We start from the raw sequence: 55604 nt of genomic DNA on the forward strand, positions 1-55604 counted from the left end.
GGCACACAACTATCGCCCCCCGCCCGCACCCACCCCCCCCCCCCCCCCCCCCGGGGGGGGGGGCGGGCGGCCCCGCCCCCCCCCCCGCGGCGGGGGGGGGGGGCCCGGGGGGCCCCCCGGGGCCCCCCTTCTCGTTCCTCCGGCCGCGGCGCGGCTACCGCCCGGCGACGTCCGGGCTCACCGGGTCCGGCCCGATGTGCGGGTCGCCCTCCAGCGGCACCTCCTGGCCGCTGGTCCGGTCCACCACGGTCCGCCCCGCCAGCGGCGAGCGCAGGTCGGCCGACACCGACTGCCGCTTGGCCAGGGCGTTGCACACCTGACCCGGCTGGACGGTGGGCGGTCCCGGCACGACCAGCACGTCCACCCGGCCCGGCTGCGACTCGTCCGCCTTCAGCGCGTACGTGGTGCAGACCCCGCCGAAGAAGTAGACGGTCAGCTTGGTGGTGCCGTCCACCCGGTAGCCGACCGGTGGGCGCACCGGCGAGCCTGACCCGTTCGGGTTCGGCTCGCCCACCGCGATCCCGTTGCCCGGGGGAGTGGCCGGGGCCGGCTGCCCGGGCGCCGGCGAGGCCGCCGTGGCCGTCTGGCCGGCCGGCGGCTGGGCCGCACCGGAAGCGGTCCCGCTCGCGGCCGCCGAGGACGGGCTCGCGGAGTCCGCCGGGGCCTGCGCGGAGGCACTCGCCGAGGCGGAGGCGGCGCCCGCGCCGCTCGCCGCCGAGTCCGAGGCGGACTTGCCGCCCCCGTCACAGCCGGCCACCGTCATCACCGCCGCCAGTGCCAGAGCGGCCAGGGCCACCGCCCGCCGACCGCGCCGGGGCATCGTCTCCAGATCCATCTGCACATCCTCCCGAGGGCTCAGCGGTGCCGCCTCCTCGCCGCTCCGCGCGGATGTGACGTGCTCCGGTCGGATCCGGTTCCGCCCCGGTTACGACCCGTTCCGATCAACCCGGCCCGGCGGGCTCAGAGCCCGTACTCGGCCATCCCGGCGACCACCCGCCGCGCGCCGGAGGGCACCCGGAAGCCGGTCGGCGCGGGGACGGCGGGCTCCGGGCCGGCCGCGACCTCCGGCCAGAACCGGCGCAGCCGCCGGGAGGAGTCCACCAGGGCGTCGAGCGTCTCGCCGTCCTCGGTCCGCAGGACGGGCAGGGCGCAGGGGTCGGTCGTCATCGGTATCGCTCCGATCCAGGGCCGTGGCCACGCTGCCACGGTCTTCGACGGGGCCCGCACGACGGGCCCTCCACGGCCGACCCTAGGCAGCGGCCCGGCCGCCCACCAGTGCTACCGGGAGGTAGTACACGTTGGGGGGCAACGGGTGCCACCATGGCCGTACGGGCGGCAACTTGCGGCACTCCTGCCTGGGCGCTCCCCGGGGCCGGGTACCGTGGGTGGGTTCATCCCCGCCTGCCCGCTGGCCCAGCAGCCACCCTGAGGAGACCTTCCGTGCGTATCGCCGTCGCCGGCTCGATCGCCACCGACCACCTGATGACGTTCCCGGGTCGGTTCGCCGACCAGCTCGTCGCCGAGCAGCTGCACACCGTGTCGCTGTCCTTCCTGGTCGACGCCCTGGACATCCGCCGCGGCGGCGTCGCGCCGAACATCGCCTTCGGCATGGGGGTCCTCGGCCTGCGCCCCGTCCTGGTCGGCGCCGCCGGCGCGGACTTCGCCGAGTACCGCAGCTGGCTCGAGCGCAACGGTGTGGACTGCGACTCCGTCCACATCTCCGAGACCCGCCACACCGCGCGCTTCATGTGCACCACGGACGAGGACCACAACCAGATCGCCTCGTTCTACACCGGCGCCATGGCCGAGGCCCGCAACATCGAGCTGAAGCCGATCGCCGACCGCGTCGGCGGCCTGGACCTCGTCCTGATCGGCGCCGACGACCCGCAGGGCATGGTCCGCCACACCCAGGAGTGCCGCACCCGCGGCTACGCCTTCGCCGCCGACCCGTCCCAGCAGCTGGCCCGCCTGGAGGGCGACGACATCCGCGAGATCGTGGACGGCGCCGCGTACCTCTTCACCAACGAGTACGAGGCCGCGCTGATCGAGAGCAAGACCGGCTGGGGCGCGGAGGAGCTGCTCACCCGCGTCGGCACCCGGGTCACCACCCTGGGCAGCAAGGGCGTGCGGATCGAGCGCAAGGGCGAGGCGCCGATCCTGGTCGGCTGCGCCAAGGAGGAGGCCAAGGTCGACCCGACCGGCGTCGGCGACGCCTTCCGCGCCGGCTTCCTGGCGGGCCTGTCCTGGGACCTCGACCTGGAGCGTTCCGCCCAGCTCGGCTGCATGCTCGCCACCCTGGTGATCGAGACCGTCGGCACCCAGGAGTACGAGCTGCGCCCGGCCACCTTCCTGAAGCGCTTCGAGGAGGCCTACGGCGCCGAGGCGGCCGGCGAGATCGCCGCGCACCTGGTCAAGTAGTCCGCCCCGCTCAGGAGCGGCGCACCACGAGGTAGGCCGAGCCCCGGTCGCCGCCGTACTCGGCGGCCGGGGCCTCGCCCGCGTACTCCTGCCCGCGCATCCCGCACCAGGCCGGGATGTCCAGCCGGGCCGCGTCATCGTCCGCCAGCACGACGACCGTGCCGCCCGGCGGCACCTCGCCGATCCGCTTCGCCAGCTCGATCACCGGCAGCGGGCAGCGCTTGCCCAAGGCGTCGATGATGATGACGGGCCCGCCCGCCTCCGGGCGCTCGGACCCGGTGACCTCCACGGGCGCCACCGGCGCCGGCAGGTCCAGCCCGAGCGGCGCCCGGACGCCGGCCACCAGGTCCGGCAGCACCGCGAGGAAGCGCTCCACGTCGGCCTCGGCCGTCCCGTACGGCAGCGAGACCCGCACGTTCCCCTCGGTGAGCACCCCCATCGCCGCCAGCACGTGGCTGGGCGTCAACGTGGACGAGGTGCAGGAGGAGCCGGAGGAGACCGCGAAGCCCGCCCGGTCCAGCTCGGTCAGCAGCACCTCCCCGTCCACGTACATGCAGGAGAAGGTGACGATGTGCGGCAGCCGCCGCACCGGGTCGCCGACCACCTCGACCTCGGGCACCAGCCGCGGCACCCGGGTGCGGATCCGTTCGACCAGCGCGTGCAGCCGGGCGTTCTCCCGTTCGGCCTCGGCCCGTACGGCGCGCAGCGAGGCGGCCGCGGCCACGATCGCCGGGACGTTGACGTAGCCGGGCACCCGGCCGCCCTCGCGCTCGTCGGCCGGCAGCGGCGAGGCGTACCGGACGCCCTTGCGCACCGCCAGCACCCCGACCCCGGGCGGGCCGCCCCACTTGTGGGCGCTCGCCGTCAGCAGCGACCAGCCCGCCGGGACGTCCAGCCGTCCGGCGCTCTGCGCCGCGTCCACCAGCAGTGGGACGCCGGCCTCGGCGCACAGCGCGGCGACCTCGCCGACCGGCTGCACCGTCCCGACCTCGTGGTTGGCGCTCTGCACCGCGGCCAGCGCGGTGTCCGGGCGCAGCAGCGCGCCGAGCGCCGCCGGGTCGACCCGGCCGCCCCGGTCCACCGGCGCCACCGAGACCTCGCCCCCGCCCGCCAGCTGGCGCTCGGCGACGTGCAGCACGCTGGAGTGCTCCACCGCGGAGTGCACGAAGTGGCCGCCGCGCCGCCGGTTCCCGGCCAGGGCGCCCAGCAGGCCCAGTTGGACGGCCTGGGTGCCGCTCGCGGTGAAGGCGATCTCGTCGGCCCGCGCGCCCAGCACCGCGGCGACCGTCTCGCGGGCGGCGTCCAGCAGCATCCGGGCCTGTCGGCCGGAGCGGTACAGCCGGGCCGGATCGGCCCAGCCCTCGTCCAGGGCGGCGGTCAGGGCCTGCCGCGCGACGGGGTGCAGGGGGGCCGTCGAGGCCGCGTCGAAGTACACGGTCACATTTAACGACACACCCGGTCCGCGACCCGGTCCGATCGCGCGACTCACCCGCCGTCAGTCGATCATCCCGAATGTCCGCTTCGTCCGCGTCCGACGGGCCGTCACGGGTGTCGTCCGAGGTCATCCCCCGATCGGGCGTACGGACCTCGAATGCCTGCGATGACCTGCGACGCAGCCCCTGTCGGGCCTGATCGGGCTAGCAGGCGGCGCGTTACCGGGGGCTGCCCGTCAGGAGCGCATAAGGCTGGAGTAGGGTTTGGCCCGCATAAGCATTCAAACCGTGCCCGTGGACGGGTCGCCGGGGAGGCTCACACTCCTCCCCGGGGCGACGCGAAGGCGGGCGAGACTTCGGGAAGGCGCTACGTGAGTCCCAACGGCTCCGACCGCTCGCCGCGGCGCACGATGCGGCGGAAGCTGCCTCAGGCGCTGGCACTGGGCCTCGTCATCGCGACCGCCACCGGCTGCTCGGCCAACGACCTCCCCAGGCTTGGCCTCCCGAGCCCCGTCACCGAGGAAGGGCCCATGGTCCTCCGGATGTGGCAGGGCTCCTGGATCGCGGCGCTGGTGGTCGGCGTACTGATGTGGGGTCTGATCATCTGGAGCGTGATCTTCCACCGGCGCAAGCGCACCGGTGTGGAGATCCCCCCGCAGACCCGGTACAACGTGCCCATCGAGGCGCTCTACACCGCGGTCCCCATCATCATCGTCTCGGTCCTCTTCTACTTCGTCGCCCGCGACGAGTCGAAGCTGACGCAGGTCTCCGAGAAGCCGCAGCACTACGTCAACGTGGTCGGCTTCCAGTGGAGCTGGGCGTTCAACTACGAGAACACCGAGACCCCCGACCCGGCCAACAAGGACGCCGCGTACGAGGTCGGTACGCCCAAGGACGCTCCGACGCTCTGGCTGCCGGTCAACGAGAAGGTGCAGTTCCGCCTCACCTCGCGTGATGTCATCCATGACTTCTGGCCCGTCAACTTCATGATGAAGATGGACGTCGTGCCGGGCGTGGTGAACAAGTTCGAGGTCACGCCGACCGTCAAGGGCGAGTACATGGGCAAGTGTGCCGAGCTCTGCGGCGTCGACCACTCGCGCATGCTGTTCAACGTCAAGGTCGTCGACCGTGCCGACTACGACAAGCACCTGGCCGAGCTTCGCGCCAAGGGCCAGAACGGTGCGGTGCCCTCCGGCCTGATCACCATGGGAAGTGAAGAGAAGTGACAATCCTCAACGAGCCCGCCGCGGCCGGCGGGGGCGCCGAGGCCGTCACGGTCGGGGCGCAGCGGACCCGGAAGCCGGGTTCGACCATCATCAAGTGGATGACCACCACTGACCACAAGACGATCGGCACGCTGTACCTGGCCACGTCGTTCGCCTTCTTCCTGATCGGTGGCATCCTCGCCCTGGTCATGCGCGCCGAGCTGGCTCGTCCCGGGACCCAGATCCTGTCGAACGAGCAGTTCAACCAGGCGTTCACGATGCACGGCACGATCATGCTGCTGATGTTCGCGACGCCGCTCTTCGCCGGCTTCGCGAACTGGATCATGCCGCTCCAGATCGGCGCCCCGGACGTGGCGTTCCCGCGTCTGAACATGTTCGCGTACTGGCTGTACCTCTTCGGTTCGACCATCGCGGTGGCGGGCTTCGTCACCCCGAACGGCGCCGCCGACTTCGGTTGGTTCGCCTACTCCCCGCTTTCCGACGCCGTGCACTCGCCCGGCATCGGCGGCGACATGTGGATCATGGGTCTGGCCTTCTCCGGCTTCGGCACGATCCTCGGTGCGGTCAACTTCATCACCACGATCATCTGCATGCGCGCTCCCGGCATGACGATGTTCCGGATGTCGATCTTCGTCTGGAACGTCCTGCTGACCTCGGTGCTGGTCCTGCTGGCCTTCCCGGTGCTGGCCGCCGCGCTGTTCGCCCTGGAGGCGGACCGCAAGTTCGGTGCCCACGTCTTCGACCCGGCCAACGGCGGGGCGATGCTCTGGCAGCACCTGTTCTGGTTCTTCGGCCACCCCGAGGTGTACATCATCGCGCTGCCGTTCTTCGGCATCGTGTCCGAGATCATCCCGGTCTTCAGCCGCAAGCCGATGTTCGGCTACTCCGGCCTGATCGCGGCCACCATCGCGATCGCCGGTCTGTCCGTGACGGTGTGGGCGCACCACATGTACGTCACCGGGCAGGTACTGCTGCCGTTCTTCTCGTTCATGACCTTCCTGATCGCGGTCCCGACCGGTGTGAAGTTCTTCAACTGGGTCGGCACCATGTGGAAGGGCTCGCTGAGCTTCGAGACCCCGATGCTCTGGACGGTCGGCTTCCTGGTCACCTTCCTCTTCGGTGGTCTGACCGGTGTTCTGCTGGCCTCCCCGCCGATCGACTTCCACGTCTCGGACTCGTACTTCGTCGTCGCCCACTTCCACTACGTGGTCTTCGGTACCGTCGTCTTCGCGATGTTCGCCGGCTTCCACTTCTGGTGGCCGAAGATGACCGGCAAGATGCTGGACGAGCGCCTCGGCAAGATCACCTTCTGGACGCTGTTCATCGGCTTCCACACCACCTTCCTGGTGCAGCACTGGCTCGGCGCGGAGGGCATGCCCCGCCGCTACGCCGACTACCTGGCCGCGGACGGCTTCACCACCCTGAACACCGTCTCGACCATCGGCTCCTTCGTGCTCGGCCTGTCGATCCTGCCGTTCCTCTACAACGTCTGGAAGACCGCCAAGTACGGCGAGAAGGTCGCCGTGGACGACCCGTGGGGCTTCGGCCGCTCGCTGGAGTGGGCGACCTCCTGCCCGCCGCCGCGGCACAACTTCCTCACCCTCCCGCGGATCCGCTCCGAATCCCCGGCCTTCGACCTCCACCACCCGGAGATCGCCGCGCTGGACTACCTGGAGAACCACGGTGAGCCGGCCAAGCACCTCGCCGGCGTGACCCCGGCGAAGTACGACGCCCCGAAGCTGGACAAGGGTAAGAAGGAGGGCGACGCCTGATGAAGGAACAGGGAAAGATCTTCCTGGGCCTGTCGGTCTTCGTGCTGGCGATGGCCCTGACCTACGGTCTGTGGACCAACCACTCGGACCTCGGCATCGAGGCCGCCGGCACCACCGCGCTGTTCCTGGCCTTCGGCCTCTGCGCGTTCATCGGGTACTACCTCGCCTTCACCGCCCGCCGGGTGGACAGCGGCGCGGGTGACAACCCCGAGGCCGAGGTCGCGGACGACTCCGGCGAGCTGGGCTTCTTCGCCCCGCACAGCTGGCAGCCGCTCTCGCTGGCGCTCGGTGGCGCGCTCGCCTTCCTGGGCGTGATCTTCGGCTGGTGGCTGATGTTCTGGGCCGCCCCGATCATCATGATCGGCATCTTCGGATGGGTCTTCGAGTTCTACCGGGGCGAGAACCAGAACCAGTAGGGTTCCCGTTTCCGGCACCAGGGCCGGTCCTCCCGCATGGGAGGACCGGCCCTGCTGCATCCTCCGGGGTGACGGACTCACTCCGGTGGGTGAACCGGAAGTCCCTCGGATGTCGCTCCGCCAGGTGGCGTTCCTACGATCTGATCAATCGTGCGAACCTTCGGAGGCGGTCATGGCCGACAGGCGGGGAATCGCAACCCTCGGCGGCATCTCGCTGGCCCTCGCGGTGCTGGCCCCCCTGGCCGCCTGCACGGCCGGGGAGGAGGAGCCCGTCGGACCGCACCGGATCGACGCGGCCCCGCTGGTCCGCCTCTCCGCAAAGGACAAGGCCGACCCGTCCCAGCCGGTCACCGTGACCGCCGTCAAGGACAGCCGGCTCACCGACGTCACCGTGGTCGGCCCGGACGGCCGGGTGGTCGCCGGGAAGCTCGCCGAGGACCAGCGCAGTTGGCAGACCACCGGCCGGCTGAAGGCCGCCACCGCGTACACCGTGCGGATCTCCGCCGACGACGGCAAGGGCGGCCGCGGCGACACCACGGTGAACTTCGGCACCCTCCCCGGCCAGCGCCTGCTCACCGCCAAGCTCGGCCCGGACTCCTCCGGCAGCGGCGTCTACGGGGTGGGCCAGCCGCTCACCGTGCAGCTCTCCGAGGCCGTGAAGGACCCGCAGGCCCGCCTGGAGGTCGAGCACGTGCTGACCGTCGGCTCCCAGCCCGCCGTCACCGGCGCCTGGTACTGGGTGGACGACAAGAACCTGCACTTCCGCCCGGAGGCCTACTGGCCGGCCGGGACGACCGTCTCACTGGCCTTCGACGGCACCGGCAGCCGGATCGCCGACGGCCTCTACGGCGGTGACCGCAGCTCGCTGAAGCTGCGGATCGGCGAGCGGGTGGAGTCGGTGATCGACGCGGAGACCCACGAGCTCACCCTGAAGCGTGACGGCGAGGCGCTGCGGACCATCCCGGTCACCACCGGCAAGCCCGGCTTCGACACCCGCAACGGCGTCAAGGTGGTGCTCGGCCAGGAGCGCTCGGTCCGGATGAACGGCGAGACCATCGGCATAGCGGCGGGCAGCGCGGAGTCGTACGACCTCGACGTGAAGTGGGCCACCCGGGTGACCTGGAGCGGCGAGTACGTCCACGCCGCGCCCTGGTCGGTCGGCTCGCAGGGCGTCGAGAACGTCAGCCACGGCTGTACCGGCATGAGCACCGACAACGCCGAGTGGTACTACCAGCACACCAGGGTGGGGGACCTGGTGACGGTGGTGAACAGCCGCGGCGGCGCGATGGAGCCCTTCGGCAACGGTTTCGGGGACTGGAACGTGGCCTGGACGGAGTGGGTCAAGCACAGCGCCTCCGGACAGCCCGTCAGCACCACCTCACCGGTCTCCCAGGCCCCCGCCGTGGGGATGATCCGTCCGGAGCCCTGACGGGCCCGTCAGAGCTCCGGGTAGGCCAGCCGCAGCGCGGTGTCCACGGCGGCCAGGGCGTCCGCGTGGGAGACGCCCAGGCGGTGCGCGCGGGCGGCGTACTCGGCGGCGGCCTCGGCGGCCAGCCGGTGGGCGGAGTCCCCGGTGGCGGCGATCAGCGTGCCGCGCCGGCCGTGGGTCTCCACCACGCCGTCCGCCTCCAGCTCGCGGTAGGCCCGGGCGACCGTTCCGGCGGCCAGCCCCAGCTCCTCGGCCAGGGCCCGGACGGTGGGCAGCCGCAGCCCGGTCGGCAGCTCGCCGGAGCGGGCCCGCTCGGCGATCTGGGCGCGGATCTGCTCGTACGGGGGAGTGGCCGAGGCGGGGTCGACGGAGAGCTGCACGGGGGCTCCTGGTGACGTGGGCGGGTACGGGGCCGGCTGGTTCGGAAAAGGGCCGAGGGCCGCCGACCAGAAGAACTCTGGTCAGCGGCCCTCGGGGTGACTCGGTGGTGCCTACGGGATCAGTGGTGGCCGTGGCCGCTGGTGATCTCGTGGTGCTCCTCGGCGGTCGGCTTGGGGATCTGGCTGCCCTCGCCGTAGAAGCCGCGGGAGAGCTTGGCCCGGGTGCGGGTGAGGACGCCGGCCTTGCGGGCCACGCCGTTCTCGTCCGTCTGGGCCGGCAGCTCGACCGGCTGGTTCTGGTCGTGCGCGGTGAGCTTGTACAGGTCCTGCTGCGGCAGCTGGGCGTGCACCTCGATGAACTCGCCGTGCGGCAGGCGCTTGATGACGCCGGTCTCGCGGCCGTGCAGCACCTTCTCCTTGTCGCGGCGCTGGAGGCCGAGGCACCAGCGCTTGGTCACGATGAAGACCACGACCGGGACGACGAAGAAGCCGACGCGGACGAAGTAGGTGACCGAGTTGATCGACAGGTGCAGGTGGGTGGCGAACAGGTCGTTGCCACCGGCCATCAGCAGGATCAGGTAGAGGCTGATCCAGGCGGCACCCAGGGCGGTGCGGACCGGGGCGTTGCGCGGGCGGTCCAGGATGTGGTGCTCGCGCTTGTCACCGGTGATCCAGCCCTCGATGAACGGGTAGGCCGCGATCGAGACCAGGACCAGCGGGAAGATCGCCAGCGGGACCATGACACCCAGGTTGAGGGTGTGGCCGCCCCAGACGCTGATCTCCCAGCCCGGCATGATGCGGATCAGACCCTCGGAGAAGCCCATGTACCAGTCGGGCTGGGCGTCCGTGGAGACCTGGTCCGGACGGTACGGGCCGTACGCCCAGATCGGGTTGATCGTGGCGATCGCCGAGATGACGGCGATGAGGCCGAACACCAGGAAGAAGAAGCCACCGGCCTTGGCCATGTAGACCGGCATCAGCGGCATGCCGACGACGTTCTTCTCGGTCTTGCCCGGGCCCGCCCACTGGGTGTGCTTGTGGTAGAAGACCAGGATCAGGTGCGCCACCAGCAGGCCGAGCATGATGCCCGGGATCAGCAGCACGTGGATGGTGAAGAACCGCGGCACGATGTCGTGGCCGGGGAACTCGCCCCCGAACAGGAACATCTGGACGTAGGTGCCGATCAGCGGGACGGCGAGGATCGCGCCTTCCATGAAGCGGATACCGGTGCCCGACAGCAGGTCGTCCGGCAGGGAGTAGCCGAAGAAGCCGTCGAACATGCCCAGGATCAGCAGCAGGAAGCCGAAGACCCAGTTGATCTCACGCGGCTTGCGGAACGCGCCGGTGAAGAACACGCGCATCATGTGGACGAGCATCGCGGCCACGAAGACCAGGGCGGCCCAGTGGTGGATCTGACGGATCAGCAGACCGCCGCGGACCTCGAAGCTGATGTCCACCGTGGAGGCGTAGGCCTCCGACATCGGGATGCCCTTGAGCGGCACGTACGAGCCGTCGTAGACGACCTCGGCCATCGAGGGCTTGAAGAACAGCGTCAGGTAGACACCGGTCAGGATGATGATGACGAACGTGTAGAGGCAGATCTCGCCCAGCATGAAGGACCAGTGGTCCGGGAAGATCTTCCGCAGGTTGGCCTTGGCGAGGGAGTAGATCCCCAGCCGGCCGTCAGTCCAGTCAGCCGCGGCTTCCCACTTGTTGGCGGGCTTCTCACGCGTGCTGGAGGGCTTGGCGGCACCGGTCGTGGTGCTGCTCGCGCTACTCATCGAGCACGCTCCCAGTAGCTCGGGCCGACGGGCTCATCGAAGTCGCCGGTGGCGACCAGGTTGCCCTTCTCGTCAGTGATGATCTTCAGCTGCGGCAGCGGGTGGCCGGCCGGGCCGAAGATGACGCGGGCGCCGTCCGCCAGGTCGAAGGTCGACTGGTGGCAGGGGCAGAGCGCGTGGTGGGTCTGCTGCTCGTACAGGCTGATCGGGCAGCCGACGTGGGTGCAGATCTTGGAGTAGGCCAGGATGCCCTCGAAGCCGAGGTCCTTGGACTTCTCGTCCTTGATGTCCTCGGGCGCGATCCGGACCAGCATCAGGGCGTCCTTGGCGATCCGCTGCTGGAAGTCCTCGTCGTGCGTGGACAGGCCCTCGGGCATGGCGAAGGTGAGCGAGCCGACGACGATGTCCTCGGGCTTCATCGGCTGCATGGTGTTCATGTTGATGAGCGCCAGCGGCTTGGTGTCGGTCGCCTCCTTCCAACCGGTCTCCTTGAGCTTCTTCTCGGGAAGCGGGCCCAGGTCACGGAGCAGGACCACGCCGGAGAGCGGGACCAGCGCCATGGAGCCGATCAGGGTGTTGCGGATCATCTTGCGGCGGCCGAAGCCGGACTCGGCGGCACCGGTCTTGAACTGCTCGATGACGTCCGCGCGGACCTCGTCGGAGGCCTCGATCGGGTGACGCTCGGCCGGCATCTCGACGTCCGACATCAGGGTGCGGGCCCAGTGGACCGCGCCCGCGCCGATCATGAACAGCGCCACGCCCAGGGTCAGGCCGAGCGCGAAGTTCAGCGCGCTGACGTGACCGAGCGGGAAGATGTAGACGATCTTGTCCGGGTCGATGGCCACGTACGAGGCGATGAAGCCGACGGTGGCGAGCATCGAGATCACGAACATCAGCGAGACCTGGCGCTCGGCGCGCTTGGCGGCCCGCTCGTCGATGTCGGTGCGACGGGGCTCGTGGGCCGGCAGGCCCGGGTCGGCGAACGGGCTGCCGTGGTCGGCCACCTCGCCGGCGGAGCCGTGCGGCTCCGGGAGCTTCTCTTCTGACATGTCGTGGCTCATGACTTCTTGGCCTTGGTGGTGTGGGCGGCGACCCAGATCGCGACCGCGATGAGCGTGCCGAGGCCGAAGATCCAGCCGAACAGACCCTCGGTCACCGGACCGAGGCTGCCCAGGGTGAGACCGCCGGGGTTGGGCTCATCGTTGGTGGTGTGGCGGACGAAGGCCACGATCTGCTTCTTCTGCTCCTCGGGCATGGTGGTGTCCGGGAACGACGGCATGTTCTGCGGGCCGGTCTGCATGGCCTCGTAGATGTGCTTGGCGTCCACGCCCTCCAGCGACGGGGCGTACTTGCCCTTGGTCAGGGCACCACCCTGGCCGGCGAAGTTGTGGCACTGGGCGCAGTTGGTGCGGAACAGCTCGCCACCCTTGGAGATGTCCTCGGGGTTGGTCGAGGTGAACTGCTCCTCCGTCGGGGTCACCGGGCCGGGACCGAGGGAGGCGACGTAGGCGGCGAGCTGGTCGATCTCGGCCTGCGTGTAGATGTTCTTCTTGCGCGGGACCTGCGCGCCGGGCTGCTGGGCGGGCATGCGGCCGGTGCCGACCTGGAAGTCGACGGCGGCGGAGCCGACGCCGACCAGGCTCGGACCGTCACTGCTGCCCTGGCCGTTCAGGCCATGGCAGGAGGAGCAGCCCACGGCGAAGAGCTTCTTGCCCTCATCGATCGCGAGCGACTGCGCGGCGACGTCGGCCTGCGCCTTGTCGGCGGGCGCGAACGCGGCGTACAGCCCCCCGGTTGCCGCCAGGGCGAGAAGTAGGACGACCAGCGCCGCCAATGGGTGGCGCCGTCGTGCGGAGAGCTTTTTCACGGAATAACCCCGGTGTCAGGATCTGGTCGACTGGTGGGTGCACCCGGCGGCCGGTCTGGCCGGCACGAGGCTGCCTGTCTAGGGCTGCGCGCGCGGTCGGTCGGTGGGAGCGTCGGCACCGGCAGAAGCGGCCCGTCGCCGGTGAGGGCGGGGGCCGCAGCCGGTGGCCAGCGACCTGATCAGCTGGTTACTTGATCAGGTAGATGGTCGCGAACAGGCCGATCCACACGACGTCGACGAAGTGCCAGTAGTACGACACGACGATCGCGGCGGTGGCTTGCTCGTGCGTGAAGCGCTTGGCTGCGTACGTCCGTCCCAGGACCAGCAGGAAGGCGATCAGACCACCCGTCACGTGCAGCCCGTGGAAGCCGGTGGTCAGGTAGAACACCGTGCCGTACGGGTCGGAGGACAGCGAGAGGCCGTCCTTCTTGACCAGCTCGGTGTACTCGAAGACCTGGCCGCCGATGAAGACCGCGCCCATGGCGAACGTGAGGATGAACCACGCCCGGAGCTTCTTCACGTCACCACGCTCGGCGGCGAACACACCGAGCTGGCAGGTGAGCGAGGAGAGCACCAGGATCGTGGTGTTGACCGAGGAGAAGGGCACGTTGAGGGCGTGGGCCTTCTCGGTCCAGAACTCCGGCCCCTTGACGGAGCGGAGCGTGAAGTACATCGCGAAGAGGGCCGCGAAGAACATCAACTCGGAACTGAGCCAGACGATCGTTCCGACGCTGACCATGTTCGGCCGGTTGACCGATCCGTGCGCGTGCCCGGTTTCTACTGCTGTTGCTGTCGCCACGACGGACATTATGTCGGTCCCTTATTCCGTCTTCACGTCGGGGGGTGTCCCTCGGAGTGTCCGGTGCGTGCGGTATGCCCGCTTGGGGGGCGGCACGGGGGCCGGACGGGGGCTGAGCAGCGGCGTGTCCCTTTTCTGATGGTTCTTCGGAGGGGCCCGCGACCCCGTTGCCCAGCGCGTCGTTGCACGGCCGGAGCAGCCGCGGGAGGTAGGGGAAGGGACCCGGGGTCGGCCGTACGGGTGGACCGGGCGGGATCGGGTGACGGGCCGTCCTCCGGGTGGGTGAGCCGGGGTGCGGCCCGGTTGGCCGGGAAGGTGCGCGAGGAGGACTCGGCGGGGGGTGATCGGGAGTAGCATCCGGATCAGGCGAACGTGGTCCGGATCACACTTGAGGGAGCAGGGCCCATGGCGTACACGACCGATGAGACGCTCACCGTCCTCGTCTACAGCGACGACCGCAACACCCGCGAGCAGGTGCTGACGGCGCTCGGCCGCCGGCCCGCCGAGGACCTTCCGGAACTGACCTACCTGGAGTGCGCGACCACCCCCGCGGTGCTCAAGGCGCTGGAGAAGGGGGGAGTGGACCTCTGCGTGCTGGACGGTGAGGCCGTTCCGGCCGGGGGGCTGGGCCTCGCGCGCCAGCTCAAGGACGAGATCTACGGCTGCCCGCCGGTGCTGGTGCTGATCGGCCGGCCGCAGGACTCCTGGCTCGCCGCCTGGAGCCGGGCCGACGCGGCCATCTCCCACCCGGTGGAGCCGGTGGCGCTGGCCGAGGCGGCGGCCACCCTGCTGCGGGCGCGACTGGCGAAGCGGACTCCGGCCGTCCGCTGAAGACGGCCCCGGCAACTGGAAAGGACAGGGGTAGAAGCGGAGGCTTCGCTCGATAGGCTGGCTCCATCCGTACGGACGTCCCCCCGTAGTGGGGAACCGACAACAGCTGGAGTCAGCCATGGTGAACGTGAACCCTGCGAACGGCGGTAGCGACCCCGCGCAGGTGGTCCGCACCTGGCCGGACCTCCTGGCGGCACTGTTGCAGGGGGAGGACCTCGACCGCTCGTCCACCGCGTGGGCGATGGACCGGATCATGAGCGGCGAGGCGTCCCCCGTACAGGTGGCCGGGTTCATGATCGCGCTGCGGGCCAAGGGCGAGTCGGTCGAGGAGATCGGCGGCCTGGTCGACGCGATGTACGCGCACGCGGAGCCGCTGGACATCCCCGGCCCGGCGGTGGACATCGTCGGCACCGGCGGCGACCGGGCGAAGACCGTCAACATCTCCACCATGTCCGCGATCGTCGCGGCGGCCGCCGGCGCCAAGGTGGTCAAGCACGGCAACCGGTCGGCCTCCTCGAGCAGCGGCTCCTCGGACGTGCTGGAGAAGCTCGGGGTGGCGCTGGACCTCTCCGCCCGGCGGGTCGCCGAGGTGGCCGAGGAGGTCGGGCTCACCTTCTGCTTCGCGGCGAAGTTCCACCCCTCGATGCGGCACGCCGCCACCGCGCGGCGCGACCTCGGGGTGCCGACCTCCTTCAACATCCTCGGCCCGCTGACCAACCCGGCCAAGGTCACCGCGCACGCCATCGGCTGCTTCGACACCCGGCTGGCCGGACTGATCGCCGGGGTGCTGGCCGAGCGGGGTGCGACGGCGCTGGTCTTCCGCGGTGACGACGGACTGGACGAGCTGACCATCACCACCACCTCGCAGGTCTGGCTGGTGCGCGACGGGGCGGTCACCCGGACCGCCTTCGACCCGCGGGACGTCGGCATCGAGCTGGTCGGCATCGAGGCGCTGCGCGGGGCGGACGCCTCGTACAACGCGGAGGTCGCGCGGCGACTGCTGGCGGGGGAGCACGGGCCGGTCCGGGACGCCGTCCTGCTGAACACGGCGGCGGCGCTGGTCGCGCTCGACCTGCGCGACGCACCGCTCGCCGAGCAGCTGGCGGCCGGCATGGAGCGGGCCGCCAGGGCGATCGACTCCGGCGCGGCCCAGGACCTGCTGCGGCGTTGGTCGGAGGCCACCAGCCGGATCTGACACGGCAGTTGACGGGGCCCGCGGGAATTCCTCCCGCGGGCCCCTCGCGCTGTCCGGATGCCGGACGCCCGTTTGACCGCCCGACGGGCGCGGCCTAGAGTCTTCGCCAGGTCATGAGTGACAGCGCGAAGCCCCAGCTTGCTGTCCGGCAACCCTCCGTCCGTGGCGGGGTGCCCTGGGTGAGGACCGGGTCGTCACGGCAAGCCGTCCGTGCGACAAGCGCGGACGCCGGACGAATGACACTCCCGGGGTCCCTCACCCCTTGAAGGAGTGCATCCTCATGTCCGCCCACCCGTCTCCCGCCACCACCCTTCTCTCGGCGCTCCCCCAGACTTCGTCCGGGGGGACCCCCATCGTGCGGCAGCCCTGCGCCGAAATCTGCGGCCCGCTCGCCGTCCTCGGCACCGACGTCCAGGTCCCGCTGGCCAGCGGTGAGAAGGTCGGCTACGCGGCACTCGACTACGCGGCCAGCTCGCCGGCGCTCCAGCGGGTGTGGGACGACGTCGCCGCCTACGCGCCGTACTACGGCAGCGTCCACCGCGGGGCCGGCTACCTCTCCCAGCTGTCCACCGACCTGTTCGAGCAGAGCCGCCGCACCGTCGGCGAGTTCCTCGACCTGCGCGAGGGCGACCAGGTGGTCTTCACCCGGGCCACCACCGACTCGCTCAACCTGCTGGCCGCCGCCGTTCCGGCCGGCACCCGGGTGTTCGCCTTCGAGACCGAGCACCACGCCTCGCTGCTGCCCTGGGCGCACGCCGGACTGGACGTCACCTACCTGCGGGCGCCGCGCTCGCGGGCCGAGGCGGTGGCCGCGCTGGACGCCGCGCTCGCCGAGGCGCCCGAGGGCCCCAAGCTGCTCTGCGTCACCGGCGCCTCCAACGTGACCGGCGAGCTGTGGCCGGTCGCCGAGCTGACCGGGACCGCGCACCGGCACGGCGCCCGGGTGGTGCTGGACGCCGCCCAGCTGGCGCCGCACCACCGGGTCTCGGTGCGCGAACTGGACGTCGACTGGATCGCCTTCTCCGGCCACAAGATCTACGCGCCGTTCGGCGCCGGGGTGCTGGCCGGCCGGGCGGACTGGCTGGACGAGGCCGAGCCGTACCTGGCCGGCGGCGGGGCGACCCGGACGGTGGCGCGGGAGGCCGACGGCTCGGTGGCCGTGCAGTGGCACACCGGCCCGGCCCGGCACGAGGCCGGCTCGCCGAACGTCATCGGCGCCTACGCGATCGCCTCGGCCTGCCGGGCGCTGACCGAGGCCGGTTTCGACGCGCTGGAGGCCCGCGAGCGGCAGCTGGTCGCCCGGCTGACGGCCGGGCTGGCCGGGATCCCGCAGGTCAAGGTGCTGAACCTGTTCGGGGCCGACTCCGCCCGGGTGGGCGTGCTGTCCTTCGTCGTCCGGGGCTGGAACAGCTCGCACTTCTCGGCCGCGCTGTCCGCCGAGTACGGCATCGGGGTGCGCGACGGCCTGTTCTGCGCCCACCCGCTGGTGCGCACGCTGCTCGGGGACGAGGACGTCGCGCCGTCCGAGTGCGGGGCGCCCGAGCCCTCGCTGCCGGGCGAGCGCAGCCTGAACGCGATCCGGGTGAGCTTCGGCGCCGGGACGCCGGACGAGCACGTCGACCGCTTCCTGACCGCCGTCCGGGAGCTGGTCACGGACGGTGCGGCGTGGAACTACCGCAACGAGGGCGGGCGTTGTGTCGCTGACTCTCGGCGCGAGGGCTGACCGCTACTCGTCCAGGCCGAGGGCGAAGGCGGCCTCCAGGTCGTGCTGGGAGTAGGTGCGGAAGGCGATCTGGGTCTCGGTGTGGGCCACGCCCGGGACCTTGTTGAGCCGGCCCGGGATGACCTCGGCCAGGTCGTCGTGCCGGCGCACCCGCACCATCGCCACCAGGTTGTAGCCGCCGGTCACCGAGTAGACCTCGCTGACACCCTCGATGGCGGCGATGGACTCGGCGATCTCCGGGATGCGGTCGACACTGGTCTTGATCAGGACGATGGCGGTGATCACAGTTCGGGCTCCTTTGTGGGGTGCCGCCAGCGTATCGGGCGTCGGCCCGGTCGTCGCGGGGGGTGGCGGACCACGGTGCAGGCGTAGAGGAACCCGGCCGAGAAGCCGATCACGTGGACCAGGTAGGCCACCCCGGGGCCGGCCGAGTGCACCGACCACCACTGCAGGGCGAACCAGAGGCCGAGCACCAGCCAGGCGGGGAAGCGCAGCGGCAGGAAGAGGAGCAGCGGGACGAGGGTGGTCACCCGGGCCCGGGGGTGGAGGCGCAGATAGGCGCCGAGGACGGCCGCGATCGCCCCGGAGGCCCCGATGAGCACCCGGGTGGAGTTCGGCGAGTGCGCCTCGGCGAGCGCGAAGCCGTACGTGGTCAGGCTGCCGGCGGCCAGGTAGAAGAGGGCGTACCGGGCCCGGCCCAGCCGCCGTTCCACGGTGGGGCCGAAGACCTGGAGGAAGAGCAGGTTGCCCAGCAGGTGCAGCCAGCCGGCGTGCAGGAACAGCCCGGTGAGGACGGACAGGGCCGGGTGCTTGCCCGGGGTCGGGGCGGCCGGGCAGCCGGGGGCCGGGTCGGGGGCCTCGGCCAGCTGCTCGGCGGTCAGCGGCCGTCCGGCCAGCACCTCGGCCGGGACGGCGCCCCAGCGCTGCTCGTACCGCTGCTCCGAGCAGACCCGGGCCTGGCCGGTGCCGTACAGCGGGTTGAGCCCGGCGGCGGGGCCGAGCAGGAAGACCAGGGTGTTGAGGGCGATCAGGGCGTAGCTGACCACCGGGACGGGCACCACCGGGCGGCCGCCCAGGGCGGCGGTGTGGTCGGGGACCGCGAGCGCCATGCGGCCAAGCATCCCTCCGGGCACCGCAGGTGACACGGTGGTTTACGGCAGGTGGACTAGCCGGGGAGTTCAGACGACCGGTGGCCGCGGTGGTTGCCCCAGGCAATAGGCTTGGGGCGGGCATTCCCGCCTCCCGCCGCCGATGCCGGGGCTCCGGGGGGAGCGCCTAGCCCACGCAGGGACCACCCGAGAGGACCCCCGATGACCGTCCCCGCCCTGACCGCCGAGACGCGCTGGCGCTGCACCCTGTGCGGCAACCTCACCCGCTTCGACGTGACCCGCACCGCGCGGGTGACCGAGTTCCTGCACTTCGACCTGGCCGGCGAGTCCAAGGTCGAGGAGACCGAGGTGCTCAGCGAGACGATCGAGTCGGTGCGCTGCCGCTGGTGCAACGCGGTGGACCAGGTCGAGCTGGTGGCCCGCCCGGGTGCCGAAGGGGAGCAGGCCCCCGCCGAGCAGGGCTGACCCCCGCCGCCGCGGCGGGCGGGTGCGCGGAGCACCCGCCCGCGCCGCACGGGACAATACAGAACAAGACGCACGGAGCGTGACGACAGGGGCGGCCGCGGCCGTACCCCGCTGGACCAGGATCGGAGCCGAGGACGTGGTGGACGCAGCGAAGGAGCCCGGCGAAGCCCAGGGGCTTCAGCCCGCTGCGGCCGAGGCCCAGGCCGAGGCGGCCGGGACGGCGGACGACTCCTCCGAGCCCGCGGCGGAGCGCGTGGCCGAGAAGCTCGACCGGCCGCTGCCCGAGGGGGTGCGCCGGCGCGTGGTCGGGCTGGCCTCGGACGCGCTCGGCGGGCTGCCGCCGGCCGAGCTCCCGCAGAGCCTGCGCCAGTACGTCAAGTTCACCCCGGTGCGGCGGGCCAAGTACGCGGCCACGGCGCTGGCGGCGGCGCTGGAGGCGGAGCCGGCCTTCCGGGTACGGATAGCTGAGCGGCTGCGCCTCGGGCAGCCGGACCTGGTGAGGGCGCTGGAGTCCGGCACCGTCCCGAGCGCCGCCGATCCGATGGACGTCGCGGCCGCCGCCTACCTGGTGCGTTCGGCGGGCTGGAGCCGGCTGGTGGCCGAGGCCGGCGAGGAGGCCGAGCGGGCCGGTGCCGAGGACGCGGCCGCGGAGGCGGCCCGGCTGGTGGAGAAGCTGCAGGCCGAGCTGGCCGAGGTGCGGGCCGCCGCCCGGGCGGACCTGGACCGGCAGCGGGCCGAGTCCGACGGTGTCCGCAAGGAGGCCGAGTCGCTGCGCAAGAAGGTGCGGTCGCTGGAGAGCGACACCCGCCGGGCGCAGGCCGAGACCCGCCGGGTGAGCGGTGAGCTGGAGGCCCTGAAGGCGCAGGCCGCGGCCGAGCGCGGCGCTGTCGAGACCGAGGCACGCAGGCTCCGGCACCGGCTCTCCGAACTGGAGACCGCGGCCGAGCAGGGCCGCCGGTCGGCCCGCGAGGGGCGCAGCGTCGAGGACATGCGGCTGCGGCTGCTGCTGGACACCGTGCTGCAGTCGGCCCAGGGTCTGCAGCGGGAGCTGGCGCTGCCGGTCTCCCAGATCCGCCCGGCGGACCTGGTGGAGGCGGTGGTGCCGGGGGCGGCCTCGCCGCACGACGTGGCCCGGCGCGGGCTGGCCGAGGACGATCCGGCGCTGCTGGACCAGCTGCTGGCGATCCCCCAGGTGCACCTGGTGGTGGACGGCTACAACGTGACCAAGACCGGCTATCCGGCGCTGCCGCTGGAGCAGCAGCGGATCCGGCTGCTGGGCGGGCTGGCGATGCTGGCCCAGCGCACCCAGGCGGAGGTCACCTGCGTGTTCGACGGGCAGGACCTGGACGTCCCGGTGATCATGGCGCCACCGCGCGGGGTCCGGGTGCGGTTCAGTCGGACCGGGGAGACGGCCGACGAGCTGATCCGCCGTCTGGTGCGGGCCGAGCCGCAGGGCCGTCCGGTGGTGGTGGTGTCCACCGACCGGGAGGTCGCGGAGGGCGTGCGGAAGGCGGGCGCGCGCCCCGTGGCGTCGGTGCTGCTGTTGAACCGGCTGGCCCGGCCCTGACCTCGGCCGATTCCGGGTGATTCCTGGTCAGGGGTGGTCCCGGGGCTTTGTGAGGGGGCTGTGGAGTCAGTGTGGGGTGGCCGAGTTCATGCCATCGGGGGAGTGGCAAAACGGATAGATCTTCACTAGGGTCTGGCGTCAAACCTATTTTCGGGAATCTCATCCCATCAGGTGAGTCCGCTGGAAGAAGGAGCCGGTCCCTTGGCCTCCCACCGCCGTCCCAAGCAGCCGAGCCGCGCGCGGATCTCCGTGCTCACCGCTGCCGCTGCGACCGCGGTCGCCCTCTCCGCCCAGGTGGCCGCGCACGCCGCGCCGCAGCCGAACAAGGCGGACGTCAAGGCGCAGATCGACCAGCTCCAGGAGGAGCAGGAGCAGGCGGCGGAGAAGTACAACGGCGCCAAGGAGCGGGCCGACCAGCTGCGCAAGCAGGCCGACCAGCTGCAGGACCAGGTGGCCCGCAGCCAGGAGCAGATGACCCAGCTCCAGGGCGGCCTGGCCGAGGTGGCGGGGGATCAGTACCGCTCCGGCGGCATCGACCCGTCCGTCCAGCTGATGCTCTCCTCCGACCCGTCCGGCTACCTGGAGAAGGCCTCGACCGTCCAGCAGGCCAGCACCAGCCAGGCCGAGGCGCTCAAGGGGCTGCTGGAGCAGCAGCGCCGGCTGGACCAGGAGAAGGCCGAGGCGGCCGCCGTGCTCGCCTCGCTGGACACCACCACCAAGGACCTCAACCAGGCCAAGGCGGACGTCAACACCAAGCTGAAGGCCGCCCAGGACCTGCTGAACTCGCTCAGCGCCGCCGACCGCGCCGCGCTGAAGGCCCAGCAGGCGCAGGACGACCGCGCCTCGCGCGGCAGCGAGCGGGTCGACCTCGGCAGCCTGCCGCCGGCCAGCGGCTACGCGGCCGTGGCGATGGCCAAGGCGATGAGCAAGCAGGGCTCGCCGTACGTGTGGGGCGCAACCGGCTCGACCACCTTCGACTGCTCGGGCCTGATGGTCTGGTCGTACGGGCAGGCGGGCGTCTCGCTGCCGCGCACCTCGCAGGAGCAGGGCCACTACGGCACCCGGGTGCCCTCGCTGGACCAGGCCCAGCCCGGCGACCTGGTGATCTACGGCTCCGACATGCACCACGTCGGGATGTACATCGGCAACGGCATGGTGGTCCACGCGCCGCACACCGGTGACGTGGTGAAGGTGATGAAGGCCGACGCGATGCCGATCAACACCATCCGCCGGGTCTGACGGCCCGACACGCCCGCGGGGCTCCTCGGGGGCCTGTGAAAAGCGCCACCCTCGCCGTGGGGGTGGCGTTCGGCTTTCCCGCCCTTTCCTGACCACATGCTGAGAACCGATCAGCCTTGTGTGTGCCTGTGGTCACCATCGGTCATTTTCACAAAAGAACTTGGGTAATCTTCTGTCTTTTTTCTGACAAGGATTTGAACGGATCACGGTTCAGTTACTAGGGTCATGCTCCGAACCACCGCACTGTCGATCGCCCAGCCAGGGTGGCGGCGGTGGTTACCGCCGAGTTCGCGAGGCAGCGGGGCAGGTCGAAGCGACTGCCCGACAGGGGAGCCCAGTATTCGGGGGCGCTGCGGAGCGGAGCCGGGGAACCACGTTCCTCCGGGGTGAATCGGCGCCAGGTCGGCCGGTGGAACGGCCGTGAGGCGTCGTAGGGCATGCTTCCGGCCCGAACCCGTCAGCTCACCCGGTAGGCGGATGTAGGAAGAAGGAGTCCGCCTTCGTGGCGTCCCATCGTCGTCCCAAGCCCGCCGGTCGCGCCCGCGTCTCGATCCTGACGGGTGTCGCCGCGGCGGCCGTCGTCCTCTCCGCGCAGGGTGCCCACGCGGACCCGCAGCCGACCAAGGAACAGGTCAAGGGGCAGGTCGACCAGCTCAACGAGCAGGCCGAGGTCGCGACCGAGAACTACAACGCCGCCCAGGCCAAGCAGCAGGAGCTGGAGAAGCAGGTCTCCGGCCTGCAGGACCAGGTGGCCCGTCAGCAGGCCCAGGTCACCGAGCTCCAGGGCGGCCTCGCCGAGATCGCCGGCGAGCAGTACCGCAACGGGGGCATATCCCCGACCGTCCAGCTGATGTTCTCCTCCAGCCCGGACAACTTCCTCAGCCAGGCCGGCACGCTGAACCAGGCCGGCAGCACCCAGAAGGGTCAGCTGAAGGAGCTCCAGGAGCAGCAGCGCAAGCTCGACCAGGACCGCAACGAGGCCCAGGGCAAGCTCGCCGAGCTGGAGTCGACCACCCAGCAGCTGAAGGCCTCCAAGGACGAGGTCCAGGGCAAGCTGAAGGCGGCCCAGGACCTGCTCAACACCCTGACCGAGCAGGACCGCCAGGCGCTGCGCCAGGCCGAGGAGAAGGCCGCGGCCGACGCCAAGGCCAAGGCCGACGCCGCCCAGGCGCAGCAGCAGCAGGCCGACCGCGCCTCGCGCGACAACAGCCGCGGCAACCTGGCGACCGGCTCGACCGCCGCTCCGGTGAAGGTGGCCGCGGGCAGCTCGCGCGGTGCCGCCGCCCTCTCGTACGCCGCGTCCAAGGTCGGCAGCCCGTACGTCTGGGGCGCCACCGGCCCGGGCTCCTTCGACTGCTCCGGCCTGATGGTCTGGGCGTTCAACCAGGCCGGGGTGTCGCTGCCGCGCACCTCGCAGGCGCAGGCCGGGGCCGGCACCCGGATCGGCTCGGACATCTCCCAGGCCCAGCCCGGCGACCTGCTGATCTTCTACAGCGACGCTCACCACGTCGGCATCTACGCCGGCAACGGCCAGGTGCTGCACGCTCCCAAGCCGGGTGCGTCGGTGCGCTACGAGGCGGTCGGCAACATGCCGCTGGCCTCCATCGTGCGGGTCTGATCCCCGCTCGGACGCCTCCGGGCCCGGCCTTCCCCAGGGAAGGCCGGGCCTGCGGCTTTTCCGGCGGATCGAGCTGATGTCCGATTAGGGGTCGAATATTCGGGTTGGGAGGGGTTTGGACTCGCTTGCCCGGACTCGCTAACGTCTGCCACCGGACTCCCGCTCGACGGCCGCCCGTCCCGGTGCGGCGGCGGGGCCGCGCCGCAGGATTGGAGCCGCTGCCGCCATGCCCGTGCACCGCCGTTCCCAACTGCTCACCCGGGCGCTGGTGCTGACCGCGGCCGCCGCCACCGCGCTGGGCGTGGCCGCCGGAGGCCGCGCCCAGGCCGCGCCGGACAGCCCGGACCCGGGCGACCGTCAGGACGTCAGGACGCAGGTCGAGCAGCTGTACGACGAGGCCGAGCAGGCCTCCGAGAAGGCCAACGCGGCGCAGGAGGCCCAGCGGCGGCTCCAGGGCGAGACCACGATCCTCCAGGGCGAGATCGCCATCGCCCAGGACCAGCTCAACGAGCTGCGCGGCGACCTGGCGACGGTGGCCGGGGCCGAGTACCGCGGCGGCGGGATGGCCCAGACCGCCCAGCTGTTCCTCTCGCCCGACCCGGAGGGCTACCTGGTCCGCGCCCGCACCCTGGGCCAGGCCGCCGCGCGCCAGCAGGAGACCCTGCACGAGCTGGTCACCAGGCAGCGCCGGCTCGACCAGCGCCGCACCGAGGCGGCCGGCAAGCTCGCCGAACTGGACCAGACCCGCCGCACGCTCGCCGACACCAAGCAGCAGATCCAGCAGCGGCTCGCCGGGGCACAGAAGCTGCTGAACGGTCTGGGCGCCGCCGAGCGGGCCCGGATGACGGCCCAGGACGCCCGGGACGCCGAGCAGCGCGCCACCCGGGGCACCGACCGGCTGGACCTCGGCACCGCCCCGCCCGCCTCCGAGCGCGGGGCGGCCGCGCTGGCCGCCGCGGTGCGGATGATCGGCTCCCCGTACGTCTACGGGGCCACCGGACCGCACGCCTTCGACTGCTCCGGTCTGATGTACTACAGCTGGCGGCAGGCCGGAGTGACCCTGCCGCGCACCTCGCAGGCCCAGGCGTACGCCGGGCAGCGGATCAGCCTGTCCGAAGCGCGACCGGGAGACCTGGTGATCTTCTACCGGGACATGCACCACGTCGGCATGTACGCCGGCGGCGGCGTGATCGTGCACGCCCCCCGCCCGGGCGCCAAGGTCCGCTACGAGAGCGTCACCGCCATGCCGGTCTCCGGGGTGGTCCGGCTCTGAACGCCCCGACGCCCGGCTCCGCCGACCCCGCAGACCCCGCCGGGATACCCCGCCCCCGCCGCGCGCTGTCCCGGCGGGGCGCGCTGCTGCTCGCGGCCGGCGGGCTGGCCCAGCTGTCGCTGCCCCCGGCCGCCCCGGCGGCGCCGCCCGCGGCGCGCTCGGCGGACCGGTACGGCGAGGTGGCCGCCGCCCTGGCGGAGCGGGCCCGGTCGGCACCGCCGTGGGCCGGGCTGCCGGTGGCCGAGGCGGCGTACCGCAACGTGGTGCTCGCCGCCTCCGGCGGGCCGGAACGGCTGACCGCGGCCGCCGACCTGACGGTGCGGATCGCCGGGTACGACGAGTACCCGGTGGTGTACCCGCGTCGGATCGAGCTGGTCCCGGCCGGGGACGGCTGGCGGGTGGAGCGCGAGGAGGGCGCGGGCGGTCCGCCCGCGCCCTGGGACTTCGGGCCGCTGCGGTCGGCGCCGGGCGCGCACTGCCTGGTGCTCGGGCCGGTCGCCGGCCCCGACCCGGCCGAGCTGGTCGCGGTGGCGGACCGGGCGGTGCCCGCCGTCACCGAGGTCTGGGGCGGCGCCTGGCCGCAGCAGCTGCTGCTGGAGCGGCCCGCCACCGAGGAGCGGTTCGCCCGGCTGCTGGAGGGCGACCCGGACGGCTGGACGGGCATGGCGGCGGTCACCGTGGCCGCCCCCGGAGCGCCCTGGCACACCCCGGCGGACCGGGTGCTGGTCAACCCGGAGGCGTACGGGCGGCTCAGCGACTTCGGCCGCCAGGTGGTGATCACCCACGAGGCCACCCATGTCGCCACCAGGGCCGACACCCGGGCCTGGACCCCGCTGTGGCTCTCCGAGGGCGTCGCCGACTGGACGGCCTACCGCGATTCGGGCCGCGGCCCGCAGCAGATCGCCCCAGAGCTGGCCAGGGACGTCGCCGCCGGGAGGCTGCCCGCCGCGCTGCCCGCCGACCGGGACTTCGCCGCCGGGGCGGAGGGCATCGCCCAGGCCTACGAGCAGTCCTGGCTGGCCTGCGAGCTGATCGCCCGCACCCACGGGCCGCAGCGGCTGGTCGCCTTCTACCGGGCCGTCGGCGCGGCCGACGGGCAGGGCGAGGACCGGGAGCGCCGGACGGACCGGCTGATGCGCCGCGAGCTGGGCGTCGGGCTGGCGGAGTTCACCCGGCTCTGGCTGGAGCAGGTGGCGGCGCTGAAGGGCTGACCGGTGCTCGGCTCAGCGGTGCTGCCGGGCCGGGGCGCCCGGGTGGTCGATGCCGTCCAGCAGGTCCTGCTCGTAGGCGATGCCCGGGCGCACCGGGTAGCCGGCGGCCGGCAGCGCGGCGGCCTCGCGGTCCAGCACCACGGTGGGCGGCAGCGGCGCCTCGCCGCGGGTGGAGCGCCAGAGCCGGACGCAGGAGAGCACGGCCGCGGCCAGCAGCAGCAGGTTGCGCGCGGCCAGTACGGCGACCGCCATCGGCTCGCTGGCCAGGACCTGGGTGAACACGGTCGGGAACTCGACCAGGGTGAGCGGGCAGGCGATCAGGATCAGCAGCGCCACCGGCCGCTGGCTGCTGTTGCGCACGGTCAGGCAGACCGCCGCGACGCCGACCAGCCAGACCAGGTACTGCGGGCTGATCACCCGGCTGGTCACCACGAAGATCAGCAGCGCGCACAGCGCCGCGTCGTACATGGTGGCCGCGCTGCGGCGCTTGGAGGTGTAGCGCCACAGCAGCAGCCAGGCGAAGCCCAGCAGGGTGCCGGCCAGCATCACCTTGCTGATCACGCTGACCCACGGCCCGAGCATCTCCGGGGAGCCGTAGTTCATGGTGACCTTGCCGTCCCAGGCGCCGGCGAGCCGGGCGAAGTGCAGCGGCAGCGCGCCGAGCGACTCGACCTCGATGCCGCGGTCCTTCTGGAACGCCAGGAACTCGAAGGCGCCGTTCATCCCGGCCGTCAGCAGGAAGCCGATCGAGACGGCGGTGGCCGCCGCCAGCGTCCAGGAGCGGCGGGTGCGGCGGCCGGAGGGGGTGCCGATCAGGCCGAGCAGCGGCCAGATCTTGACTATGCCGCCCAGGCCCAGCAGCAGTCCGCCCACCGCCGGGCGGCGGATCAGCGCCAGCAGGCCGGCCAGGGCGACCGCGGTGACGATGACGTCGAAGCGGTTGTAGATCATCGGGCCGAGCAGCGGGACGCCCACCACCCACATCCAGGCGCCGGTCAGCGCCCGGCCCCGGCGCAGGCCGGTGCGCACCAGCAGCGCGGCCGCGGCGGCGTCGGCGATCCCGCAGATCACCCAGAACGACACCAGGTACGACCAGGGCAGCAGGCCCGGCAGCAGGATCACCAGGGCGGCGCCCGGCGGGTACTGCCAGGTCACGTCGTCGAACGGGAAGGTGCCGGTCTGGAGCACGCCGTACCAGGCGTGGTAGATCATCCAGACGTCCGCGGTGACGTCGCCGCCGGGCGCCTTCAGCACGCCCGTCGCCAGCAGCACCAGCAGGGCGCGGGTGGCGACCCAGGTGGCACCGAGCGCGGCGAGCGCCCCGAGCGGGCGGCCGAGGCGGCCGCGCGAAGAACCGGGCTCGGTGGCCGGGGCCAATTCCACTGCGCTCCCTCGTTCGTCTCGGACGTCCCCACCGGAGGCGTCGTACCGACGGACGCCCGGGCCGCGTCCTGGACGACGGCCTAGGTACTAGGACTGACCCGGGGGTCAAACGGTTGCCGTGTGCGGTTCCGTTCCCGGCGGGTCATGGTGTTGACCTATCGTACGGATCACCCAGCGGTACACCGCGCACCCCCCGACCGAACGAGCCGTGGCCTGATGCACAGAACCTTGATCGTCACCAATGACTTCCCGCCCCGCCCCGGCGGCATCCAGGCGTTCGTGCACAACATGGCCGTCCGTCAGCCCGCAGGCAGCGTGGTGGTCTACGCCTCTACCTGGCGGGACGGCAGCGAGGTGGCCCGCTTCGACGCGGAGCAGCCGTTCCCGGTGATCCGGGACCGGACGAAGGTGATGGTTCCCACACCGCGGGTCACCCGGCGGGCCGCCGAGATCCTGCGGGCGGAGAAGTGCGACTCGGTCTGGTTCGGTGCCGCCGCCCCGCTCGGGCTGATGGCGCCCACGCTGCGCCGGGCCGGGGCCGGCCGGCTGCTCGGCATGACCCACGGGCACGAGGCCGCCTGGGCCCAGCTGCCGGTCTCCCGGCAGCTGCTGCGGCGGATCGGCGCGGGCACCGACGTGCTGACGTACCTGGGCGAGTACACCCGCTCCAGGATCGCCGCCGCGGTCGGGCCGCAGGCCGCGGCCCGGATGGTCCAGCTGCCGCCGGGCGTGGACGAGACGACCTTCCACCCGGACTCCGGGGGCGCCGAGGTGCGCCGCCGGCTGGGGCTGGCGGACCGGCCGGTGGTGGTCTGCGTCTCCCGGCTGGTGCCGCGCAAGGGCCAGGACACCCTGATCGAGGCGATGCCGCAGATCCTCGCCGATGTGCCGGACGCGGTGCTGCTGATCGTCGGCGGCGGCCCGTACCGGGCGGACCTGGAGAAGCTCGCGGACGCCACCGGCGTACGGGACTCGGTGCGGTTCACCGGCTCGGTGCCGTGGGAGGAGCTGCCGGCCCACTACGGTGCCGGGGACGTCTTCGCGATGCCCTGCCGGACCCGGCGCGGGGGCCTGGACGTCGAGGGCCTGGGCATCGTCTACCTGGAGGCGTCGGCGACCGGCCTGCCGGTGGTCGCGGGGGACTCCGGAGGGGCGCCGGACGCGGTACTGGAAGGCGAGACCGGGTACGTGGTGCCCGGCGGCTCGGCCTCGGCGGCGGCCGAGCGGATCGTGCGGCTGCTGCGCGACGAGGAGCTGCGGCGGCGGATGGGCGAGGCCGGGCGGCGCTGGGTGGAGCGCTCCTGGCGCTGGGACCTGCTGGCCGGGCGGCTGACCTCGCTGCTGGCCGGGTGACGACGCGTACGGGCCCCGCCTCCTTCCTGGAGAGGCGGGGCCCGTACGGCGCCGGCGGCTACTTCCGGTAGAGCGCCTCGACGTCGGCCGCGAAGTCCTTCAGCACGGCGTTGCGCTTGAGCTTCAGCGAGGGCGTCAGGTGGCCGCTCTCCTCGGAGAACTCGGTGTCCAGCAGGCGGAACTTCTTGACCGCCTCGGCGTGCGACACGGCCGCGTTGCCGTCGTCCACCGCGGCCTGGAGGGCGGCCAGCAGGTCCGGGTCCTCGGCGAGGTCGGCGACGGTGGCGCCGGCGGGCTTGCCGTTGAGCTCCTTCCACTTCGGGAAGAAGTCCGGGTCGACGGTGATCAGGCAGGCGACGAACGGCTTGCGGTCGCCGACCACCATGACCTCGCCGACCAGGGCGTGGCCGCGGATCCGGTCCTCGATCACGGCCGGGGCGACGTTCTTGCCGCCGGCCGTGACGATGATCTCCTTCTTGCGGCCGGTGATGGTCAGGTAGCCGTCGGAGTCCAGCGAGCCGAGGTCGCCGGTGGAGAACCAGCCGTCCTTGAAGGCGTCGGCGGTGGCCTGCGGGTTGTTCCAGTAGCCGGTGGAGACGTGCGGGCCCTTGAGGAGGACCTCGCCGTCCTCGGCGATCCGGACGGAGGAGCCGGGCACCGGCTGGCCGACCGTACCGATCTTCGGCCTGTCCCACGGGTTGAAGGCGGTGGCCGCGCAGGTCTCCGTCAGGCCGTAGCCCTCCAGGACGGTGAAGCCGATGCCGCGGTAGAAGTGGCCCAGGCGCTCGCCGAGCGGGGCGCCGCCGGAGATGGCGTGGGTGGCCCGGCCGCCGAGGGCGGCGCGCAGCTTGCTGTAGACCAGCTTGTCGAAGACCGCGTGCTTGAGCCGCAGGACCAGACCGGCGCCGCCGGCGTCCAGCGCCCGGCTGTAGGCGATCGCGGTGTCGGCGGCCTTGTCGAAGATCTTGCCCTTGCCGTCGGCCTGGGCCTTGGCGCGGGCGGTGTTGTAGACCTTCTCGAACACCCTGGGCACGCCCAGGATCAGGGTCGGCCTGAAGGCGGCCAGCTCGGCGGTGACGTCCCGGATGTCGGAGACGTGGCCGAGCTTGATCGGGGCCATCGCCGGGGCGATCTCGGCGATCCGGGCGAGCACGTGGGCCAGCGGCAGGAAGAGCAGGACGGAGCTCTCGCCGGTGCGGAACAGCGGGGTCAGGCGCTCGACGACGTTGCCGCACTCGGCCAGGAAGTTGCCGTGCGTCAGCTGACAGCCCTTCGGGCGGCCGGTGGTGCCCGAGGTGTAGACGATGGTGGCGACGTCGTCGGGGCCGGCGATCCGGCGGCGCTCGTGGACCGTCGAGTCCGGGACGTCCTGCCCGGCGGCGGCCAGCGCGGCGAGTGCCCCGCCCTCGATCTGCCAGGTGTGCTTCAGCTCCGGCAGCCGGTCGCGGACCTCGCCGACCACCGCGACGTGCTGGGCGGTCTCGGTGATCACGGCGACGGCGCCCGAGTCGCCGAGGATCCACTCGACCTGCTCGGGGGAGGAGGTCTCGTACACCGGCACGGTGACCGCGCCGGCCGTCCAGATCGCGAAGTCCAGCAGCGTCCACTCGTACCGGGTGCGGGACATGATGCCCACCCGGTCGCCCGGCCGGACGCCCGCGGCGATCAGGCCCTTCGCGGCGGCGTGCACCTCGGCCAGGAACTGGACCGACGTCAACTCCTGCCAGTGGCCGTCCACCTTGCGGCTGAGCACGGCGACGTCCGGGTGCTCCTCGGCGTTCCGGTGCACCGGGTCGGCGAGGTTGCCGCCGCTCGGTACCTGGTAGAGGGCCGGAAGGCTGAAGTCGAGCAAGACTGCTCCTCGTTCGCGACGCTGCGGGACGGCAGGACGTTACTGCCCGGTAGGCAGCTTCGACCAGAGGGGTCGGCCCCGGTGTTCGAAGTGTCACACCCGGCCGGGTCCGACCAGGCCGTGACCGGGTCGTTCGAATGGCACCCTACGGCAGCGCGGCCCGACCCACCGGTAACATGACCGCCCGCAAGGCGCCCGCCCGTGCCACGGCCGCCCGCGGAGCGAGGCCCGCGCCGCCGGGCCGCGCACCGGTCGCGATAGCCTGCTCCGGGCGGACCGGGCCGAGCGCGCCCCGGCCGGACCGGCAGGCAGAGGGACGAGGCGGAGGGCCATTCCATGGCGGAGCACACCAGGTCGAGCATCACCATCGACGCGACCCCGGCCACGGTCATGGCCGTGATCGCCGACTTCGCCGCCTACCCGGCCTGGACCGGCGAGGTCAAGGAGATCGAGGTCCTGAAGACCGGTGAGGACGGCCGCGCCGCCGAGGTCCGGCTGCTGCTCGACGCCGGCGCCATCCGCGACGAGCACGTCCTCGCCTACACCTGGGACGGCGACCGCGAGGTCTCCTGGACCCTCGTCCGTAGCCAGATGCTCCGCTCGCTGGACGGCTCCTACACCCTCGCCCCGCTGGCCGGCGGCCGCACCGAGGTGACCTACCAGCTCGCCGTGGACGTCAAGATCCCGATGCTCGGCATGATCAAGCGCAAGGCCGAGAAGGTCATCATCGACCGTGCCCTGGCCGGCCTGAAGAAGCGCGTCGAGGACACCGACGGCAAGAAGCCCGCCCAGAGCTGACACCACCGAACGGGGGGAGGACGGCATGACGGCGACACGCACCATCCTGGTCAGCGGCGACGCCGACGCGCCCACGGTGGCCGCCGCCACCGCACTGCACGCAGCCCGGCGCGGCCACCGCACCTGGCTGCTGGCCGCCGACGACCCGCACCGCGCCCTGGACTCCGCCCTCGGCACCCGGCTGGAGCCCGAACCGCTGCTGTACGCCCCGGGCCTGACCGTCTCCCGGATCGACGAGCAGGCCGCCTTCCGCTACGCCGTCGGCGAGCTCACCGGCCGGCTCAAGCCCGCCCTCGACCTGCTCGGCGCCGAACAGCTCGACCCCGAGGAGCTCACCGCCCTCCCCGGCATCGCCCGGCTCGCCCTGCTGCGTGCCCTGCCCGCCGCCGACCAGGACGTCCTGGTGGTGCTCGCCCCGCCGCCCGCCGAACTGATCGCCACCCTCGCCCTGCCCGAGCAACTCGCCCGCTACCTCGACCGGCTCGTCCCCGAGCAGCGCCAGGCCGCCCGGGCCCTGCGCCCGCTGCTGGCCGGGCTGGCCGGCGTCCCGATGCCCGCCGACTGGCTGTACGAGGGGCGCACCAAGGCCGCCGCGGCCCTCGCCGAGTCCCGTGCCGCGATCACCGACCCCGGCACCAGTGTCCGGCTGGTCGTCCCGGCCGACGGCCACCCGTACCGGGAGCTGCGCCGGATCAGGGCCGGGCTCGCGCTGCACGGGCACCGGCCGGACGCCGTGGTGGTGCACGGCGCGCTGCCCGAGGCCGCCGCCGCCTCACCCGACCCCTGGCTGGCCGCCCTGGCCCGCCGCCGGCAGGAGGAGCTGACCGGGCTCGCCGCCGAGACCGACGCCCCGGTGCTGGTCACCGGCCTGGCCGAGGCCACTCTGGAGGACGTCGCCGACCGGCTCTACGGGGACGCGGACGGGCCCGAGCGGCTCGCGCCCGAGCCCTGGCCGGTCGAGGACCGGCTCGCCGAGGAGGGCCTGCTGGTCTGGCACCTCGACCTGCCCGGCGCCGACCGCTCCGAGCTGGACCTGGTCCGCCGGGGCGACGAACTGGTGGTCGGACTCGGCACCCACCGCCGGGTGCTCACCCTGCCGTCCGCGCTGCGCCGCTGCACGGTGGCCGGGGCGGGGCTGCAGGAGGGAGTGCTCTCGGTGCGGTTCGCGCCCGACCCGGCGCTCTGGCCCCGGGGCTGACGGGGGCTCGGCCGGGGGCGGCGGGCGTTCGACGCGGCCCTCGGCGGGCGTCCGGCGGGCGTTCGGCGGCTTTTCGGGCCGCCCGGCCGGTCGGGTAGCGTCGGGCCGGAGGGCCGCGGGGTGCGGCCACGGCTGAGGAGGCGCCCGCGATGACCAGCACCGACGACCGCACCGAGCCCGGCGACGACCGCACCGAGCCCGGCGACGACCGCACCGAGCCCGGCGACGACCGCACCGAGGCCGGCGGCGGGCAGGACGGCGGGGACGGCGGGGACGGCGGCCAGGGGCACCCGTTCGGGCCGGAGCTGGGCCCGCTGGTGGACGAGGTGCGCCGGTTCGCCGGGGCGCTTGGCGAGAAGGCCCAGGAGGCGAGCGCCACCACCCTGATCACCCTCTCCGGGCTGGCCGACCGGCTGCGCACCCAGCAGCCGGAGGTCTACTCCCACCTCGCCGCCGCCGGCACCGGGCTCGCCGCCGCGGGCTCCGAACTGCTGGCCGCCTACCGCGCCGCCGTGGCCGGGCACGAGAGCCGCTGGACCGCCGGGCCGGGCGCGCCGACCGAGAAGATCGACCTCGACGCCGACTCCGACGCCGCCCCCGGCGCGGACCGTGGTGCCGGCCGTGGCGCCGGCTTTGACGAGGCTGACGGGCCGTCCGCCAAGCAGTGAAACCGTAACTTTCGGAGGGTGATCGCGCTGCTCTCATACGTCACGAAGGAGGAGATTAGATACGACTTTTGAAGCTTCGCGGCCCGGTTTCCCCAAGATTGTCTTCGGATAATGTATGCGAGGCTGTATACGGGGGCCGGGTTGGGCGGTAGCGTTCCGTCCAGCGGAACGAGTGAATAGCTGAGGGACACATGGCTCTGACCATCGGCGTCGATGTCGGCGGGACCAAGATCGCGGCAGGCGTGGTCGACGACGCGGGCGCGATCCTGGCCCGGACGAGGGTGCCCACCCCGGCCGATCCGCAGTGGGCGGTCGACGCCATCGCGCAGGCGGTGCGCGAGCTCAAGGAGGAGCACCCCGACGTCACGGCGGTGGGTGTCGGAGCCCCCGGCTTCGTCGACAGCAACCGTTCCACGGTGATCTTCGCCCCCAACATCGACTGGGAGAACGAGCCGCTGCGCGGGCGGATCGAGGAGCTCACCGGCCTGTCCACCGTCGTCGAGAACGACGCCAACTGCGCGGCCTGGGCCGAGTTCCGCTTCGGCGCGGCCGCCGACCACCGCGACATGGTGCTGATCACCGTCGGCACCGGCATCGGCGGCGGCATCGTCCTGGACAGCCGGCTGCACCGCGGCCGCTTCGGCGTGGCCGGCGAGATCGGCCACCTCAACATGGTCCCCGACGGCCTGCTCTGCGGCTGCGGCGGCAAGGGCTGCTGGGAGCAGTACGGCTCCGGGCGCGCGCTGCGCCGCTACGGCCGGGAGAAGACGGCCGCCGACCCGCAGCGCGGCCACCGGATGCTGGAGCTCAACGACGGCGTGGCCGAGACCATCCGCGGCATCCACATCACCCAGGCCGCCGAGGAGGGCGACCCGCTCGCCCTGGAGTGCTACGCCGAGCTGGCCGACTGGCTGGGCCGCGGCATGGCCGACCTCGCCGCGCTGTTCGACCCGGGCGTCTTCGTGCTCGGCGGCGGCGTCTCCGACTCCGGCCGACTGCTGCTCGACCCGGTCGCCAAGGCCTTCGAGCACTACCTGACCGGCGGGGTGCACCGCCCGCGCGCCGAGGTCGTGCTGGCCTCGATGGGCTCCGCCGCCGGCATCGTCGGCGCGGCGGACCTCGCCCGCGTCCCGTAACCGCGGCCTCCCCCTTGCGCCTTCGGCCGCGGGGGAGAACTCCTCGAGCCCGCCGGCGGCGGTGCGACCGGGCCCCGACCGATCCCGGACGCACCGCCGCCGTCGCACGTCCCGGCCCGGCCGCGTACGGTCGGATCGATCCGGTGACCGCCCAGGGGAGGACCATGAGCGCCGCGACCACGAACGCCTCGACCGAGAACGCCGGCCCGAGCGCGGACGCCCCCGCGGCCGAGGCCGCCGCGAGGCCCGCACCGCTGCCGCCGCCCGGCCCGGGCCGGCTGCGTCTGCTCAGCTACAACATCCGCTCGCTGCGCGACGACCGGCGGGCGCTGGCCCGGGTGATCAGGGCCTGCGAGCCGGACCTGGTCTGCGTCCAGGAGGCCCCGCGCTACTGGCGGCCCGAGGGCCAGGCCGCCTGGCTGGCCCGGAGCACCGGGACGGCCGTGCTGGCCGGCGGCGGCCGCACCGCCGCCGGTCCGCTGCTGCTCGCCCGGCCCGGCGCGGTGGAACTGCTGGAGGTGCACGACCGGCTGCTGCCCAAGACCCGCGGCCTGCACGCCAGGGGCTTCGCCGGCGCGCTGCTGCGACTGCCCGGCACGGCGCCGTTCACCGTCACCAGCTGCCACCTCAGCCTGGACCAGGAGGAGCGCCACGGGCAGTTCGAGCTGCTGCTCGACCAGCTCGGCATCGCCGAACTCGGCGTCGTGGCAGGGGACTTCAACGAGCACCCGGACGGGCCGGGCTGGCGGCTGCTGGCTTCCCGGCTCCAGGACGGGTACCCGACCGCGCCCTGGGGAGGCGAGTTCACCTCTGTACCGGAGCGCCCCTATCAGCGAATCGACGCCGTCTTCGCCACGTCCGGGATCACCGTCCTCGGCTGCGGGGTGCCGCACGGGCTGCCCGGCGTCACCGAGGCGGACCTGCGGGCCGCGACCGACCACCTGCCGGTGCTCGCCGTCCTCGAACTGCCGATCGTCCCGAACAGCTAGACGACCGCGCCGTGGTCCGGGTCCTCCGGCTCGTCCTCGTCCCGGTCCTTCATCCGCGCGACCAGGGTGACGAAGCCGCCGAGGAAGGCGGTGATCCCGACCCAGGCGGGCCAGCCGGAGATCTCCCGCCAGACCACCGCGTCGACCAGCAGCAGGGCAGGGCCGCCGAGCACCGCCAGCCAGGCGAACTTGGCCGTCACGTCGGCGGTCGGCAGCGGCGGGGGCTCCGGCGGGACGAAGTGGCCCTCGTCGGTCTCCTCGGCCAGCTCGAAGTCCCGAGGACCCGCGCCGCCCGCCGGCATCACCGGCCGGCCGGAGCGGGGGCGGGGCTTGGGGGCGAGGTCGGAGAGGTCGTCCTGGTCGCCGCGGCCGCCGTCCTGGTAGCCGCCCTTGAGCTCGTTCTGCGCCCGGAGGTTCTCGATCTCGGGCCAGTTCGGGTTGTTGAGGTCGACCGGGTCGTCGAACTGGGCGACCAGCGCGGCGAAGATCTCGTCCTGCTCGGCCTGACTGCGCTCGGGCGCGCGGCGCGGACGGCGCTCGGCGGGGGTCGCGGGGGGCTCGGTGGCGTCCTGCGCGGAGCCCTCGGTGGCGTCCTTGACGGCGTCCCGGGCGGGCGGGGGCGTCGGGGAGCCGCCGTCCGCTCCGGTACGGTCCGCCGGCACACCGCCCGGGGCAGCGGCGTTCGTCCCGCCGTCCTTGGTCGCGCCGTCCTCGCGGGGAGTCTCGTCCCCGCCGCCCGCCGTGCTGCTCTCGTGCACTTCCGGCCCTTCAGCCATGGTGGTCGTCGGATTCAACCCGGATGACGCCCGCCGCGTGCGCGGGAGCCAGCCGTCGGATGAAGTCCTGGCTGGCCGCGAATATTTCCGCCGCGTCGTGGTCCAGCGTCGCGACGTGGAAGCTGCGTTGGCACAGCCGCTCCGCCACGTCCGTCGAGGATATCCGGGCCAGTACCAGTTCGGAGTTGGCCGGCGAGACGACGTGGTCCTGCGGGCTGTGGAAGAGCAGCACCGGCTGGGTCACCTCCGGCAGCAGCCCCTGGACCTCCCGCCACAGCCGGCTCAGCGACCAGGCGGCGTGCAGCGGGGTGCGGTCGTAGCCGACCTCGGCCGCGCCCGCCCGGGCGATGTCGCCCGCGACCCCGGGCAGGCTGGGGACCAGGTGGCGCAGCACCGGCAGCAGCACACTCGCGGGGGTGTCCGAGCGCACCGACGGGTTGACCAGCACCAGGCCGGAGACGGTCGGCCCGTGCAGCGCCGCGAGCCGCAGCGCCAGCCCGCCGCCCATCGACAGCGCGCAGACGAAGACCTGCTCGCACTCCTCGGCGAGCGCCAGCAGCTCGCGCTCGACCTCCGCGTACCAGTCCTCCCAGCGGGTGACCTGCATGTCCTGCCAGCGGGTCCCGTGCCCGGGCAGCAGCGGCAGCGAGACGGTGTGGCCGGCCGCCGCCAGCTCCTCGGCCCACGGCCGCAGCGACTGCGGCGACCCGGTGAAGCCGTGGCAGAGCAGTACTCCCACCGGTCCGCCACGGTGGCGGTACGGCTCGGCACCGGGCAGCAACGGCATGGCGGACTCCTTCGCGGGCGGGTGGCGCTGGGGGAGGGACGCTGGAGGGGAGGTGCTGCGGAACCGCATCGTCCCACGCGCCGCGCCGGGTCGTACACCCCCTACGGGCGGGCCCGAGCACCGGCCCTCCGGCGGGGCCGGGCGCGGCGGACGGCCGCGGGGCATTAGGATCGACCGGTCCGCATAACAGGAGGCCCGGGTTGTTCTACCGACTGATGAAGATGATCGTCGCGCCATTGCTTCGGATCTTCTTCCGGCCCTGGATCGAGGGCGAGGAGAACATCCCCGTCGAGGGTGCGGCGATCATCGCGAGCAACCACCTGTCCTTCTCGGACTCGTTCTTCTTCCCCGCGCTGATCAGGCGTCGGGTCACCTTCATCGCGAAGGCCGAGTACTTCAACACCCCGGGCCTCAAGGGCCGGCTGACCGCCGCGTTCTTCAAGGGCGTCGGCCAGCTGCCGGTGGACCGCTCGGGCGTGCGCGGCGCCGGTGAGGCCGCGATCCGCAGCGCCATCGCCGTGCTGGACCGCGGCGAGCTGTTCGGCGTCTACCCGGAGGGCACCCGTTCGCCCGACGGCAAGCTGTACCGCGGCAAGGTCGGCGGTCTGGCCCGCGTCGCGCTGGCCACCGGCGCCCCGGTGATCCCGGTCGCCATGATCGACACCGAGAAGGTGCAGCCGCCCGGCCAGGTCGTCCCCAACTTCGGTATCCGTCCCGGCATCCGGATCGGCCGCCCGCTGGACTTCTCCCGCTACCACGGCATGGAGAACGACCGCTTCATCCTCCGTTCGGTGACGGACGAGGTGATGTACGAGATCATGCGGCTGTCCGGCCAGGAGTACGTGGACATCTACGCGACCGCCGCCAAGCGGCAGATCTCCGAGGAGAAGAAGAAGGCCGACGCCGAGCGCCGGGCCGCCGCCAAGGCGGAGAAGGCGGAGGCCGCCGAGGCCGAGAAGGCGGAGAAGGCCGAGAAGGCCGCCGAGGCGGGCGGCTCGGAGAAGTCGGAGTAGCCGGAGCAGGCGTCCGGGTGGCCGCGGTGCCACCCGGACGGTCCCAGGGGAGGGGCGGGGGCGGATGACGGACGACGGCGGCAGAGCCGGCGCGGTCGGCGGCACGGTGGCGGCCGGCGGCATGTCCGTCGAACTCCCGCTGTGGCGGGCGATCTCCTACTTCCGGGTGCTGGCCCTGTGCTACGCCCTGCTGCGGTACTTCAACTCGTACCTGCACTTCCTGCACCCGGTGGCCGGCTGGATCTTCCTCGGCGCGCTGACCCTGTGGACCCTGGCCAGCACCCGGGCCTTCGGCAACCCGCAGCGCTGCACCTGGTACGTCCTGGGCACCGACCTCACCCTCGCCGTCACCGGCATCGTGATGAGCGGGATGACCGACTCCCCGGCCAGGATCAGCCACGGCGCGCCCACCCTGCCGACCATCTGGGCGGCCGGCACGGTGCTCGGCTTCGCCGCGAAGGGCGGCTGGCGCCCGGCGGCGGCCTCGGGCTCGGTGATCGGCGTCGCCAACATCCTCGGCCACGGCGGTCCGACCGGCGACAACATCCACAACATCGTGCTGCTGATGGTGGCCGGCTGCGCGATCGGCTACGTGATCGAGCTGGCCCGGGCCAGCGAGGCCACCCTCACCCGGGCGCTCCAGGTCGAGGCGGCCACCCGGGAGCGCGAGCGGCTGTCCCGGGACATCCACGACGGCGTGCTCCAGGTGCTCGCCCTGGTCCAGCGCCGCGCCACGGAGCCGGGCGGCGGACCGGGCCCCGGCGCGGGCTTCGCCGAGCTCGGCCGGCTGGCAGGCGAACAGGAGCGCGCGCTGCGGGCCCTGATGACGGGCGGTCCGCTGCCGGCCCAGCGCTCGCCGCTGGCCGACGCCGCCGGGCCGGCGGACCCGGACGCGCCGTGCGACCTCACCGCGCTGCTGCGCCCGTACGCGGACGAGCGGATCACCCTCTCCGCCCCCGGCACCCCGGTGCTGCTGCCCGGCCGGGCGGCGGGCGAGCTCGCGGCGGCGGTCGGCGCCGCCGTCGACAACGTGCGCAAGCACGCGGGGGAGCGGGCGCGGGCCTGGATCCTGGTCGAGGACGAGCCGCAGGCCGTCACGGTCGGCATCCGGGACGACGGCCCCGGGTACGCCCCCGGGCGGCTCGGCGAGGCGGAGCGGGCCGGCCGGCTCGGCGTCTCCCAGTCCATCCGCGGCCGGCTGCTGGACCTCGGCGGCACGGCCGAGCTGTACTCGGCGCCCGGGGAGGGCGTCGAGGTCGAACTGCGCGTCCCGAGGAAGGCCACCCGATGACCGACCAGCCGATGACCGATCAGCCGACCGCCGACCGGCCGGTGCGGGTGATGGTGGTGGACGACCACCCGATGTGGCGGGACGCCGTCTCGCGCGACCTCGCCGAGGCCGGGCTGGACGTGGTGGCCACCGCGGGCGACGGCGAGGAGGCCGTCCGCCGCGCCCGCGCCTGCACGCCGCAGGTGGTCGTGCTGGACCTCAACCTGCCCGGCCTGCCCGGCGCCGAGGTGTGCCGCCAGGTGGTCGCGCACGACCCGGCGGTCCGGGTGCTGGTGCTGTCGGCCAGCGGCGAGCACCAGGACGTGCTGGAGGCGGTGAAGTCCGGCGCGACCGGCTACCTGGTGAAGTCGGCCGGGCGGGAGGAACTGCTGGACGCGGTGCGCCGTACGGCCGTCGGCGACGCGGTGTTCACCCCGGGCCTGGCCGGCCTGGTGCTCGGCGAGTTCCGCCGGCTGGCGGCCGAGCCGGCCCCGGCCTCGGCGCCGGCCGCCCCGCAGCTGACCGCCCGGGAGACGGAGGTGCTGCGGCTGGTGGCCAAGGGGCTGTCCTACCGGCAGATCGCCGACCGGCTGGTGCTGTCGCACCGGACGGTGCAGAACCACGTGCAGAACACGCTCGGGAAGCTGCAGCTGCACAACCGGGTGGAGCTGGTCCGGTACGCCATCGAGCAGGGCCTGGACGACGAGATCTGAGGACCGGCCGAAGGGTGGCCGGGGCGCCTGGCCCGGGCGTGGCCGGGGGATCCGCCCCCGGCCACGCCCGTCGGCTCAGCGCAGTGCGGCCGTCGCCTCGCGCAGCAGGCCCGCCACGATGTCGACCCCGTCGCGGGTGAGTACCGACTCCGGGTGGAACTGCAGCCCCGCGAAGCCGTGCCCGCGCAGCGCGTGCACGTCGCCGGTGAGGGCGTCCCGGGAGACCTCGACGCCCTCGGCGGCGAGCCGCGCCGCGTCGGCCTCCGAGCAGCGCGCGGTGAAGGTGTTGTAGAAGCCGACCGTGCGCTTGCTGCCGAACAGGTCGATGCGCTCCTGCGCCCCCTGGTACGGGACGGCCTTGCGGCCCAGCGCGAGCCCGAGCTCGGCGGCCAGCAGCTGGTGGCTCAGGCAGACCGCGAGCAGCGGCGCGGTGCGGGCGCCGGAGCGGACGGCGGCCAGCGCGTCCGCGACGATCGGCCGCAGCACCGCCATCTTGGGGTCGTCCGCGAGCGCCGGGTCGCCCGGGCCGGGGCCGAGCACCAGCGCGCCCCGGTGCGCGGCGACCCGCTCGCGCAGCCCCGGCTCGTCGTACCGGGCCACGGTCACCCGGTGGCCGAGCGAGCCGAGCAGGTGGGAGAGCATCGAGGTGAAGGTGTCCTCGCCGTCCACGACCAGGGTCGGCTCGGCCTCGGTGATCTCGGCCGGCTGCTGCATCCGCAGCCAGAACGGCGCGAGGTCGGCCCGGCGGGCGTCCAGGGCGGCCTGCACCCGGTGGTCGTCGGCGAGCCGGGGCCCGACCGGGTGGGGGAGCCGGGTGGGCGCGGGCCGGGCGCCGATCGCGGTGAGCACCCCGGCGGCCTTGGCGTGGGTCTCGGCGACCTCGGACTCCGGGACGGAGTGGCGGACCAGGGTGGCGCCGACCCGGACGACCAGCCGGCCGGTGGCCGGGTCGATGTCGGCGGTGCGGATGCAGATCGGCGAGTCCAGCAGCTGCCCGCCGCTGGCGGAGCGGCCGATCAGGGCGAGCGCGCCGGAGTAGTAGCCGCGCCCGGTGGGCTCGTAGCGCCTGATCACGCGGGTGGCGTTCTCGACCGGGCTGCCCGTGACGGTCGCGGCGAACATCGTCTCGCGGAGCACCTCGCGGACGTCCATCGAGGTGCGCCCGCGCAGCTCGTACTCGGTGTGGGCGAGGTGGGCCATCTCCTTGAGCCGGGGCCCGAGCACCTGGCCGCCGAGGTCGCCGACCGTGCACATCATCTTGAGCTCCTCGTCCACGACCATGGTGAGCTCCTCCAGCTCCTTGGGGTCGTGCAGGAAGCGGAGCAGCGAGTCGAGGTCGGAGCCGCCGGTGGGATAGCGGTAGGTGCCGGAGATCGGGTTCATCACGACGGTGCCGCCGCTCTGCCGGACGTGCACCTCGGGGGACGCGCCGACCAGCACCCGACCGCCGGTGTGCACCAGGAAGGTCCAGTACGCGCCGCGCTCCTGCTCCAGCAGCCGGCGGAAGAGCGTCAGCGCGAGCTCGGGCCCGAAGTCCTCCAGCGTCGCGTGGAAGTCGCGCCGGATCACGAAGTTGGCGCCCTCGCCGTTGCCGATCTCGTCGCGGATCACCCGGCGGACGATCGACGCGTACGCGTCGTCGTCCACGTCGAACCCGCCACCGGCAAGTGAGACCGGCAAGTTCGGCAGGGCGTGGGTGAATTCGGCCAACGGGAGGGTGTGCTGCTCGGTCACCGAGAGGGCCTGCAGCGGGGTGCCGTCGTCGTGCGCCTCGAAGCCGCGCTCGCGGATCTGGCGGTACGGGACGAGCGCCAGCAGGTCGTGCACCGGGCCGCCGCCGGTCGGCGCGCCGCTGCGTACGGGCAGGTCGGCGAGGCGCTCGTAGCTGTCGACGGTGCCGATCAGCACCTCGACGGTGTCCGGGCTGAGCCGGGGGGTGCGGCGGTGCAGCAGGGCGAACGCGGGGGCGTCGGGGCCGGTGAGGCGGGAGAGCAGGTCGACGGCGGTGGTCACGGGAACGGCATCCTTCCGGGTGGACTGGCTGAGAGGCGGTGCAAGGTCCGCTCCCGGAGGGCCGTCTGCTCAGACGCCGACGGCCGCCCCGAGGGGCGGCCGTCGTGTTCGTCTAGGAACGCGTCGTCTGTGGGCCACCCTTGGGGGAGGCCCACCACCAGGAGTGGGTGTGGGGCGCGTGCATGGTTCGAGACTAGCGGATACGCCAGGACGGGTGAGGGGGATCACGCGTTTGTCCGAGATGTGTCTCATCCTTCGGGCAATAGTCACAAGTCACTCCTGTCACCACGTAGCCTTGCGGTGTGACCGCTACGACTGACACTTCGAGGGCTGCCCACTCCTGGCAGTCCCTGCCCGCGGCGCAGCAGCCTGAATGGCCGGACCAAGAGGCTCTGCGCAAGACCCTTGCCGAGCTCGCCTCGTATCCGCCGCTCGTCTTCGCCGGCGAGTGCGACCAGCTGCGCGCCCGGCTCGGAGCCGTGGCGCGCGGGGAGGCCTTCCTCCTCCAGGGCGGTGACTGCGCCGAGGCCTTCGACGGTGTCTCGGCGGAGCACATCCGCAACAAACTGAAGACCCTGCTGCAGATGGCCGCCGTGCTGACGTACGCGGCCTCGGTGCCGGTGGTGAAGGTCGGCCGCATCGCCGGCCAGTACTCCAAGCCGCGCTCCAAGTCGACCGAGACCCGCGACGGTGTGACCCTGCCGGTCTACCGCGGCGACTCGGTGAACGGCTTCGAGTTCACCCCCGAGTCCCGCATCCCGGACCCGGAGCGCCTGAAGCGGATGTACAACGCGTCCGCCGCGACGCTCAACCTGGTGCGCGCGTTCACCACCGGTGGTTACGCGGACCTGCGCCAGGTGCACGCCTGGAACCAGGACTTCGTCCGCAACTCGCCGGCCGGCCAGCGCTACGAGCAGCTCGCCCGGGAGATCGACAACGCCCTGGCGTTCATGAGCGCCTGTGGCGTGGTGCCGGAGGAGTTCAAGGCGGTCGAGTTCTTCTCCTCGCACGAGGCGCTGGTCCTCGACTACGAGACCGCGCTGACCCGCGTGGACTCGCGCACCGGCGAGCTGTACGACGTCTCCGGCCACATGGTGTGGATCGGCGAGCGCACCCGGCAGCTGGACCACGCGCACATCGAGTTCGCCTCCAAGATCCGCAACCCGATCGGCGTCAAGCTCGGCCCGACCACCTCGGTGGACGACGCGCTCGCCCTGATCGAGAAGCTGGACCCGGAGCGCGAGCCCGGCCGCCTGACCTTCATCACCCGGATGGGCGCGGGCAAGATCCGCGACCACCTGCCCACCCTGGTGGAGAAGGTCACCGCCTCCGGCGCCAAGCCGGTGTGGATCTGCGACCCGATGCACGGCAACACCTTCGAGGCCTCCAGCGGGCACAAGACCCGCCGCTTCGACGACGTCCTGGACGAGGTCAAGGGCTTCTTCGAGGTGCACCGCGCGCTCGGCACCCACCCGGGCGGCATCCACGTGGAGCTGACCGGCGACGACGTCACCGAGTGCGTCGGCGGCGGCGACGAGGTCATGGTGGACGACCTGCACCAGCGCTACGAGACGGCCTGCGACCCGCGCCTCAACCGCAGCCAGTCGCTGGACCTGGCGTTCCTGGTGGCGGAGATGTACCGCGGCCAGTAGGCCCGGCGTCCGTCCGATGTGACGAAGGCCCCTCCGGATTCGGTGTTCCCGAGCCCGGAGGGGCTTTTTCGTACCGGTTTCGCCGGGTAAGGTAAGCCTCAGTGAACTAAGGCAGACCTTAGTCAAGATCCACTCCGCTTCACCCCCCGGGAGACACCGCGATGTACGTGTGCATGTGCCATGCGGTCACCGAGGACCAGGTGAAGAAGGCGATCGACGGCGGTGCCGGCACCCCGCGCCAGATCGCGAAGGGCTGCCGGGCCGGCACCGACTGCGGGTCCTGCGTGCGCCGCATCCAGGCGCTGCTCGGCGAGCACGGCGCCCGCCCCTGCCCGACCGCCCGGCTGGCCGCGAAGCTCGGCCTCGCGGACCCGGAGGTCCCGGCGGCGGGGCCGACCGTGCCGGCGCCGGCCCCGGGGATCGCCCCGGTGGTCCCGCTGCGGGCGGCCTGAGCCCGGGGCCGTGCGCCCTCAGGACTCCGGCTGCTCGATGACCTGGGCGATGTAGAGCGCCTCGCCGAGCTTCTCCAGCAGCTCCAGCTGGGTGTCCAGGTAGTCGATGTGGTGCTCCTCGTCGGCCAGGATGTCCTCGAAGATGTTCGCCGAGGTGACGTCGTTCTTGGCCCGCATCACGACGATCCCGCGCTTGAGCCGGTCGATCGCCTCGACCTCGATCTGGCGGTCCGCCTCGAACATCTCCTTGACCGTCTGGCCGATCCGGACGTGGAACAGCCGCTGGTAGTTGGGCAGCCCCTCCAGGAACAGGATCCGGTCGGTGAGCGTCTCGGCGTGCTTCATCTCGTCGAAGGACTCGTGCCGGGTGTACTTGGCGAGCTTCGTCCAGCCGAAGTTCTCCTGCATCTTGGCGTGCAGGAAGTACTGGTTGATCGCGGTCAGCTCGGCGGTGAGCTGCTCGTTGAGGAACTCGATGACCTCGGGATCGCCCTGCATGGTGATGCCTCCTGCGCTCGTGCTGCCGGTGTGCTGCGCATCCTGGCACCGCTTTGGGAGTAAATTCCAGTAAGTTCACACTCACTAGGACATGTGTCGGAATATCCGATTCATGCCGAAACGTGCTGGTGGGCGGGCGACCGCCGGTCCGTACGGGCGGGGGCGCGAATCAGCGCGAAGGGGCGCGCGCCGAGGCCTGCCCGCCGTCTGTCACCATGGATCCATGGGTCAGTCGAAACACGAACCACTTCCGCCGTCTGACCCCAGGCTCCCCCCGGGACAGCGCGCGCAGCGCGGCTGGCCCGCCCTGCACTACGGGCCGGTGCCCCGCTTCAAGCCGCTGACCTGGGACCTCCAGGTGTTCGGAGCCACCGCCTCGGCGGAGAAGCACAGCTGGGACTTCGACGCCTTCAACGCCCTGCCGCGCACCACCGTCGTCGGGGACCTGCACTGCGTGACCAAGTTCTCGGTGCTCGGCAACGAGTGGACGGGCGTGTCGGCCGCCGCCGTGCTCGACCTGGTGCCGCCCGCTCCCGGCGTCACCCACGTCATGGTCTGGGCCGAGTACGGCTACAGCGCCAACCTGCGGCTGGCCGACTTCGCCGACCCGGACACCCTGCTCGCCACCCACCGCAACGGCGAGGCGCTCACCGCCGAACACGGCTTCCCGGTCCGGCTGGTGGTGCCCCGGCTGTACGCCTGGAAGGGCCCCAAGTGGGTGCGCGCGGTGGAGTACATGCGGGCCGACCGGCGCGGCTTCTGGGAGGAGCGCGGCTACCACAACCTCGCCGACCCCTGGCGGGAGCAGCGTTACTCCTACCAGGAGGAGCCCGGCGACGGGCCGCTGCGCTGACCCCGTCCGGTTCTCAGAACAGCGAGAACTTGACCGTCACCGTGCTGCGCTGCGGGCGCCGCTCGCCCGCGGCCGGGCTCTGGCCGGACGACGTGACCGCGCCGAACACGTCCCAGCCGCTGGTCTGCATGGTGAAGCCCGCCGCCTGGAGCGCCTTCTGCGCCTCGTCCTTGCTCATCCCGGTGACGTTCGGGACCGGCACCATGCCCTTGCTGACCACCAGCGAGACCGCGGAGTTCTCCTGCAGCAGCTGCCCGGCCGCCGGCGAGCTGCTGATCACCGAGCCCTCGGGCACCGTGTCGTCGTAGGTCTCGGTCACGGTGCCCCTGGTCAGCTGGGCGCCGGTCAGCGCCGAGGCGGCGTCGGCGGCGCTCCTCCCGGCGAGGTCCGGCACCGCGATCCGCTTGGGGCCCTTGGACAGGGTGACGGTGACGCTGTCGCTCTTGCGGGTGCGCGCGCCCACCCCGGGGTCGGTGGAGATCACCTGCCCGGACGGGACGGACTCGCTGAACACCTCGACGAACTTCCCGTGCAGGCCCTCCCTGTCCAGGACCCGCTGCGCCTCGGCCCGGTCCGTGCCGAGCACACCCGGCACCGAACCGTACAGCCCCTCGGAGATCCCGTAGGTGGCGCCGCCGATCGCCAGTGCCAGGGCGACCGCCGCGGCCGTCCAGATCAGCGGCCTGCGGGGCAGACGGCGGCGCGGCCGCCCCGGCCGGCGCCGGTGCACCGGGGTCGGCTCGTCGTACGGGCGCGGCTCGGCGAGCAGCTCGTCCATCAGCTCCGGCGGCATGTCCAGCACGCTGGTGCGCTCCGTCGGCGGCTCGTCGGCGGGCCGCGGCAGCGGCTGGATCACCGAGGTCGGCTCGCTGGTCGGGTAGCGCGGGCTGGGCCGGGTGGAGGCCGGCGGTTCGGCGTCCAGCTCGGCCGGGGCGAGGGTGCGGCGGACCCGCTGGACGGCGGCGAGCAGCTCGACCGCGTCGTACGGACGGGCGTCGGCGGACCGGGAGCAGGCGCCGGCCACGATCGCGTCCAGCTCGGGGCCCACGGCGGGGGCGACCAGCGAGGGGGCCGGGACGTCCTCGTGCAGGTGCTTGTACATGACCTGGACGGGGTTGTCGCCGGTGTGCGGGCGGTGGCCGGTGAGCATCTCGTACAGCAGGATGCCGGCCGCGTAGACGTCCACCCGCTGGTCGGTGGGGGCGTCCGGGAGGATCTGCTCGGGAGCCAGGTAGGAGACGGTGCCCAGGACGGTGCCGCCGGTGGCGGTGGCGGTGGTGGTCGAGGTGGGCGCGCCGTCGGCGGTGCCGAGCACCCGGACCAGACCGAAGTCGGCGACCTTGACCAGGCCGCCCTCGGTGATCAGCACGTTCTCGGGCTTGACGTCGCGGTGGACCAGCCCGGCCCGGTGGGCGGCGCCGAGCGCGGCCAGCACCGGCTCCAGCACGTCCAGCGCGGCCCGGACGGACAGCGCGCCGCGGTCGCGCAGCAGGTCGCGCAGGGTGCGGCCGGGCACGTACTCCATGGCGAGGAAGACGTGGCCGCCGTCCGCGCCCTGGTCGAAGACGTTGACCACGTTGGGGTGGGTGAGCTTGGCGACCGCCTTGGCCTCGCGGATGAAGCGGGCGGTGAAGCCCTCGTCCCCGGCCAGCGAGGGGTGCATCACCTTGAGCGCGACCACCCGGTCCAGGCGGGTGTCGGTGCCCCGGTAGACGGTGGACATCCCGCCGGTCGCGATGCGCTGCTCGACCCGGTACCGGTTGTCGAGCAGGCTGCCGATCAGGGGGTCGTGCAGTGCCATGTCCACCCGGTGAGTCTAGTGCCGCCGGGCGAAGCCGGGCCCGGAGGACACCGCCTCCGGGCCCGGCTGTGCCCTGCTTGTGACACGGCTTCGCGCCGCGGGGGCCGGTGCCGTGGGCGCGCCGGACGCTCAGAACGCGGGGTGCTCGCGGGTGTCCAGGTCGGCCCGGCCGGCCATCGCGGAGGAGGCCTCGGCGTGGAAGCGGCGCGGGATGCGGCCGGCCCGGTGGGCGAGCCGGCCCGCCTCGGCGGCGTGCCGCATCGCCTCGGCCATCAGCACCGGGTCCTGAGCCCTGGTCACCGCGGAGGCGAGCATCACCGCGGCGCAGCCCAGCTCCATCGCCAGCGCCACGTCGGAGGCGGTGCCGGCGCCGGCGTCCAGGATCACCGGGACGCCGGCGCCCTCCACGATCAGCTGGAAGTTGTGCGGGTTGCGGATGCCCAGGCCCGAACCGATCGGCGAGCCCAGCGGCATGATGGCCGCGCAGCCGACGTCCTCCAGCTTGCGCGCCAGCACCGGGTCGTCATTGGTGTACGGCAGGACGGTGAAGCCGTCGTCGACGAGCGTCTCGGCGGCGTCCAGCAGCTCGATCGGGTCGGGCAGCAGGGTGCGCTCGTCGGCGATCACCTCCAGCTTGACCCAGTCGGTGCCGAGCGCCTCGCGGGCCAGTCGCGCGGTCAGCACGGCCTCGCCGGCGGTGAAGCAGCCGGCCGTGTTGGGCAGCACCCGGATGCCGTTGCGGGTCAGCACGTCCAGGACGGAGCCCTGGGTGCCGGCGTCGACCCGGCGCATCGCGACGGTGGTCAGCTCGGTGCCGGAGGCGAGCAGCGCGCGCTCCAGGACCTCCAGGCTGGGGGCGCCGCCGGTGCCCATGATCAGCCGGGAGGAGAAGGACGTCCCGGCGATGGCCAGAAGGTCGTCGGCCATGGTTCAGCCTCCCTGGACGGCGGTGAGGATCTCGATCCGGTCGCCGGTGTCCAGCGCCGTCGCGGGCCACGAACCGCGCGGCACCACGGCCTCGTTGAGCGCGGCGGCGACGCCGGTGTTGGCGGCGCTGACGGAGGCCACCACCTCGGCGAGGGTGGTCCCGGCGGGCAGTCGGCGGGGCTCGCCGTTGACGGTCAGGGCGATCTCGGTCGGGGCGGTCCCGTTCTGCGGGATCCCGGTCCGGGTGGTCTCGGTCATGCGGAGGCCTTCGTCGTGGAGCGGTCGGGGGAGAAGCGCAGGGGCGTGAACGGCCTTGCGAGCTCGGGGACTTCGCCGGTGGCCAGGTACTCGGAGACCAGGTCGGCGGTCACCGGGGTGAGCAGCACGCCGTTGCGGTGGTGGCCGGTGGCGGCGACCAGCCCGGGCAGTGAGGTCGGGCCCAGCAGCGGGGCGTTGTCCGGTGATCCCGGGCGCAGCCCGGCCGAGGTCTCCAGCAGCGGGAGTTCGGTGATCCCCGGGACCAACTCGTGGGCGTCGCGCAGGAGTTCGTACACCCCGCCGGCGGTGACGGTGGTGTCGTAGCCCTGCTCCTCGGTGGTCGCGCCGACCACCAGCTCGCCGTTCTCGCGCGGCACCAGGTACAGGTGCCGGCCGCGGACGACGGCACGGACGTTGCGGGACAGGAACGGGCGGTAGGCGTCCGGGACGCGCAGTCGCAGCACCTGCCCCTTCACCGGGCGGATCGCGGGCAGCACCCCCTCGGGCAGGCCGGGCAGCCGGTGGCTGTGCGGGCCGGCGGCGAGCACGACCTGCTCGGCGCTCACCGTCTCCCCCGTGCTCAGGCGGGCGCCGGTCGCCCGGCCGTTCCCGACCAGCAGCTCGACGGCCTCGGCCCGGTGGAACAGGACCCCGGCGCCTTCGCAGGCGAAGACCAGGGCGTCCAGCAGCCGGCGGCCGTCCACCTGGTGGTCCTCGGCCACGTGCAGGCCGCCGCGCACCCCGGGGGCGAGCATCGGCTCCAGCTTGCGGGCCTCCCGGCCGGTCAGCCAGCCGGAGTCCAGGCCGAGCCGCTGGTGGAAGGCGTGCAGTTCGCGCAGTTCCGCGCGGTCGTCGGAGTCCAGCGCGACGGCGAGCGTGCCGCAGCGGCGGTAGCCGGTGTCCCGGCCGCCGCCGGCCTCGGTGAGCTCGGCGGCGAAGTCCGCGTACCGCTCGTTCGAGGCCATGCCGAGGCGCAACAGCGGCTCCTCGCCGTACTGCAGCTCGGTGACCGGGGCGAGCATGCCGGCCGCGACCCGGGCCGCGCCGCCGCCGGGGGAGGGGTCGACCACGGTCACGTTCCGCAGGCCGCGCTGGGCGGCGCGCCAGGCGACGGCGAGGCCGATGATGCCCCCGCCGATCACCAGCACGTCGGCGTGGGCGGGCGATGGCAAGCGTGACAAAGCTGCTCTTCTCCCTTCGCCGGTATGACCCGGATCAGGTTCGGACGGTCGCAGGCCGTGTCAGCCCGCCTCTCAGCCCGGTCCGCCGGGCTCCCGTGTGGTGCCCCCACCTTAACGCCGGGGGTCGGCCCGGCCGAAGGCCCGTACGCAGGGTGGACAGCGGTGTGGGCGGTGGGACCCGCCCGGCCGCAGGCCCGTACCGGGGAGGGACCGCCCGCACCCGCACCCCCCGGCCCACCCCCGGCCGCCGGTCGGCCGCTGAGTACAGTGACGGGCGTGGCAGAGCTGAGCGGAACGGATCAGGTGGTCGTCGTCGGAGCCGGGCTGGCCGGGGTGCAGTGCGCCCTCAAGCTGCGGCAGGGCGGTTGGCAGGGGCGGATCGTGCTGGTCGGCGAGGAGCCGCACGCGCCGTACGACCGGCCGCCGCTCTCCAAGGACGTGCTGCTGGGCAAGGCCGACTCCACCGCCCTGGACATCGACTACGGGCAGCTCGACATCGAGCTGCTCACCGGCCGCCGCGCCACCGGCCTCACCCCCGGCGTGCTGCACACCGACGGCGGCGACCTCCCGTACGGCTCGCTGGTGATCGCCACCGGCGCCGTGCCGCGCGCCCTGCCCGGCGCCGAGCGGGCGCACCTGCTGCACACCCTGGACGACGCCCTGGCGCTGCGCGCGCTGCTGCGCCCCGGGCTGCGGCTGGTGCTGGTCGGCGCGGGCTGGATCGGCGCCGAGGTGTCCACCGCGGCCCGCGCGGCCGGCTGCGAGGTGACGGTGGTCGAGGCCGGTCCGGCGCCGCTGCCCGGCGCGCTGCCGACGGAGATCGGCTCGGCGATGGCCGACTGGTACGCCGCGGCCGGGGTCGAGCTGCGCTGCGGCGTCGGCGTGGCCGCCGTGGAGCCCGGCGCGGTGCTGCTGGCGGACGGCTCGCACCTGCCCGCCGACGAGGTGGTGGTCGGCATCGGGGCCCGCCCCGCGACCGGCTGGCTGGCCGGCTCCGGGGTCGAGCTGGACGCGACCGGCGCCGTCGTCGTGGACGGGCGGCTGCGCACCTCGGTGCCCGGCGTCTTCGCGGCCGGCGACTGCGTCAGCTACCCGTCGGCCCGGGCCGGCGCCCGGCTGGCCGTCCAGCACTGGGACCACGCCCTGCAGTCCGGTGAGGCGGTGGCCGCCGCCGTCCTGGGCGCGGACGCGCCGGACTACGACCCGGTGCCGTACTTCTGGTCCGAGCAGTTCGGGCGGATGGTCCAGTACGCCGGCCGGCACGCCGAGGGCGACGCGCCGCTCTGGCGCGGCGGTCCGCAGGACGCCGGGTGGTCGGTGCTCTGGCTGCGCGACGGCGTGCCGAGCGCGCTGCTGACCGTGGACCGGCCGCGCGACCTCACCCAGGGGCGCAGGCTGATCGAGCGCGGCACGGCGCTGGATCCGGCCCGCGCGGCCGACCCGGCGGTGCCGCTGAAGGCGGCCGTGGCGTAGGGCCGTGTGCGCGGTGGGCCGTGGAGGTGGCAGTCTGGTGCCGTGAGTGAGATCGATGCCAAGACTGAAGCCCTGGTCCCCGAGTGGCTGTACCTGCCCGACATCTCCGAGCGGTGGGGTGTGCTGGTCACCGAGGTCCGCAACATGGTCAAGCAGGGTGACCTGATCGCGGTCCGCCGCGGTCCCAACAAGTCCCTGCAGGTCCCGGCGGCCTTCATCGACGAGACCGGCCCGGTCAAGCACCTGGTCGGCCTGCTGACCGTGCTGCGGGACAGCGGCTTCTCCGACGACGAGATCGTCGAGTGGCTGTTCACCGAGGACGAGTCGCTGCCCGGCAGCCCGATCCAGGCGCTGTGGGAGAACCGGGCGACCGAGGTCAAGCGCCGCGCCCAGGCCATGGCGCTGTGATGACGGACCCCCGTGCCGCCCTCGCCGACGCCCGGCTGTACCTGTGCACCGACGCCCGTCGGGAGCAGGGCGACCTCGCCGAGTTCCTGGACGCGGCGCTGGCGGGCGGGGTGGACGTCGTCCAGCTGCGCGACAAGGGCCTGGAGGCCCGGCAGGAGCTGGCGGCCCTGGAGGTCTTCGCCGACGCCTGCCGCCGGCACGGCAAGCTGCTGGCCGTCAACGACCGCGCCGACGTCGCCCACGCGGCCCGGCCGGACGTGCTGCACCTCGGCCAGGACGACCTGCCGGTACCGGCCGCCCGGGCGATCCTCGGCGAGGACGTGCTGATCGGCCGCTCCTGCCACGCCGAGTCCGAGGTGGACGCGGCGATCGCCGAGCCCGGCGTGGACTACTTCTGCACCGGCCCGGTCTGGCCGACCCCGACCAAGCCGGGCCGCCCGGCCCCGGGCCTCGGCCTGGTCTCGTACGCGGCGAAGCAGGCCACCGACCGGCCGTGGTTCGCGATCGGCGGGATCGACCTCGGCAACCTGGACGAGGTGCTGGCCGCCGGCGCCCGCCGGGTCGTCGTGGTGCGGGCGATCAGCGCCGCGGCGGACCCGGGGGCGGCCGCCGCCGAGCTGTCCCGCCGGGTGCGCGCCGCGCTCTGACCGCCCGGATCCGCGGGGCCCCGCTCCGAACCGGTAGGACCCGCCCGAGGCCGTCGCCGTCCGTCAGTACTTGCGGACGGTGGCGGCCTCGGCCAGTGCCAGCAGCACCGTACGGGCCCGCCCGTCGGCGAGCGGCGCCGCCTCCAGCGCGGCCAGCGACTGCCGCATCAGCTCCTCGATCCGGCGTTCCACCACCTCCGGCGCGCCGCTGCGGGCGACCAGCGCGCGCAGTTCGGCGACCTCGGGGGCGGCCAGGTCCGGTGCGCCGAGCCGCTCGTCCAGGTGCCGGGCGTCGGCGGCCGACAGGCCCCGCATCGCGTGGGCGACCAGCAGGGTGCGCTTGCCCTCGCGCAGGTCGTCCCCGGCCGGCTTGCCGGTGACGGCTGGGTCCCCGAAGACGCCGAGCAGGTCGTCGCGCAGCTGGAAGGCCTCGCCCAGCGGCAGCCCGAACGCCCCGTACGCCTCGACCAGCTCGGGGCCGGCGCCCGCCAGCAGCGCCCCCACCTGGAGCGGCCGCTCGATGGTGTACTTCGCGGACTTGTAGTGCAGCACGGTCTGCGCGCGGTCCAGCGCGCCCTCGTCGGTCGAGTCGCCGGCCACCGGCTCCAGCACGTCCAGGTACTGGCCGAGCATGACCTCGGTGCGCATCAGGTCGAACACCGGCTTGGCGGCCAGGACGGCGGCGGGCTCCAGGCCGGAGCGCAGGAAGAGCTCGTCGCACCAGATCAGCAGCAGGTCGCCGAGCAGCACCGCGGCCGAGGTGCCGTACTGCTCGCGGTCACCGCGCCAGCCGTTGTCGCGGTGCAGCGCCTCGAAGCGGCGGTGGACCGAGGGCAGGCCGCGGCGGGTGTCGCTGCGGTCCATCAGGTCGTCGTGGACCAGGGCGCTCGCCTGGAGCAGCTCCAGGGCGGCGGCCGCGTTGGCGATCGCCTCGCCGGTGGCGCCCCCGGCCGGGCCGCCGGCGCCGCGCCAGCCCCAGTAGCAGAACGCCGGGCGCAGCCGCTTGCCGCCGTCCAGCAGGAAGTCGCGCAGCGCGTCGGCGGCGGGGGCCAGCCGGGGCGAGATCTTGTCGAGCAGCACGGACTGGCCGTCCATGAACGCGGCGAGCGCCGCGTTGACGCGGGTGCGGACGTCCTCCACGTCAATGGGATTGGCCGCACTGCTGGCCGCACTGATGGCCGAACCGGGGTTGGCCGGCCGGGTGCTGGACGAGGTCACGATGGGGCTCCGCTGGTTCTCTGGGGTGCAGCAAGCGTAGCGGGGCGGCTGGGAACGGGCGTGCGAGCGGCCCCGCCGGGGGCGCGTGGGAGGCGCCGCGGAGAGCCCTACCGGGGTGAACCGGAGCGCCGTCCATCAGTTGTCTCAATAGATGGAATCCGATGTCCGGCCCCTCCGACCGCCGGATAGCCTGCCAGCATGGCACTCGGCATCGCTTCCACGAGAACGGATCGCGCACTGACCGTGCGCGAACTCCTGGTGGCCGGCAAGCGCTCCTTCTCCTTCGAGTTCATGCCGCCGCGCACCGAGGTCGGCGAGCAGAAGCTCTGGGACGCCATCCGCCGGCTCGAGCCCCTCGACCCCAACTTCGTCTGCATGACGTACGGCGCCGGCGGCTCCTCGCGCGAGCGCACCGTCAACATGGTCGGCCGGATCGCCACCGAGACCACCCTGACCCCGGTCGCCCACCTCACCGCGGTGGACCACTCGATCGCCGAGCTGCGCAACATCATCGGCCAGTACGCCGACCAGGGCGTGCGCAACGTCCTCGCGGTCCGGGGCGACCCGCCCGGGGACCCGATGGGCGAGTGGGTCAGCCACCCCGACGGCGTCACCTACGCGTACGAGCTGGTGGAGCTGATCAAGGGCATCGGCGACTTCTGCGTCGGCGTCGCGGCCTCGCCGAACATGCACCCGCGCTCCACCGACTGGGACGAGGACATCCGGCACTTCGTCGCGAAGATCCGCTCCGGGGCCGACTACGCGATCACCCAGATGTTCTTCGAGGTGGACGACTACCTGCGGCTGCGCGACCGGGTGACGGCCGCCGGCTGCGAGGCGCCGATCATCCCGGAGATCATGCCGGTCACCAACGCCAAGCAGCTGGAGCGCTTCCCGCAGCTCAGCGGCTCGGCCTTCCCGGCCGACCTGGAGGCCCGGCTGCGGGCGGCCATCGACGACCCGGCGGCCCTGCGGGCCATCGGCATGGAGCACGCCACGGCGATGGCCGAGCGCCTCCTCGCCGAGGGTGCGCCCGGTCTGCACTTCATCACGCTGAACCACTCGACGGCGACGCTGGAGATCTACCAGAACCTGGGGCTGCACCAGCGCTGACGCCGGGTGTTCACGAGCCCGTCACCGTACCGGGGTGGCGGGCTCGGTCGTGTGCGGCCGGTGTCCGGGGGCCGGGGAACGCGATGCGGTACCCCGGCCGTTGAACCGGTACAGTCGCCGCACACGCGCGGCGCACACGCGCGGGCACGCGACTGGAGGTAGCGGGCGGATGGGCATCGGATACCTGCTGCTGTACGCCGCGTTGGCGGTGGTGGCGCTCTGGCTGGTCGCGGAGGTGTTGCTGCAGAACCGGGCTCCGGTGCACTGGCGGGTCCTGGCCCTGGTCGGCTTCCTGGGCGTGGCCGTCGGGATGATCCTCGGCTCGGTCGTGGTGATCGGCGCCGGCGCCGCGCTGTTCGCGGTCGGCCAGACCTTCGTCACCCTCTCGGTCAAGCGCGGCTACCAGACCGGCTGGTCCCTGCGGAAGCCCGACGGCAGCCTGCCCGGACCGCTCGCCAAGGTGCCGCTGCTCGGCGCCCTCACCGGCGGCGTCGCCGCGGTGGCGGCCGCCGCGGCCACCCGGAAGCGGGTCGGCGAGGTCAGCGCCGTCGAGGAGACCCCGGAGCCCCTGCCGGTGCCCGACGAGGTGCCGGAGGTCGAGCAGACCGCCGCCTTCGAGATGCAGGAACTCGCCCAGGACGGCGTCTACGCCTCCGCGTACTACGAGCAGCAGCCGCAGGTCCAGCAGCAGCCCCAGGACCCGTACGCCGGCGCCTACCAGGCCGGCTACGACCAGCAGCAGTGGCAGACCCAGCAGCAGCCCGCCTTCGGCTACGAGCAGCAGCCCTACGAGCAGCCGTCCTACGACCAGCAGTCCTACGGCGGCTACCCCCAGCAGCAGCAGGACCCGTACGGCGGCTACCCGCAGCAGGACCCGTACGGCGGCTACCCGCAGCAGGACCCGTACGCGGGCTACCAGCAGCCGCAGCACCAGCAGGCCTGGGACCAGCACGCCCAGCCCCAGCCCCAGCAGGAGTGGCAGCCCCAGCCCGACCCGAACGTCCAGGGCATCCCGCAGCAGCCGACGTACGACCAGAACCACGGCTACCAGCAGCAGCACACCTGGCATCAGGGCTGACCCTAGGCGGGGCCGATCAGCCCGGCGGTGATGCAGGCCGACATGCCGACCCGGGCGAGGCCGCCGCCGGGGTGGGCGTTGCCGCCGACCAGGTAGAGCCCGGGGACGGGGGACTCGTTGGCGGCCTTCAGCCAGGAGCCCCCGGAGCCGGCCAGGGCCGGGCGGGCGACCGCGCCGCCGAGGGCTCCGGTCTCCCGGCGGGTGTCCTCCGGGGTGCGCACGACCCGCCACAGCACCCGCTCGCGCAGGCCCAGGCCGGCCGCGTCCACATGGGCGAGCAGGTGGTCGGCGTAGCGGTCGGCGACGCCCGGCGCCGTCCAGTCGAACTCGCCCTGGGCGGGGAC

At 73.0% G+C, this 55604-nt stretch carries 53 protein-coding genes and 3 riboswitches (1 of these 56 running past the window's edge); of the genes, 31 read left to right on the forward strand and 22 right to left on the reverse strand.

Annotation, left to right across the window (positions count from 1 at the left end; translation table 11 throughout):
• Positions 1-154: 154 nt before the first annotated feature.
• Together ACGF0D_RS32475 and ACGF0D_RS32480 are read right to left on the reverse strand one after the other, a co-directional pair.
• Positions 155-835, reverse strand: coding sequence for a hypothetical protein (locus ACGF0D_RS32475; protein ID WP_392922382.1), 681 nt, complete (start codon positions 833-835; stop codon positions 155-157).
• A 125-nt stretch (positions 836-960) separates the two neighbouring features.
• A complete protein-coding gene (locus tag ACGF0D_RS32480; protein ID WP_392869428.1) occupies positions 961-1167 on the reverse strand; it encodes a hypothetical protein in 207 nt (68 codons plus the stop codon).
• 273 nt (positions 1168-1440) lie between these two features.
• Here ACGF0D_RS32480 and ACGF0D_RS32485 point away from each other — a divergent pair, with 273 nt between their 5' ends.
• The gene (locus tag ACGF0D_RS32485; RefSeq protein WP_392922385.1) at positions 1441-2418 is read left to right on the forward strand and encodes a carbohydrate kinase family protein; all 978 of its coding nucleotides are present in this window, start codon (positions 1441-1443) and stop codon (positions 2416-2418) included.
• A 10-nt stretch (positions 2419-2428) separates the two neighbouring features.
• Here the strand turns inward: ACGF0D_RS32485 and ACGF0D_RS32490 are convergent, their stop codons facing one another.
• Complete coding sequence (locus ACGF0D_RS32490) at positions 2429-3859, reverse strand: cysteine desulfurase/sulfurtransferase TusA family protein (RefSeq protein WP_392922388.1); 1431 nt, start codon at positions 3857-3859, stop codon at positions 2429-2431.
• A gap of 363 nt (positions 3860-4222) precedes the next feature.
• Here ACGF0D_RS32490 and coxB point away from each other — a divergent pair, with 363 nt between their 5' ends.
• From coxB to ACGF0D_RS32510, 4 genes are all read left to right on the forward strand, one after another.
• Entirely contained in the window at positions 4223-5077 is an 855-nt protein-coding gene (gene coxB / locus ACGF0D_RS32495; RefSeq protein WP_392869423.1) for a cytochrome c oxidase subunit II, read from the forward strand.
• The gene (ctaD, locus tag ACGF0D_RS32500; RefSeq protein ID WP_392922391.1) at positions 5074-6849 is read left to right on the forward strand and encodes a cytochrome c oxidase subunit I; all 1776 of its coding nucleotides are present in this window, start codon (positions 5074-5076) and stop codon (positions 6847-6849) included. The genes coxB and ctaD overlap by 4 nt, the downstream gene beginning before the upstream one ends.
• On the forward strand, positions 6849-7265 hold the full coding sequence (locus ACGF0D_RS32505) for a cytochrome c oxidase subunit 4 (RefSeq protein WP_392869420.1): 417 nt from the start codon (positions 6849-6851) through the stop codon (positions 7263-7265). The genes ctaD and ACGF0D_RS32505 overlap by 1 nt, the downstream gene beginning before the upstream one ends.
• A 172-nt stretch (positions 7266-7437) precedes the next feature.
• Entirely contained in the window at positions 7438-8694 is a 1257-nt protein-coding gene (locus ACGF0D_RS32510; protein ID WP_392869418.1) for an Ig-like domain-containing protein, read from the forward strand.
• 8 nt (positions 8695-8702) lie between these two features.
• On the opposite strand, the gene ACGF0D_RS32515 is transcribed toward ACGF0D_RS32510, so the two are convergent.
• The 5 genes from ACGF0D_RS32515 to ACGF0D_RS32535 all read right to left on the reverse strand — a co-directional run bounded on the left by ACGF0D_RS32515 (position 8703) and on the right by ACGF0D_RS32535 (position 13530).
• Positions 8703-9074, reverse strand: a complete 372-nt coding sequence (locus tag ACGF0D_RS32515; RefSeq protein WP_392869417.1) for a GntR family transcriptional regulator — start codon at positions 9072-9074, stop codon at positions 8703-8705.
• A gap of 119 nt (positions 9075-9193) precedes the next feature.
• Positions 9194-10855, reverse strand: coding sequence for a cytochrome bc complex cytochrome b subunit (locus ACGF0D_RS32520; RefSeq protein ID WP_392869415.1), 1662 nt, complete (start codon positions 10853-10855; stop codon positions 9194-9196).
• A complete protein-coding gene (locus ACGF0D_RS32525; RefSeq protein WP_392869413.1) occupies positions 10852-11904 on the reverse strand; it encodes a Rieske 2Fe-2S domain-containing protein in 1053 nt (350 codons plus the stop codon). Before ACGF0D_RS32525 ends, ACGF0D_RS32520 begins: the two co-directional genes overlap by 4 nt.
• Positions 11905-11912: 8 nt before the next feature.
• Positions 11913-12722, reverse strand: a complete 810-nt coding sequence (locus tag ACGF0D_RS32530) for a c-type cytochrome (RefSeq protein ID WP_360353819.1) — start codon at positions 12720-12722, stop codon at positions 11913-11915.
• Between the two features lie 187 nt (positions 12723-12909).
• Positions 12910-13530 carry a heme-copper oxidase subunit III gene (locus tag ACGF0D_RS32535; RefSeq protein WP_049651835.1) on the reverse strand — a complete coding sequence of 207 codons (621 nt, stop codon included), beginning with the start codon at positions 13528-13530 and terminating at the stop codon, positions 12910-12912.
• A 396-nt stretch (positions 13531-13926) separates the two neighbouring features.
• Here ACGF0D_RS32535 and ACGF0D_RS32540 point away from each other — a divergent pair, with 396 nt between their 5' ends.
• The 3 genes from ACGF0D_RS32540 to ACGF0D_RS32550 all read left to right on the forward strand — a co-directional run bounded on the left by ACGF0D_RS32540 (position 13927) and on the right by ACGF0D_RS32550 (position 17270).
• Positions 13927-14352 carry a hypothetical protein gene (locus ACGF0D_RS32540; protein WP_392869410.1) on the forward strand — a complete coding sequence of 142 codons (426 nt, stop codon included), beginning with the start codon at positions 13927-13929 and terminating at the stop codon, positions 14350-14352.
• A gap of 118 nt (positions 14353-14470) precedes the next feature.
• The gene (gene trpD / locus ACGF0D_RS32545) at positions 14471-15547 is read left to right on the forward strand and encodes an anthranilate phosphoribosyltransferase (protein WP_392869408.1); all 1077 of its coding nucleotides are present in this window, start codon (positions 14471-14473) and stop codon (positions 15545-15547) included.
• A gap of 109 nt (positions 15548-15656) precedes the next feature.
• Positions 15657-15775, forward strand: a riboswitch (SAM riboswitch).
• Positions 15776-15902: 127 nt separating this feature from the next.
• On the forward strand, positions 15903-17270 hold the full coding sequence (locus tag ACGF0D_RS32550) for an aminotransferase class V-fold PLP-dependent enzyme (RefSeq protein WP_392922393.1): 1368 nt from the start codon (positions 15903-15905) through the stop codon (positions 17268-17270).
• Between the two features lie 3 nt (positions 17271-17273).
• Here ACGF0D_RS32550 and ACGF0D_RS32555 read toward each other — a convergent pair whose 3' ends face one another.
• Together ACGF0D_RS32555 and ACGF0D_RS32560 are read right to left on the reverse strand one after the other, a co-directional pair.
• Entirely contained in the window at positions 17274-17555 is a 282-nt protein-coding gene (locus tag ACGF0D_RS32555; RefSeq protein WP_224278336.1) for an Lrp/AsnC family transcriptional regulator, read from the reverse strand.
• Positions 17552-18379 carry a rhomboid family intramembrane serine protease gene (locus ACGF0D_RS32560; RefSeq protein WP_392922396.1) on the reverse strand — a complete coding sequence of 276 codons (828 nt, stop codon included), beginning with the start codon at positions 18377-18379 and terminating at the stop codon, positions 17552-17554. Before ACGF0D_RS32560 ends, ACGF0D_RS32555 begins: the two co-directional genes overlap by 4 nt.
• A gap of 201 nt (positions 18380-18580) precedes the next feature.
• Here ACGF0D_RS32560 and ACGF0D_RS32565 point away from each other — a divergent pair, with 201 nt between their 5' ends.
• From ACGF0D_RS32565 to ACGF0D_RS32590, 6 genes are all read left to right on the forward strand, one after another.
• Positions 18581-18844, forward strand: coding sequence for a hypothetical protein (locus ACGF0D_RS32565; RefSeq protein ID WP_360353827.1), 264 nt, complete (start codon positions 18581-18583; stop codon positions 18842-18844).
• A gap of 253 nt (positions 18845-19097) precedes the next feature.
• On the forward strand, positions 19098-20411 hold the full coding sequence (locus ACGF0D_RS32570) for an NYN domain-containing protein (RefSeq protein WP_392922452.1): 1314 nt from the start codon (positions 19098-19100) through the stop codon (positions 20409-20411).
• A 201-nt stretch (positions 20412-20612) separates the two neighbouring features.
• The gene (locus ACGF0D_RS32575) at positions 20613-21650 is read left to right on the forward strand and encodes an NlpC/P60 family protein (protein ID WP_392869402.1); all 1038 of its coding nucleotides are present in this window, start codon (positions 20613-20615) and stop codon (positions 21648-21650) included.
• 338 nt (positions 21651-21988) lie between these two features.
• Positions 21989-22142: riboswitch (cyclic di-AMP (ydaO/yuaA leader) on the forward strand.
• A gap of 10 nt (positions 22143-22152) precedes the next feature.
• Entirely contained in the window at positions 22153-23268 is a 1116-nt protein-coding gene (locus ACGF0D_RS32580) for an NlpC/P60 family protein (protein ID WP_392922399.1), read from the forward strand.
• Positions 23269-23494: 226 nt separating this feature from the next.
• Positions 23495-24541 (forward strand): NlpC/P60 family protein, encoded by a 1047-nt coding sequence (locus ACGF0D_RS32585; protein WP_392869399.1) that lies wholly within the window; start codon positions 23495-23497, stop codon positions 24539-24541.
• Between the two features lie 179 nt (positions 24542-24720).
• Positions 24721-25752 (forward strand): hypothetical protein, encoded by a 1032-nt coding sequence (locus ACGF0D_RS32590; protein WP_392922402.1) that lies wholly within the window; start codon positions 24721-24723, stop codon positions 25750-25752.
• Between the two features lie 12 nt (positions 25753-25764).
• On the opposite strand, the gene ACGF0D_RS32595 is transcribed toward ACGF0D_RS32590, so the two are convergent.
• Entirely contained in the window at positions 25765-27135 is a 1371-nt protein-coding gene (locus ACGF0D_RS32595) for a glycosyltransferase 87 family protein (RefSeq protein ID WP_392922404.1), read from the reverse strand.
• Positions 27136-27351: 216 nt separating this feature from the next.
• On the opposite strand from ACGF0D_RS32595, the gene ACGF0D_RS32600 reads away from it, so the two are divergent.
• Positions 27352-28488, forward strand: coding sequence for a glycosyltransferase family 4 protein (locus ACGF0D_RS32600; protein WP_392869394.1), 1137 nt, complete (start codon positions 27352-27354; stop codon positions 28486-28488).
• 58 nt (positions 28489-28546) lie between these two features.
• Here the strand turns inward: ACGF0D_RS32600 and ACGF0D_RS32605 are convergent, their stop codons facing one another.
• The gene (locus ACGF0D_RS32605; protein ID WP_392922406.1) at positions 28547-30340 is read right to left on the reverse strand and encodes an AMP-dependent synthetase/ligase; all 1794 of its coding nucleotides are present in this window, start codon (positions 30338-30340) and stop codon (positions 28547-28549) included.
• 336 nt (positions 30341-30676) lie between these two features.
• Here ACGF0D_RS32605 and ACGF0D_RS32610 point away from each other — a divergent pair, with 336 nt between their 5' ends.
• The 5 genes from ACGF0D_RS32610 to ACGF0D_RS32630 all read left to right on the forward strand — a co-directional run bounded on the left by ACGF0D_RS32610 (position 30677) and on the right by ACGF0D_RS32630 (position 35129).
• Positions 30677-31138 (forward strand): SRPBCC family protein, encoded by a 462-nt coding sequence (locus ACGF0D_RS32610; protein ID WP_392869390.1) that lies wholly within the window; start codon positions 30677-30679, stop codon positions 31136-31138.
• Between the two features lie 25 nt (positions 31139-31163).
• Positions 31164-32336, forward strand: a complete 1173-nt coding sequence (locus ACGF0D_RS32615; protein WP_392922408.1) for an ArsA family ATPase — start codon at positions 31164-31166, stop codon at positions 32334-32336.
• Between the two features lie 149 nt (positions 32337-32485).
• Positions 32486-33004 carry a DUF5304 family protein gene (locus tag ACGF0D_RS32620; protein ID WP_392922411.1) on the forward strand — a complete coding sequence of 173 codons (519 nt, stop codon included), beginning with the start codon at positions 32486-32488 and terminating at the stop codon, positions 33002-33004.
• A gap of 191 nt (positions 33005-33195) precedes the next feature.
• On the forward strand, positions 33196-34140 hold the full coding sequence (locus ACGF0D_RS32625; RefSeq protein ID WP_392869385.1) for an ROK family glucokinase: 945 nt from the start codon (positions 33196-33198) through the stop codon (positions 34138-34140).
• Positions 34141-34304: 164 nt separating this feature from the next.
• Positions 34305-35129, forward strand: a complete 825-nt coding sequence (locus ACGF0D_RS32630) for an endonuclease/exonuclease/phosphatase family protein (RefSeq protein WP_392922414.1) — start codon at positions 34305-34307, stop codon at positions 35127-35129.
• Here ACGF0D_RS32630 and ACGF0D_RS32635 read toward each other — a convergent pair.
• Positions 35126-35887: a hypothetical protein gene (locus tag ACGF0D_RS32635; protein WP_392922416.1), complete on the reverse strand. Its 762-nt coding sequence runs from the start codon at positions 35885-35887 to the stop codon at positions 35126-35128. The two genes, ACGF0D_RS32630 and ACGF0D_RS32635, sit on opposite strands and share 4 nt — an antisense overlap.
• Positions 35888-35897: 10 nt before the next feature.
• Positions 35898-36692, reverse strand: coding sequence for an alpha/beta hydrolase (locus ACGF0D_RS32640; RefSeq protein ID WP_392869380.1), 795 nt, complete (start codon positions 36690-36692; stop codon positions 35898-35900).
• A gap of 200 nt (positions 36693-36892) precedes the next feature.
• Here ACGF0D_RS32640 and ACGF0D_RS32645 point away from each other — a divergent pair, with 200 nt between their 5' ends.
• From ACGF0D_RS32645 to ACGF0D_RS32655, 3 genes are all read left to right on the forward strand, one after another.
• Complete coding sequence (locus ACGF0D_RS32645) at positions 36893-37705, forward strand: lysophospholipid acyltransferase family protein (protein ID WP_392922419.1); 813 nt, start codon at positions 36893-36895, stop codon at positions 37703-37705.
• A gap of 64 nt (positions 37706-37769) precedes the next feature.
• The gene (gene macS / locus ACGF0D_RS32650; RefSeq protein ID WP_392869377.1) at positions 37770-38996 is read left to right on the forward strand and encodes a MacS family sensor histidine kinase; all 1227 of its coding nucleotides are present in this window, start codon (positions 37770-37772) and stop codon (positions 38994-38996) included.
• Positions 38993-39688 carry a response regulator gene (locus tag ACGF0D_RS32655; RefSeq protein WP_392869375.1) on the forward strand — a complete coding sequence of 232 codons (696 nt, stop codon included), beginning with the start codon at positions 38993-38995 and terminating at the stop codon, positions 39686-39688. The genes macS and ACGF0D_RS32655 overlap by 4 nt, the downstream gene beginning before the upstream one ends.
• Positions 39689-39763: 75 nt before the next feature.
• Here the strand turns inward: ACGF0D_RS32655 and ACGF0D_RS32660 are convergent, their stop codons facing one another.
• Positions 39764-41701 carry an anthranilate synthase family protein gene (locus ACGF0D_RS32660; protein WP_392922422.1) on the reverse strand — a complete coding sequence of 646 codons (1938 nt, stop codon included), beginning with the start codon at positions 41699-41701 and terminating at the stop codon, positions 39764-39766.
• A gap of 302 nt (positions 41702-42003) precedes the next feature.
• Between ACGF0D_RS32660 and ACGF0D_RS32665 the strand changes: the two genes are divergently transcribed.
• Positions 42004-43353: a class II 3-deoxy-7-phosphoheptulonate synthase gene (locus tag ACGF0D_RS32665; protein ID WP_392869372.1), complete on the forward strand. Its 1350-nt coding sequence runs from the start codon at positions 42004-42006 to the stop codon at positions 43351-43353.
• 161 nt (positions 43354-43514) lie between these two features.
• Entirely contained in the window at positions 43515-43805 is a 291-nt protein-coding gene (locus ACGF0D_RS32670; protein ID WP_392869370.1) for a bacterioferritin-associated ferredoxin, read from the forward strand.
• An 18-nt stretch (positions 43806-43823) separates the two neighbouring features.
• Here the strand turns inward: ACGF0D_RS32670 and bfr are convergent, their stop codons facing one another.
• Positions 43824-44303, reverse strand: coding sequence for a bacterioferritin (gene bfr / locus ACGF0D_RS32675; RefSeq protein WP_224281434.1), 480 nt, complete (start codon positions 44301-44303; stop codon positions 43824-43826).
• A 223-nt stretch (positions 44304-44526) separates the two neighbouring features.
• Between bfr and ACGF0D_RS32680 the strand changes: the two genes are divergently transcribed.
• On the forward strand, positions 44527-45156 hold the full coding sequence (locus ACGF0D_RS32680) for a sulfite oxidase-like oxidoreductase (RefSeq protein WP_392869368.1): 630 nt from the start codon (positions 44527-44529) through the stop codon (positions 45154-45156).
• Between the two features lie 13 nt (positions 45157-45169).
• On the opposite strand, the gene pknB is transcribed toward ACGF0D_RS32680, so the two are convergent.
• The 4 genes from pknB to thiO form a co-directional block, all read right to left on the reverse strand.
• Positions 45170-46957: a Stk1 family PASTA domain-containing Ser/Thr kinase gene (gene pknB / locus ACGF0D_RS32685; protein ID WP_392922455.1), complete on the reverse strand. Its 1788-nt coding sequence runs from the start codon at positions 46955-46957 to the stop codon at positions 45170-45172.
• 129 nt (positions 46958-47086) lie between these two features.
• On the reverse strand, positions 47087-47884 hold the full coding sequence (locus ACGF0D_RS32690; RefSeq protein ID WP_392922425.1) for a thiazole synthase: 798 nt from the start codon (positions 47882-47884) through the stop codon (positions 47087-47089).
• A gap of 3 nt (positions 47885-47887) precedes the next feature.
• On the reverse strand, positions 47888-48142 hold the full coding sequence (gene thiS / locus ACGF0D_RS32695; protein ID WP_392922428.1) for a sulfur carrier protein ThiS: 255 nt from the start codon (positions 48140-48142) through the stop codon (positions 47888-47890).
• Positions 48139-49314 (reverse strand): glycine oxidase ThiO, encoded by a 1176-nt coding sequence (gene thiO / locus ACGF0D_RS32700; RefSeq protein WP_392922431.1) that lies wholly within the window; start codon positions 49312-49314, stop codon positions 48139-48141. Before thiO ends, thiS begins: the two co-directional genes overlap by 4 nt.
• A gap of 3 nt (positions 49315-49317) precedes the next feature.
• A riboswitch (TPP riboswitch) is annotated at positions 49318-49430 on the reverse strand.
• Between the two features lie 160 nt (positions 49431-49590).
• Between thiO and ACGF0D_RS32705 the strand changes: the two genes are divergently transcribed.
• The 3 genes from ACGF0D_RS32705 to thiE are packed head-to-tail and all read left to right on the forward strand — an operon-like array spanning position 49591 to position 51851.
• Positions 49591-50796 (forward strand): NAD(P)/FAD-dependent oxidoreductase, encoded by a 1206-nt coding sequence (locus ACGF0D_RS32705; protein WP_392922434.1) that lies wholly within the window; start codon positions 49591-49593, stop codon positions 50794-50796.
• 42 nt (positions 50797-50838) lie between these two features.
• On the forward strand, positions 50839-51204 hold the full coding sequence (locus tag ACGF0D_RS32710; protein ID WP_392869358.1) for an Rv2175c family DNA-binding protein: 366 nt from the start codon (positions 50839-50841) through the stop codon (positions 51202-51204).
• Positions 51204-51851 (forward strand): thiamine phosphate synthase, encoded by a 648-nt coding sequence (gene thiE / locus ACGF0D_RS32715; RefSeq protein WP_392922436.1) that lies wholly within the window; start codon positions 51204-51206, stop codon positions 51849-51851. Before ACGF0D_RS32710 ends, thiE begins: the two co-directional genes overlap by 1 nt.
• A 63-nt stretch (positions 51852-51914) precedes the next feature.
• Here thiE and ACGF0D_RS32720 read toward each other — a convergent pair whose 3' ends face one another.
• Positions 51915-53069 carry a polyprenyl synthetase family protein gene (locus tag ACGF0D_RS32720; RefSeq protein ID WP_392922439.1) on the reverse strand — a complete coding sequence of 385 codons (1155 nt, stop codon included), beginning with the start codon at positions 53067-53069 and terminating at the stop codon, positions 51915-51917.
• Between the two features lie 198 nt (positions 53070-53267).
• Between ACGF0D_RS32720 and metF the strand changes: the two genes are divergently transcribed.
• Entirely contained in the window at positions 53268-54182 is a 915-nt protein-coding gene (gene metF, locus ACGF0D_RS32725; protein WP_392922442.1) for a methylenetetrahydrofolate reductase [NAD(P)H], read from the forward strand.
• Positions 54183-54351: 169 nt separating this feature from the next.
• A complete protein-coding gene (locus tag ACGF0D_RS32730) occupies positions 54352-55260 on the forward strand; it encodes a hypothetical protein (RefSeq protein WP_392922444.1) in 909 nt (302 codons plus the stop codon).
• A gap of 2 nt (positions 55261-55262) precedes the next feature.
• Here the strand turns inward: ACGF0D_RS32730 and ACGF0D_RS32735 are convergent, their stop codons facing one another.
• Positions 55263-55604 carry the final stretch of a phytoene desaturase family protein gene (locus ACGF0D_RS32735; RefSeq protein ID WP_392922447.1) on the reverse strand. 1176 nt of this gene lie beyond the right edge of the window, so the window shows 342 of its 1518 coding nt (coding positions 1177-1518); the start codon falls outside the window, past its right edge; its stop codon occupies positions 55263-55265.

Source organism: Kitasatospora sp. NPDC048298 (assembly GCF_043201465.1).
Taxonomy (GTDB): domain Bacteria; phylum Actinomycetota; class Actinomycetes; order Streptomycetales; family Streptomycetaceae; genus Kitasatospora.

What these genes read in the sequence shown, in the direction of transcription:
- ACGF0D_RS32475 (WP_392922382.1), bottom strand. Translation starts at nt 835, where the DNA reads ATGGATCTGGAGACGATGCCCCGGCGCGGTCGGCGGGCGGTGGCCCTG.
- ACGF0D_RS32480 (WP_392869428.1), bottom strand. Translation starts at nt 1,167, where the DNA reads ATGACGACCGACCCCTGCGCCCTGCCCGTCCTGCGGACCGAGGACGGC.
- ACGF0D_RS32505 (WP_392869420.1), top strand. Translation starts at nt 6,849, where the DNA reads ATGAAGGAACAGGGAAAGATCTTCCTGGGCCTGTCGGTCTTCGTGCTG.
- ACGF0D_RS32510 (WP_392869418.1), top strand. Translation starts at nt 7,438, where the DNA reads ATGGCCGACAGGCGGGGAATCGCAACCCTCGGCGGCATCTCGCTGGCC.
- ACGF0D_RS32520 (WP_392869415.1), bottom strand. Translation starts at nt 10,855, where the DNA reads ATGAGTAGCGCGAGCAGCACCACGACCGGTGCCGCCAAGCCCTCCAGC.
- ACGF0D_RS32525 (WP_392869413.1), bottom strand. Translation starts at nt 11,904, where the DNA reads ATGTCAGAAGAGAAGCTCCCGGAGCCGCACGGCTCCGCCGGCGAGGTG.
- ACGF0D_RS32535 (WP_049651835.1), bottom strand. Translation starts at nt 13,530, where the DNA reads ATGTCCGTCGTGGCGACAGCAACAGCAGTAGAAACCGGGCACGCGCAC.
- ACGF0D_RS32540 (WP_392869410.1), top strand. Translation starts at nt 13,927, where the DNA reads ATGGCGTACACGACCGATGAGACGCTCACCGTCCTCGTCTACAGCGAC.
- trpD (WP_392869408.1), top strand. Translation starts at nt 14,471, where the DNA reads ATGGTGAACGTGAACCCTGCGAACGGCGGTAGCGACCCCGCGCAGGTG.
- ACGF0D_RS32560 (WP_392922396.1), bottom strand. Translation starts at nt 18,379, where the DNA reads ATGGCGCTCGCGGTCCCCGACCACACCGCCGCCCTGGGCGGCCGCCCG.
- ACGF0D_RS32565 (WP_360353827.1), top strand. Translation starts at nt 18,581, where the DNA reads ATGACCGTCCCCGCCCTGACCGCCGAGACGCGCTGGCGCTGCACCCTG.
- ACGF0D_RS32585 (WP_392869399.1), top strand. Translation starts at nt 23,495, where the DNA reads ATGCCCGTGCACCGCCGTTCCCAACTGCTCACCCGGGCGCTGGTGCTG.
- ACGF0D_RS32600 (WP_392869394.1), top strand. Translation starts at nt 27,352, where the DNA reads ATGCACAGAACCTTGATCGTCACCAATGACTTCCCGCCCCGCCCCGGC.
- ACGF0D_RS32610 (WP_392869390.1), top strand. Translation starts at nt 30,677, where the DNA reads ATGGCGGAGCACACCAGGTCGAGCATCACCATCGACGCGACCCCGGCC.
- ACGF0D_RS32615 (WP_392922408.1), top strand. Translation starts at nt 31,164, where the DNA reads ATGACGGCGACACGCACCATCCTGGTCAGCGGCGACGCCGACGCGCCC.
- ACGF0D_RS32620 (WP_392922411.1), top strand. Translation starts at nt 32,486, where the DNA reads ATGACCAGCACCGACGACCGCACCGAGCCCGGCGACGACCGCACCGAG.
- ACGF0D_RS32625 (WP_392869385.1), top strand. Translation starts at nt 33,196, where the DNA reads ATGGCTCTGACCATCGGCGTCGATGTCGGCGGGACCAAGATCGCGGCA.
- ACGF0D_RS32630 (WP_392922414.1), top strand. Translation starts at nt 34,305, where the DNA reads ATGAGCGCCGCGACCACGAACGCCTCGACCGAGAACGCCGGCCCGAGC.
- ACGF0D_RS32640 (WP_392869380.1), bottom strand. Translation starts at nt 36,692, where the DNA reads ATGCCGTTGCTGCCCGGTGCCGAGCCGTACCGCCACCGTGGCGGACCG.
- macS (WP_392869377.1), top strand. Translation starts at nt 37,770, where the DNA reads ATGACGGACGACGGCGGCAGAGCCGGCGCGGTCGGCGGCACGGTGGCG.
- ACGF0D_RS32655 (WP_392869375.1), top strand. Translation starts at nt 38,993, where the DNA reads ATGACCGACCAGCCGATGACCGATCAGCCGACCGCCGACCGGCCGGTG.
- ACGF0D_RS32670 (WP_392869370.1), top strand. Translation starts at nt 43,515, where the DNA reads ATGTACGTGTGCATGTGCCATGCGGTCACCGAGGACCAGGTGAAGAAG.
- bfr (WP_224281434.1), bottom strand. Translation starts at nt 44,303, where the DNA reads ATGCAGGGCGATCCCGAGGTCATCGAGTTCCTCAACGAGCAGCTCACC.
- ACGF0D_RS32680 (WP_392869368.1), top strand. Translation starts at nt 44,527, where the DNA reads ATGGGTCAGTCGAAACACGAACCACTTCCGCCGTCTGACCCCAGGCTC.
- pknB (WP_392922455.1), bottom strand. Translation starts at nt 46,957, where the DNA reads ATGGCACTGCACGACCCCCTGATCGGCAGCCTGCTCGACAACCGGTAC.
- ACGF0D_RS32690 (WP_392922425.1), bottom strand. Translation starts at nt 47,884, where the DNA reads ATGGCCGACGACCTTCTGGCCATCGCCGGGACGTCCTTCTCCTCCCGG.
- thiS (WP_392922428.1), bottom strand. Translation starts at nt 48,142, where the DNA reads ATGACCGAGACCACCCGGACCGGGATCCCGCAGAACGGGACCGCCCCG.
- thiE (WP_392922436.1), top strand. Translation starts at nt 51,204, where the DNA reads ATGACGGACCCCCGTGCCGCCCTCGCCGACGCCCGGCTGTACCTGTGC.
- metF (WP_392922442.1), top strand. Translation starts at nt 53,268, where the DNA reads ATGGCACTCGGCATCGCTTCCACGAGAACGGATCGCGCACTGACCGTG.
- ACGF0D_RS32730 (WP_392922444.1), top strand. Translation starts at nt 54,352, where the DNA reads ATGGGCATCGGATACCTGCTGCTGTACGCCGCGTTGGCGGTGGTGGCG.